The following is a 57671-nucleotide window of genomic DNA, read 5'->3' as shown; positions in this document are numbered from 1 at the left end:
GGCTTGGAAAAAAAGTTTATAAAAAAGAGTTTGAAAAGATAGATTTTAAAAAGAAAAAAAAAGAGTTTGAAAAAATATTATTAAATAAGGAATAAATTATGAAAAGTTTTAAAACATATATTTGTATAGATGATACAGATGAAATAGCTTATGAAAAGTCAACTGGTGAAATTGCAGAGGAGATAAAACAATATATTGAAGATGAGTTTAATATTGCTTGTTCATTAGTAACTAGACATCAGCTTTTTTTACATGAAGATATTCCTTATACTTCTCATAATAGTTCAATGTGCTTTACTTGTAGTTTAACACAAAATCAAAAAGAGCAGATAAAAGAGTTTATAATTCAATATTTAAATAAGTATAGTGCTCCTACCTCTCAACCTGGTCTTTGTATTGGATTTGATAAAGACATTGCAAATAAAGAAGAGCTTATTAATTTTGGTTTAGATGCTAAAGAAAAAGTATTGACTAAAAAGCATGCATATGAGATGGCATTAAAACAAGGTTTAGACTTAAGTGAACATAAAAATGAAGGTCAAGGAGTAGTTGGGGCTTTAGCTGGTGTTGCGCTTAGAGTTTCTGGTTTTGATGGAAGAGTTAAAGGGAAGTTTGAAACAAAAAAAGAGTTTATGAGTGTTGAAGAGTTATTGAAACTTGATTTTATTGATGAGGTTAGGTTTAAAAATGAGAAATTAGCTTCAAATGATATTATTGTAAAAACTACTCAAGCTTTAAAAACTGTTTTTTTAGAACACAAGTCAGTTCTTTTAATTCAAAAGTGTGAAGAGGGCTATGAAGTTGTTAAAAAAGAGGATTTGAAAAGTTATTAAGGGGGGGGTAAAAATGTTTGAAAATATAAATAATAAACAGATATTTAAATATGGGAAAGATGCTTATAAAAAGGCCATTTTACAAGCTGTTGATTGTAAAAGTTTTATTTTAGATAAAGATGAAGATGAACTTATAACTTCAATAGATCAAAACTCTTGTTATAACTGTTTATATAGAAGATGGACACAAGAAAGTTTCATGTGCATGGCTCTAAATAAATAGGAGAAACCTCCTATTTATTTTTAAAAGTTATACTTTAAAGAAGCATAAAATTCTCTACCTTTTTCTGGGTAACCTAAATCATATTCATAATTTTTGTCAAATAGATTTTCAATTCCAATTTTAAAACTTAAAGTTTTAGAGTAAATATATTTTGCATTAAAATTTGTTAATGAAATATTTGATGCTTTTACATAATCTCTACTTACTTCATTTTCTAAATAGAAATCTTTTTTATAAGTATAATTTGCTTCAAGAATAACATTTTTAACTGGTTTATAATTTGCATAAATATAAAATTGATGTTTAGGTAGTTTTTCAACTTCATCTTCAGAATCTTTTTTAATATTTGTATATGTATAGTTTAATCCAGTACTAAATAAATTTGTTTGATAGTTTATAGATGTTTCAATTCCTTTATATCTCTCATCTGCACTATTTTGTTCTTGTCTTTTTCCATTATCTAAAGTTTTATTTATAATTGCATCTTTAACTTTTGTATAAAATAGGGCATTATTAAATGTAAAATTATTTACTTTTATTTTATGTGCTACTTCATAGTGTGTTGCAATTTCTGGATCTAGCTCAGGATTTGGTATAGCCTTACCTTTTTTGTCAGAGTATCTCTCTTTCATTGTAGGTAAATGACTTTTTCTAGAGGCTTTTAAACTTACTTGTTGATTCTTTGAAATATCATAAAAGAAGCCAATTTGTGGATTAAACGCGTTATTTGATTTTTTTTCAACTTCTGTTGCAGTTGTATCAACTCTTGAAGCTCTTGTGTAATCATAACTAGCAGAAGTAATAACTTTCAATTTTTCTGTAGCAAAGAAAATGTCTTCAAAAGCAATAGAGTAAACATGATCTGCTAAATCCTCTTTTGTTGTTGAGATTTTTCCTTTTTTGTTAATATTTGTTTCTGTTCCTATGTGAGAATCTTTTTTATATGAGATTGCAGTTTTTAATATATGATTATCTAAAAGTCCAAAGTTTGTATACTCTAATGCTGTTCCTTTTGTATTATCATCAGAATCATAAAAACCTTTTGATGTAGAGTATGTCTCATCTTTATAATAATCTGTTTTATATTCATAGTCGTTTCTATAAAGTTTAAACTTTACAGAACTATCAGTATAGTTTTTATTCGCAATAAAATATATTGTTCTAGTGTCCCAAACAGGCCATTTCCAATACTTTTCATTACTAATTGTTGGATCAATTGTAGGTGGTTGTCCTTTTTGTGAATCCATATAAGAGTATCCAAATACATATTCACTTGTATCATCAGGAGTGAATCCAACTTTTGCACTTACTGCTTTTTGTTTTGTGTCACTATTTTCTCTTTTATAATCATTTACATCAGCATCATTTGATAGTGTCAAATGTTCTCTATCTTCTAGTGTAGCATTTACTTGATAATAATATTTTTCTTTTTTTGAACCAAGATAGATATTGTACATATTACTTGACTTTTCCCAATCACTATCTGCATTTATTTGTGTTGTAAAGCTACCCTCAAACTCTTTTGTTGGTTTTTTTGAAACTAAGTTAATTACACCACCTAATGTATTAGAACCATACAAAGATGAGCTAAAACCTTTTGCAATATCGATTGAGTCTAATTGTGTAGTTAAGATTCTTGAGTAATCAAACTGTCCATCATAAGGAACATAAATTGGAATACCATCTAAAAACATTCCTATTCTATTTGAATCAAAACCTCTAATATTTACAGACTTTTCAACTCTTCCACCTCTGTTTACTAAAGTAATACCTGTAGTTTTATCTAATACTTCACTAATATCCTTAGATGCACTATTTTCCAAGGTTTGTGAAGTGATTTTATTTGTATCATATTTAACACCATTATTATCTTGTATTGAAATTTCACCAAGCGTAAAACTACTTTGTGCGAGTAATACACTTGAAGCAATACATGATAAAACAAATAATTTTTTCATGTTTTTCCTTTGTTTTTACAAATATAAAATAGACTCAAAATATGCGGTATTTGCATATTATAATGCTAAAAATAAGTAAATTGAACTTAATTTTAAGAATATTTTATTTTGAGTAAAAATGATTTTACTTTTATAATTTTTTAATGGTGCTTAATAGTTTAAAAATTAAGTTATATTTTAGTTTACAACTAATTTTGATACAATTATTTATGAAAAAAACAAAAATATATTTATTTCCTGGATTGATGTGTGATAAAAGAGTCTTTAAATATATATATTTTTATTTAAAAAATGAATATGAATTAATATATATGGATATTCCTTTAGAAGAAAATTTTGATAAAATGATTGAAAATTTAAACTTTAAAGAAGAAAAAGTAAATCTTTTAGGATTTTCTATGGGAGGGTATTTAGCTACTTATTTTGCATTGAAATATCCTAAAAAAGTAGATAATTTACTTATTCTTTCAGCTTCATGTTGTGCTTTATCAAAAAATGAAATAGCCTTTAGAAAAAAAGCAATCTCTTTTGTAAAAGAGTTTGGGTTTAAACCTTTAAGTAGAAAAAAAATATCAAGTTTACTTGAAAATAAAGATGATTTAAAGTTAATAAACCTAATTTTTGATATGTACCAAAAAATGGGTGAAACCTATTTTTTAACTCATATGAATGCAAGTTTAAAAAGAAAAGATTTAACTGAAGAAATAATTTGTTCTAATTTAAATTTTAACTTTTGTTATAGTAATAAAGATAGTTTAATAAATCAAGAGTGGTTTGAAAACTTAAAAAATAAAAGTAATTGTAATCTTAATATAATAAATAGCACTTCTCATATGATAACTTTAGACAAAAGTGTATTTATTGTTGATGAAATAAGAAGAGCTTTTTAAGCTATTCAAAGTTTTCTAATTCATCAAATTTATGGATTATATATTTGTTTTTATCGATTTTTTCAATAATTTTTTTCTTTTTTAAATTATTGATTATTGTAGATACAGTTTGTCTTTTTGAACCAATAAAACTTGAAAGAGTCTTTATAGATAAATTTAAATCTAAAAGATATTTTCCATCTTTTTTTTGGTCTTGAGTAGTAGCAATTTCTATTAAGAATGAAGATATTTTTTTCTTACAACTTTTAAAAACAAGATTTTTAATAATATTTCTTTCAAGCTCAGCTCTATGCTTTAAAGATCTTATTACAGAAGTTGAAAACTCTTTATTTGTAAAAAGGTTTGCAAATTTTTCTGCATCAATTAAGTATACTTCACTATCTTCTAAAAATTCAATTGCACAAGATGTTTCAGGTATGATAATATTGTTTGCTTTTAAAAAGTATAATACAAACTCTTCCCCATCTTCAAAAATCATAGCTTTTGCTTTTCCACTTTTAAAAACATAAAGAGTTAATGAGCCATCTTCATATTCTAAATTACCTTTTTTGAATTTTTTTATTTTCAATGATGAAAAATCTTCTTCTGATAATATCTTTGATAAGTTTATTGAGTCAATTCTTAATCTATTAGATTCCACTTTTATCCTTCCCTTTATAAAATTAAAAAACTAAATTTAAGCTCTAATAGCAAAATATTAACTATTTTATACTTTTAATATACTAAATAGAAAAAAATCCTAAAAAAATCCTAAAATAAAATAATTATTTTAAAATAATTTAAAAAATAATTTAATTATAAAATTTTTAAAAAAATGAAAAAATGTGTCACCAATATGACATATAATAATATGTAAAATTTGAATATTATTCATATGCAGACATAATCGGAATAAAATAATTTGCTTCTTTTTTTCTTAAAATATTTTTTGTCATATCTATGACAGTCAAAATATTATTTTTTTATTATGATTCTCATGTTTATTAATTTTTTATTAATAAAATTAATTAGTTGATAATTTAAGTATTATAAGGAAAAAGTAATGAAAAAAGTACAAAATACTTGTCCTTATTGTGGAACGGGTTGTAATATTGATTTGCATGTAAAAGGCAATAAAATCAAAAAAGCAACACCCACAAAAGGACATCATGTAAATGATGGGGAACTTTGCTTGAAAGGTCTTTATGGTTGGGAGTATGTTCACTCACCAAGAAGACTTACTAAACCTCTTATTAGAAAAAAAGATGGAGTGTTTTCAAAAGAAGGTAAATTAGAAGAAGTGAGTTTTGATGAAGCATATAAATTTGTGGCTTCTAGAATGAAATCAACAGTTGAAAAATATGGTCCTGATAGTATTATGGGATTTTCATCTGCTAGATGCTCAAATGAAGACAACTATTCTTTTCAAAAATTATTTAGAATCTTAGGAACAAATAACATAGATCATTGTGCTAGACTTTGACATGGTCCAACAGTAGTCGGTCTGACTAAAACACTTGGAAATGGAACAATGACAAATGATCTAGTAGAATTTGCTACACACAGTGATGTATTAGTTTTAATAGGAACAAATACGAGTGAGTGCCACCCAATTATTGCAATGCAAATGTTAAGAGGGATTGAGAGAGGCGCAAAAATGATTGTGATAGATCCTAAAAAAACTGACATGGCAAAAAAAGCTGATATATATATCCAAACACCAGTGGGTTATAATATTCCTTTTTTAAATGCAATGATTAACTATATAATTCAAGAAAACTTATATGACAAAAATTTTGTGGAAAACTTTTCACATGGTTTTGAGTATGTGAAAGAAGCAGTTAAAGAGTTTACTCCAAAAAGAGTTGAAGATGAAACTGGAATTTCACAAGAGCTTGTAAAACAAGCAGCTAGAACTTATGCTAAAGCTAATGCAGCAGCAATTTGCTACACAATGGGAATGACTCAATTTATTGATGGAACATCAAATATTTTCTCACTTTCAAATCTTGCAATTTTAACTGGAAATCTTGGTAAAAAAGGCGCGGGAGTTAATCCTTTAAGAGGACAAAATAATGTTCAAGGCTCATGTGACATGGGTGCTTTACCAAATGTTGTACCAAATGGACCTGTAACAAGTAAAGAAGTTAGAGATCATATTAAAGATATTTGGGGATATGAAATTAGCGAAAAAATTGGTTATGCCTTAACTGTAGCTCCTGACAAAATAGAAGAAGAAAAACTTAAACTGCTTTATGTATTTGGTGAAAACCCAGTAATGAGTGATCCTTGGACAGAACACTTTGTTCATGCAGTTGAACATTTAGAAACTTTTATTGTTCAAGATATATTTTTAACTGAAACTGCACAAAAAGCAGATGTTGTTTTACCTGCTGCTTCATGGGGTGAAAAAGATGGAACATTCTTAAATACTTCAAGAAGAGTTCAGTTAATTAGAAAAGCAGTTGATGCACCAAATAACTTAGATCCAGATTGGAAAGTAGTTGCAAATATTGCAAAAGAGCTTGATATTAAAGGCTTTGATTATACATGTGCTGAAGATATTTGGAATGAAGTAAGAAAAGTTAATCCAAAATTCTTTGGTGGAATTAGCTATGAAAGAATAGATAAAAATGATGGAATTAGTTGGCCTTGTCCAGATTTAGATCATCCTGGTACACCTGTTTTATATGAAGGAAATAAATCTATGCTTCCTGATGGGAAGTTTAAATTAGTTCCTGTAATTTATTCAGAAGATAAAGAGCAAAGAGTTAAATTAGAACAAGAGTTTATTGAAAAAACAAATATGCCAAAAGATTACCCTATTGGTTCAGGGGCATTAAGTGAAAAAGTAAACGAATTATATCCTTGTTTATTCACAACTGGAAGAAAAGTATATCATTATCATACAGGAACAATGACAAGAGAGTGCAAACCTTTAGAATTAGGTTCAGACATTATGGGAGCAACAATTGAAGTAAGTGAAGATATAGCAAGAGAAAGAAAATTAGATGAAGGTTGTTATGCTTTAGTTGAAAATAAAAGAGGAAAAATTGCTGCAAAAGTAAATATAAATAGAGATTTACGTCATGGAACAATTTTTACAACATTCCACTATGCAGAAGCAGATGGAAATGTCCTTGCAAATGCAGAAGAGAAAGATCCTTTATCTGGAATGAATCCTTTAAAAATGACAATTGCGAAAATTAAGAAAATATCAGAAGAAGAGTTTTTAAGTGTTCGTAATCAAACAGATATTCAAATGCACCCATCTGAGTTATATCGTGCTGTAAGGAGACAATAATGAGCTTACCATTAAAAAATAAATATGTAATAGCAGATCCAAATGTATGTATTGGTTGTGCAACTTGTATGGCGGCTTGTTATGAGTCTGCTTATGAAAGAGGGAAATTGGCAGTTCCTAGACTTATAGTAACTAGAACAAACAGTGGAACAATGCCAAATCAATGTAGACAGTGTGATGATGCTCCTTGTGCAAATGTTTGCCCTGTTGGTGCTTTAGAGTTTGAAAAAGATTGTATTGCTTTACATGAAGAAATTTGTATAGGTTGTAAAATGTGTACAGTTGCATGTCCTTTTGGAGCAATTAGACCAGAAGCTGAATTAATGCCATCTATTGATTATACAATGGAGCCTAAATATAACTTAACAATACAATCTGAAGTAGGTGTAAAATCTATAGCGGTTAAATGTGATTTATGTGTAGGAAGAGAAGACGGACCTTCATGTGTGGAGGTTTGTCCTACAAATGCCTTATCTTTTCGAGACAATTTAAATAATAACTTTATAGAAGAGAAAGCACAAAAAACTGTTGAGTCTTTTACTAAAGAAAAAATGAAATATAAATAAAGGATACCTAATGACACAAGTATATTTTTTGTATGTTATAGGTTGTATTATATCTTTACTATTATATAAACAAAACAAAATTGCAGCAAAAGTAGGATTTTCAATTTCTGCTATTGCTTCAGCTTATGCAGTGTTTTATTTTTTAGTAAATTTAGAGCAAACAGTTAGTATTAATATGTTTGAAAGCTTACTATATAGCCCTAAACTTGTTCTAAACCCTTTGGGAAACTTTTTTTCATTTGTTGTGAGTTTAGTTTCACTAGCTTCATCAATTTATGCAATTCAGTATTCTGGTGAGTATGAGAAAAAAGGAAGTTTAGCTGTGATGGCAGGATTATTTAATGCATTTATTTTATCAATGCTTTTATTAATTGCTTCATCAGATGTATTTTGGTTTATCATATTTTGGGAATGTATGACAGTAATTTCTGCATACTTAATTTGTTTTAATGATTCTAAAAGTTCATTAAAAGCAATAATGATTTATTTAGGAATTGCTCACTTAGGAGCAATGTGTATTACAGCAGCATTTTTAATTATGTCTGCACAAACTGGTTCATTAGAGTTTAGTTCTTATGAAAATATCCAATTATCACCTGTAATGGCAAGTATTGTTTTTTTATTAGCGTTTATTGGATTTGGTTCAAAAGCAGGGATGTTTCCTATGCATGTTTGGTTACCAAAAGCTCACCCAGCAGCTCCAACAAATGTATCTGCTCTTATGAGTGGAGTTATGATTAAAGTTGCACTTTTTGGGATAATTAAATTTTGTTTATGGCTTCCAGTAATGGAGTGGTGGGGACTTTTAATTATTATTGTTGGTGCCTTATCTGCATTACTTGGAGTACTTTATGCACTTGTACAACATGACTATAAAGCATTATTAGCATATCACTCAGTTGAAAATATTGGAATAATTCTTTTAGGTTTAGGAACTGGTGTTTATGGAATTGCAGCAAATATGCCAACATTAGCAGCTATAGGTTTTCTTGCAGGTTTATATCATATCTTAAATCATGCAACTTTTAAAGGATTACTATTCTTAGGTGCGGGAAGTGTTTTATATACAACTCATACTAAAGAGATGGATAACCTAGGTGGTTTAGCAAGAAAAATGCCTTTAACAGCATTTGCATTTTTAATTGGTTCTTTAGCAATTACTGCAATTCCACCACTTAATGGTTTTGTTAGTGAATGGGTTACATATCAAGGTATGTTTCAAGGAGCACTTTCAGAATATGCAAGTAGTAGAGTTGTCTTTTGTATAGCAATTGTTGCTTTAGCATTAACAGGAGCATTAGCAGTTATGTGTTTTGTAAAAGCATATAGTGTTATTTTTGGTGGAACTCCAAGAGATAAAAAAATATTTGAAAATGCAAGAGAAGTTCCTGTAACTATGGTAATTGGAATGTTTGTTCTTGTAGCTGGATGTATTGCTTTTGGTCTTGGTGCAAATATTGTTGTTAAAGATATTATGCTTGTTGTTTCTTCATTCTCTGGAAATTATGAAGCTGTAAATGGAACAGTTATTAATTCACCTATGGGATCAACAGTATCTCCACTATTAATAGCAGCTGTTTTAGTTATAACTGTGTTAATTCCAGTTGTAATTTTAAAATTAGCAAAAGCTAATAGAACAAAACCAAGACAGACTGATCCATGGGCTTGCGGTTTTAAATATGATAGTAGAATGCAAATGACAGCTTCACCTTTTACAGGTGATTTAAGAAGATTGCTTAATTGGTTATATAGAAGTGAAACAAAAGTAAAAGACCAAGGTTATTTTGCCCCTGTAGTTTATGAAACACATGCAAAAGATATTTGGTGGAATTTATTATACGAACCAGTTATCAAGCTTACAGTTAATACTGCAAAAGTAGTATCAAAAATGCAAAATGGAAATGTAAATATGTACTCTTTATATATATTAATCGCATTATGCCTTTTTGTCGGAATTAGTTATTTACTTTAAAGGAGTGCATTATGGACAGTATATTATTTATGATTTTACAAGTTATCTCAATTGTTCTTATAGCACCTTTGTTTGACGGAATGGCAAGAAAATTAAGAGCTAAATTGCAATCAAGAGAAGGTGCACCAGACTTTTTTCAAACATATAGAGATATTAGTAAACTTTTAAAAAGAAGTAGAACAGCACCTTCGTGTGCCCATTGGGTGTTTAAAACAGGACCTTTTGCTCTTTTTGCAGCAGGGGCAGCATTACTTGCAACTATACCTATTACATATAGTTCAAATAGTTTTGCGGGAGCTTATGCTGATGTATTAGTATTTATTTACTTAGGAGCATTATTAAGATTTGCATTTGGTGCAACATCAATTGATTCTGGAAATCCATTTGCAGGTGTTGGTGGAGGAAGAGAACAAATTTTAGGAATTTTTGTTGAACCTGTAATGATGATAAGTTTATTAGTAGTTATTTTATTAGCAGGAACTACAAACTTAGTTGAAATTCAACACTTAGTAAGAAGTGGAGAAATTGGATATCACACACCAGCATTTGCAATTGCTTCTATATCTTTTTTATGGGCAGTTTATGTTGAAACTGGTAGAAAACCTTATGACTTAGCAGAAGCAGAACAAGAGTTACAAGAAGGTGTTTTAGGTGAGTATTCAGGCTCAGATTTTTCAATAGCACATGCTGCATTAATATTAAAACAAGTTGCAATAATTGGACTTTTTTTAACTATTTTTGAACCATGGAATTTTGAAAATCCATTTTTAGCATTGATTGTATTTATTTTAAAAGTTGGAATTTTTTATGTAGCTGCTGTATTTATAGATAACTTTGGACCTAGATTTAAAGTCTTAACAAGTTTAAAAAATAGTGCAATTCCACCACTAATTATATCTATAATAGCACTAATTTTATATGTGGTAGGAGTGTAAGATGATTGATTTATTAAGTATATTATCAATAATTTTAATTATTAGTTCACTTTGTGTTTTTGGAATAAGAAATTATAAACTTGCTACATATGCGTACTCTTTTCAAACGTTTATATTAGTGATGATTTTTATTTATCTTTATAAAACATATTCAGCAGATGAGTTAGGTAGTTGGGCGATAATTGCGTTTTTTACAAAAGTAATTTTTGTGCCAGTTATTTTACTAAGACTTATTAAAAAGTTAAAAGTTGAACATGAGGATGAACCCGTACTTGGATTTTATGTAAGTCCAATTGTTGCTATTGCATTTTCATTAGCTATTGCAATGGCTTTATATCCAATATATTTGAAATTTTCATTAATAAAAGAGCATATACCTTTAATTGCATCAATTACAATTTTTATGATTGGAATTTTTGGATTTGTATTAAGAAATTCAGCAATTAAACAAATTCTTGCTTATTGTACTTTTGAAAATGGAATACATTTATCTTTAGCATTAATGGCATATAACTCACCAGAAATTGTAGAGTTAGGAATTTTAACTGATGCTTTATTTGCAGTAATTATTACATCTATTTTTGCATCTAGATTCTTTAAATATTTTGGTTCTTTAGATGTTTCAAAAGCAACTGAGTTGAAAGGATAAGGTATGGATATTCAACAATTATTATACTTATTAATGGTTTTACCTGTTATTGCATCAGTAGTAATATGGTTTTTACCAAAAAATTATAAAGTACTTAGTACTTTTCACATACTTGGTTCTATGGCAACTAGTATTATAGGCTTATTAGCTGTATCAAAAGTAATTGATGGACAAACATATTTTATCTTTGATGAGATGTTTTTTCTAGATTCATTAGGAGCAGTTTTTATTTCACTAATTGCAGTAACTGGACTTTTAGTTAATCTTTATTCAGTTAAATATATGCAATGGGAAGTTGAAAAAGGTGAATTAACTGTAAAAGATACTAAACTATTTTTTACTCTTTTTCATCTATTTGTTTTTACAATGACTTTTTCAGTTCTTGCAAATAATATTGCTTTAATGTGGGTTGGTATTGAAGCTACTACATTATCTTCTGTATTTATGGTTGCTATTCATAAGAGTAAAAAATCAACAGAAACAGGTTGGAAATATATTATTATTTGTAGTATTGGTTTAGCTTTTGCTTTATATGCAACAGTATTACTTTATAGTGCAGGTTTTAATATCATAAATGATAGTCACAGTGCAATGCTTTGGACTACATTAATGGCACACTCAAAAGAGATTGATCCAGATGCATTAAAACTTATTTTTGTATTTGCATTGATTGGTTTTGGAACAAAAGCAGGGCTTGCACCAACTCATACTTGGTTACCAGATGTACACTCAGAAGGTCCAGCTCCATCATCAGCTATGTTATCAGGAATACTTTTAAAATGTGCAATTTTAGCTTTAATTAGATACTACGCTGTTGTGGGTAATTCACTTGCAGGGTTTGAGTATGTTCAATCACTAATGATAATAAGTGGTTTAGTTACAATTTTTATTGCATCATTTTTCTTACTTATGCAACATGATGTTAAAAGAATGTTTGCTTATCACTCAATTGCACATATGGGTGTAATTGCATTTGGTTTAGGTATTGGAGGAGCAGTTGGATTATTTGCAGCACTATTCCATGTTTTAGCTCACTCAGTTACAAAAGCTTTAGCTTTTTGTGTTACAGGAAATATGATTCAAATTTATGGAACAAGAGATATGACTAAAATGGGTGGGCTAATAAAAATAGCTCCAATTACAGCAATTTTATTTGGTATTGCTGTTTGTTCTTTAGTTGGTGTTCCAGGATTTGCAATTTTTGTAAGTGAATTTTTAATGATAAAACAATCAATCGTAAATGGACTAAATTTAGAAGTTATATTATTTATTATTGGTCTGATTATAATCTTTATTGCTGACTTTTCACACTTTAATCTTGCAACATTTGGGAAAAGTAATTCAAAAGTTTTAAGAAATGAGTTACCTTTAAGTGCAAACTTACCATTAATTGGTCTTGCTTCATTGATTATAATTTTTGGGGTATTTACTATTAAGCCTTGGTTCGCACTATTACAAAATGCAGTAAATATTATTATGGGTATATAAGGAGATAGGTTATGAAAGTAGGTCAAAACTTTATTGATAAAGTAAAAGAAACAATAGCAATAAGAGATGTTTATAGACAACCAGAAGATCAAATAACAATTACAGTTGATAGAAATGATCTTCCAGAAGCAGTAAGAATTTTATATTATGATTTAGGTGGTTGGTTATCAACAATGATTCCAAATGATGAGCGACAGTTAAATGGTAACTATGCTTTATATTATGTACTTTCTATGGAAGGTAATAAAATGTTTGAAGGAGATGAGTTACCACAAGATCAAAAATGTTGGATTACTGTAAAAACTTATCTTCCAGCATCTGATTTAACTTATCCATCAGTTACATTAAAAGTTCCAGCAGCAGTTTGGTATGAAAGAGAAGCATACGATATGTTTGGACTAACAGCGGTTGGACTTCCAGATCCAAGAAGACTTATGGTTTCAGATGATTGGCCTGAGGGGCTTTTCCCATTAAGAAAAGATTCTATGGATTATAGACATAGACCAGATCCAGTTGATCATAAAGATGAGCCTGATTATGAGTTTATGAAACCAAAAGGCGCAGGAGTTTTAGATGTGCCTTTAGGGCCTTTACATATTACAAGTGATGAGCCAGGACATTTTAGATTATATTGTGATGGTGATACAATTATTGATGCTGATTATAGACTTTTTTACCAACACAGAGGTATGGAAAAGCTTGCTGAAAATAGAATGAACTATGACCAAATGGGATATTTAGCTGAAAGAGTTTGTGGTATTTGTGGTTATGCCCATGCAATTGCTTGTATAGAATCAGCAGAAAAAGCAATAGGACTTGAAATACCTTTAAGAGCTCAAGCTATGAGAGTTATTTGTCTAGAGATTGAAAGACTTCACTCACATCTTTTAAATATAGGTCTTGCTTGTGAAGTTACTGGAAATATGAATGCCTTTATGCATATTTTTAGAATCAGAGAGTTCTCTATGGAATTAGCCCAATTAGTAACAGGTGGGAGAAAAACCTACGGAAATGTTGTAATGGGTGGATTAAGAAGAGATATGACAGGTAAAGAGATTAAAAAAAGTTTAGAACTTCTAAAAACTATTGAAACTCAATTAGATGAAGTTTGGGACGCTGTTATGGATGATAAAAATCAAGTTGCAAGATGGAAAGGCGTTGGTATTTTAGATAAACAAGTTGCAAGAGACTTTTCTCCTGTTGGTCCAAATGTAAGAGGAAGTGGTTTTAAAAGAGATTCAAGATATGACCATCCTTATGACTTTTTAGATCAATTAGATTTTAAAATTCCAACAGAAGATGGTTGTGATGTATTTGCAAGAGAAACTGTAAGATATAAAGAATTAGTTGAATCTATTTCTATTATTAGACAATGTTTTGAAATGATGCCAGGTGGACAAACTATTATTACTCCTCAGACTATGATTAAACCAGAAGCATATGCTTTAGGAAATGATGAAGCTCCAAGAGGTGAAAATATTCACTGGATTATGCATGGAAATGCACAAAAAGTATATAGATGGAGATGTAGAGCAGCAACTTATAATAACTGGCCATCTTTAAGATTCCAATTTAGAGGAAATACAATTGCAGATGCAGCATTGATAGTTTGTTCTTTAGACCCATGCTTTTCGTGTACAGAAAGAGTTACTATTGTTGATGTTAATAGCAAAAAAACTAAAGTATTAACGCAAAAAGACTTAAAAAGATATTCACAATCTTTAAAAAGTCATCCATTGAAAAATATGTAGGAGTAAGATATGAAACTACTTGATATGACAAAAAAGTATGGAAGTGCAACACATAAATATCCTTTAGAACCATATGAAGTATTTGATGGTTTTAGAGGAAAACCATCATATACATATGAAAATTGTATTGGGTGTACTGCTTGTGGGGTTGCTTGTCCATCAAATGCTATAAATGTAAAATTAAATAAAGAGAATACAAAACTAGTATGGGAGTTTGATGCTGCAAGATGTATTTTTTGTGGTAGATGTGATGAGGTATGCCCAACAAGTGCTATTGTACTTTCAAAAGAGTTTGAATTAGCAGTAAAATTTGATAAAAATAGTTTAAAAGAAAGAGGTGAACTTGATGTTCAATATTGTGAAGTTTGCAATAAACCTTTTACAACGAAAAAACTTATTTCATACAATTTAAATAGATTACAAAAAGCTGGATGGGATAAAAATAGTTTAGATACAAAAGTTAAATATATAAGAACTTGTACAGATTGTAAAAGAAATCATGAAGTTGAAAATTTAACAAGTAATTTTAAAAGGGGTACAAAATGAGTAAAACATATGTAGTACCAGAAGATATAAAAGATGCAAATAATCTTGAAGCAAAATTAGAACATCTAAAAAATATTAAAAGAAGTTTTAATGTTTTTAGAGTTGATTGTGGTTCATGCAATGGTTGTGAAATTGAAATTTTTGCAGCTATTACACCAATGTGGGATCCTGAGAGATTAGGTTTTAAACTTGTTGCAAGTCCAAGACATGCAGATATATTAATATGTTCAGGACCAGTTACTAGACAAATGTATTATCCTTTATTACGAGCGTATGAAGCAACTCCAGATCCAAAAGTAGTAGTTGCAATTGGTGCTTGTGGTTCAAGTGGAGGTATTTTTCATGATGCATATAGTGTGTGGGGTGGAATTGATAAGGTTATTCCTGTGGATGTATATATTCCAGGATGTCCTCCTCATCCAGCTACTATTGTTCATGGATTAGCATCAGCACTTGGAATTTTAGAACAAAAACTTGAATATAAAGAACATAAAGATGGTTCTAATGATTCTCCAGTACTTGAAGATTCTTTATTAGGAAATATTCTTTTTGAAAGAGATGTTTTAGTTGAAGCTAAAAGGCTTATGAGTTATTACTTTGGTAGAAAACTTTATGAAAAATATATTAATGCTTTAAAAAATACTAGTGATATAAAAGATATCAAAAAAACTAAAAAAGTTATAGAGATATATAGTAGTGAAGAAGAAGATTCAAGGTATGAAGAGTGTATGCAAAAACTTCATAATAATGTTTACTTAAAGTATATGAAACAGTTTGTAATCATTAACGATGAGGATAAATTTATAATTTAAAGAAGTTAAAAATGATAGAAATATGTAAATTAACTAAAAGAAGAGTAGATCCTACATCACCAGATTTACCTGAAAAATATAAACAAGTAAAAATTTTTTCAATGGCTGTTGGTCATGGTGTAGGAACTGTAGATTTTATGGAGTGCATAAAGAAAATATCTGAAGAAGAGTATTTAAAAGTAGTTGAAGATTGTGGAGAATATGCACAATTTAAACTAGGAAACTTAACTAAATATTTTGAAATAGAAGTTTTTCCAGAACATGCACAACTATTAGTGCCAGAAATGCCTGATTGTTACTTAAAAACTCTTTTTTCTTCTTTGGAAGAAGGATTTATTGTGATAAGGAAAAGCATATGAAAAAAGCAATTTTAACAATAGGAAATACTTTAAGAGGAGATGATGGAGTAACTGCTTATTTAGGAAGTTTAATTGAAAAAGATAGCTCTTTAGATTGGCAGATATTTTATGGAGAAGATACTCCTGAGAGTGAATTTCACAAAATAAGAGAGTATGCACCTGATTTAATCATTGTAGCAGATGCAATGACGGGAATGAAAGTAGGAAGTGTTGAAGTTATGGATTTGAGTGATGATAGGGATTATATGTACTCAACACATAACTTACCAACACCAATATTAATAAGTTATTTAAAAGGATTTTGTCGAAGAGTTCTTTTTTTAGGATTAACAGTTGATATTGAAAATGTATTAGAGGTAAATGAAGAAGTTTCAAAAGAAGCTAAACAAACAGCAAAAAGTGCTTTTGAAAGAGTAAAAGAGATAGATTCAATTTTCGATGATAATAATTAAAGGGAAGGATAAATTATGTTATCACCAGCAGATACAGCGCAATCATTAGTTAAAGGTTTAGAACATAAGGTCAAAATGCCAATAGTAAGTATTATTTTCTTATCAATTATGGCAGGTGGATCAATAGCAATGGGGGATATTTTTTGGGCCCATTCTACAGTTGGAGTTGCTGAAGCATCATCTCCTGGTATCGCAAACTTTTTAGGAGGAGTTGCCTTTTCAGTGGGGCTTATAATGGTAGTTTTCTTTGGAGGACATCTATTTACTAGTTCATTAATGTCAGGAGTTTCAACACTTGATCATAAATTGTCATTTTCAAAAACAATTTTTTATTGGTTTATTGTTTGGATTTTTAACTTTGTTGGAGCAGCCTTAGTAGCTTATATGTATTATAAAGCACAATTGCCTTTAAAATATGATGGTCAAATATTACATCATTTTCTTGAAATGGGTGTAGCAAAGAATAATCTTTCTTTTGAAGCTGCATTTATTAGAGCAATTTTTTGTAATGTATTTGTATGTATGGCCGTTTGGGCAGCAACTGGTGCTTCTGATGCAGCAGGTAAAGTTTTATCAATAGTTTTAATTATTGCAGCATTTGTTGGGTCTGGTTATGAACACGTTGTTGCAAATATGTTCATTTTTACAGAAGCGTTATTAGCAAAAGCATATTATCTTAATGAAGCAGGAGGTACTATTCAAGCACTAGCAGAACATTCACATATAGCAGCAGCTAAATTAGAAGAGTTTACATTTTTAAATATCATTCCAAATAATCTTCTTCCTGTAACACTTGGAAATATAGTTGGAGGATTGTTTTTTGTAGGAGTTGTTGGTTTTATGTCTCATAAAACTGATATGAAAAAATAAAAGGAAAAAATAGTATGAAAAATACAAACGTTATCTGTCCCTATTGTGGGACAGGCTGCGGAGTTCGTTTGACTTCGCATGAAAATCGAATAGTAAAAGTAAAAGGTATAAAAGAAAACCCTGTAAATGAAGGACATTTATGCCTAAAAGGTATTTATGGGTGGGATTATGTTAGTTCAAATGAGAGATTAACAAAACCTTTAATTAGAAAAAAAGATGGAGTTTTCTCAAAAGATGGAGATTTTGTTGAATCATCATGGGATGAAGCTCTTAGTTTAGTTGTTTCAAAAATGAAAGAAGTAAAACAAAAATTTGGTCCTGATGCAATAGTTGGAAATTTTTCAGCTAGATGTACATTGGAAGAAAATTATGTTGCTCAAAAATTTATGAGAGCAATTATAGGTACAAACAACATAGATCACTGCGCAAGAGTTTGACATGCACCAACAGTAGCCGGTCTGGCTAAAACAATTGGTAATGGTACAGCTACAAACAGTTTTACAGAAGTTGGAGAACACTCAAATTGTGTTTTAATGATTGGTTCAAATCCTGAAAATGGACATCCAATTGCAGCAATGCATATTCAAAGAGCAATATCAAGAGGAGCCAAATTAATTGTAATTGATCCTATAAAAACTGAATTTGCACAAAAAGCGGATGCTTTTATTCAGCTTCCACCTGAGTACAACATTCCGATTATAAATATGCTAATTTCGCATATTATAAACAATGAATTATATGATAAAGAGTTTGTTGAGAATTATACTCATGGTTTTGAATATTTAAAAGAAGCTGTTAAAGATTATACTGCTAAAAAAGTATCTGAAATGACAGGTGTTGATGAAGAGTTATTAATTAAAGCAGCAGAACTTTATGCTACATCAAAGCCTGCTGTGATTACTCATGGTATGGGTGTAACACATTTTAATCATGGGGTAGGAAATGTTTGTGATATTTCAAACTTGATGTTAATAACAGGAAATATTGGAAAATTAGGAGCAGGGGATTTACCTCTTAGAGGTCAACAAAATGTTCAAGGTGCTTGTGATATGGGAATTTTACCAAATATTTTCCCTAATTTAAAACTTGTAACAAGTAAACAAGCAAGAGATTATTTTGAAGAACTTTGGGATTGTAAACAACCTTTAAGTTCAAAAATTGGTATTCATAAAACAGAAGTTCCTGATGCGATTTTAGATGGTAAAGTTAAGTTTTTCTATACTATTGGTGAAAATCCAGTTATTTCAGAACCTAATACAAATCACTTTTTAAAGGGTATTTCAAAAGTTGATTTTTATGTAGTTCAAGATATCTTTTTAACAGAAACAGCACTTAAAGCAGATGTTGTTTTACCTGCTGTTAGTGTTGCAGAAAAACAAGGTTGTTATTTAAATGCAGAAAGAAGAGTTCAATTAAATGAAAAAACACTAGATCCAAAAGGAGATGTAAAACAAGATTGGGAAATCATTTGTGAGTTAGCAAAAAGATTTGATGCAAAAGGTTTTGATTATACAACACCTGAACAAATTTGGAATGAAGTAAGAGTTGCTGATCCTAAAAGATTTAAAGGAATTACTTATAAAAGATTAAGAGAAATTAGTGGGATAGCTTGGCCTTGTCCAAGTGAAGATCATCCTGGAACACCAAGTTTGTACATGGATAAAAAGTTTTTTACAAAAGATCAAAAAGCAAATTTAGTACCTGTTGTTTTTATTGATGATAAAAATGATACGGCTAAGGCAGAAGAAGAGCTTCGTAAAAAGTTAAATTTACCTGAGGGATATCCTTGTATGGTAGGTTCTGTTGATGAAAAAACAGATGAAAAGTTTCCAATTTCACTTTTAACAACAAGAAAGGTATATCAATATACAGTTGGAACAATGACAAGAAAGTCAAAAATTATTGAAGAGGGTGGAGATGCTCATGGTCCAACAGCTGAAATTAATCCAGCACTTGCAAAAAGATATAATTTAAAAAATAGAGATTTTATCAAAGTTGAAAGTAGATATGGTTATATAGCAGTTTTAGTAGAAATTACAGAAACGATTCCAGATAATATAATGCAGATGACTTTTCACTATTGGGAAGGTTTATGCAATGAATTAACTAGTTCTGGATGGGATTATACAACTAAAACACCAACATATAAAGCAGCTGTTAAAATGGAGAAAATTTCTCAAGAAGAGTATAGCCAGATTATGGAGATTAAAAAACTTAAATTTAAAACATCAAAAATTATTTATGATGATTATCATCATTAAACAAAAAAGAGGATATCCTCTTTTTTGTAAAAAGTAAAATTTAGTAAACAAATCATATAATAAACTTCAAGCTTCTAGTATAGAAGAGAAAGCTACACTTAAAGCTTTTTTCAAACAAAACTTATGAAAAAAGGCAAACTATTATGCTACAAGAAACAAAAGATAAAACAGTATTTTTAAAATCAGATAAAATTGGTGAGGGTGAATTAGGCTCAATGCTAATAAGAGGTTTTTTAAAAGCAATGGCTGAGCAAGAAAAATTACCAAGTAAAATTATATGCGTAAATAGTGCAGTTTTATTAACTACTACAAATGATGAAAATGATGATGCACTAATTGCTTTAAAGGATTTAGAATCAAAAGGTGTAGAGATTTTCTCTTGTGGAACTTGTCTTGACTTTTATGAAAAAAGAGATGAATTAAAAGTTGGAATTGCTGGTAATGCAATGGACACAATAGCAACACTTCTAAACACTAATACAGTTACTTTATAGTAATCTTTCACTTTAAAACCTAAGAAATTTTTTTCTTAGGTTTTACACATAAAATTTTCACTTTTACTTTATATATTTTTAAAAAGGTATATTATGTTTAATATAAAAAGCTTTACTAACTCTATATCTAAAGAGCTATTTTTTAGATTTCCTCTTGTTTTCATATTTATGATTTTATGTTTTTTCCTTGCAGTATTTGAGAATAATCAAATCTATTTATTAGAACAAAAACTTCAAGGTAAATTATTTTTGAGTAGTTTTATTCTTATTGGATTTACTTTAGCAACTTATTTATATTTAGAAAGGAAAAGTTTAGATAAGATAAAGAAAATCTCATTTTTCTTAGTATCTTTACTTATTGTATATTTAGGCGTTTTTACATATGAAGATTCACTTTTATATCTTATTTTTGCAGCTTATTTAAGTATTACTTTTTCAAACTTTTCAAATATAAAAAACTCAAACTATTCAATATTATCTTTTAATATGCAAGTTACTAATAGTGTAGTTTTTGCTTTTTTTAGCTCTTTTATTTTAGGTATAGGAATAAAGGTGATACTTTTAACATTAAAGTATCTATTTTCACTTACTTTTTTTGATTTAATTAGTGATGAAATGATGATTTTTATAAGTATAATTATATTTCCTACTTTAGTTTTAGCAAATATTCCCAAAAATATTGAGCCTTTAAAAAATAGTTTAAAATTAAAAAAAGCAGTAGAACTTTTAATAAAAAATATTTTAACACCTTTGATTTTAATATATACTATTATTTTATATGCATATTTTATAAAAATTATCATAATTCAAGAGTTGCCAAAAGGTGATTTGTCTTGGATGATTTGTATATTTTTAAGTTTATCAATTTTAGTAAAAGCTTTTTTGAAATCTATAAAAGAGCAATCTATTTTTACAAATTTTATTGATAAATATTTTATTTATTTAATGATAGCTCCAATAATATTTTTGGATATTGCAATTTATATAAGAGTTAGTGAATATGGAGTTACACAATTAAGATATTGCTTAATTATTTTATCTATTTGGTTTAGTTTTTTAATTGTTTTAGAGTTTATAAAAAAGCAATTTTGTATAAAAAGTAGTTTAGTATCAATGTTTTTACTTTTATTAGTTGCTTCTATTACGCCTTTGAGTTCATCAAATATATCTTTAAATTCTCAATTTAATAGATTTAAAATAGTTATTGAAAAATATGAAGTTTTTAATGATAAAACAAAATATAACTTAAAAGATTTGAGTTTAAAAAAACGAGTTGAATTAACTTCGATTATTAGTTATTTATCAAGAAGTAAAAAAGGAATGCAATTTTTAAATGAGTTTTTTAATAAAAACTTTAAAACAAAATTTGAAGTGTTTAAATATATAAATATGAAAGAAGCTTACTCTTATAATTTAAAAAGAGAAAAAAGTAAGTATGTACAGGAGTTTAATTTATATAATCTAGCATATGATTCAAAGGGATATGATTATGTCTTAAATTTAGCTAGTAGTAATAATAATGAAAAAGAGTATAAACTAGATGATGCAAAATTGAAAATAGTCTTAAAAGATTCTATTTTAAATCTTAAGATTGATAATAATACTATAAGCTTTGATTTAAAAGAAATAGTAAAAAACTGGGCTAAAAAAAATATTAAAAAAATAGATAACTCAAACTACAAAGAAACTATTTTTATAAGAAAAAATAAAAATATAGAGTATAAATTGAATATTCAATCTTTAAGTATCAATGAAAAAGAAGATAATATTAAAGTTGATTATATAAACTCTATTTTGATGATAAGAAGATAAAATGAGAAATATTTTTCTATTTTTCTTTGTTTTCTTTAATTTAAATGTTTTTGCAAACTCTTTGGATGAAAACTTAGTTAAAAAACAAATTGCAAAGATGTTAATTGTTGGTTTTGATAAGGCAAAAATAGATAATTCTTCTCAAATAGTTAAAGATATAAAAAAGTATCAACTTGGTGGAGTGATACTATTTGATAAAAATTTACAAGATAAGAGTAAATCTAAAAATATTATCTCTTTTGAACAAGTAAAGAAATTAACTCAAAGCTTACAAAATTTAGTAGATTATGAGCTTATTATTAGTATTGATCAAGAGGGTGGAAAAGTTCAAAGATTAAAAAAAGAGTATGGTTTTATAGAAACTTTAAGTGCAAATGATATTTCAAAATTATCATTAAATAAAGTAAGACAAGAGTATAAAAGTTTAGCTTTACAACTAAGTGAATTAGGAATTAATTTAAATTTTGCACCAGTAGTTGATTTGGCAATTAACCCAAATAATAAAGTTATAACAAAATTAAATAGAGCATATTCAACTAATGTAAATGAAGTAGTAAAATATGCAAAAATATTAATACAAGAACAAGAAAAAAATAAAGTAACTAGTGTTCTTAAACATTTTCCAGGGCATGGTTCTTCTTTAGAGGATTCTCATAATGGGTTCGTTGATATTACTAATAGTTGGAATAAAATTGAGTTAGAACCATACAAAAAATTAATTAAACAAAATAGTGTAGATATGATAATGACAGCACATGTTTTTAATAAAAATCTTGATGAGAATTATCCTGCGACTTTATCATACAAAGTCAATACAAAATTATTAAGAAAAAAATTGGGATTTCAAGGAATTATTATAAGTGATGATTTACAAATGAAAGCAATATCAAAACACTATAGTTTAAATGAAGTTGTAAGACTTACTATAAATTCAGGTGTAAATATACTATTATTTGGCAATCAATTAGCAAAATATAAAACAACTGATATTATAAATACTATTTATGAAGAAGTAGAAAAAGGAAATATAGCTTATGAAAAGATTATACAATCAAATAAAAAAATAAAAAACTATTTATTTAGAAAATAAATTTATAAGTGATTAAAACTAATGAAATTATTAACATAAATAATATAAAATTGCTTAAAAATTTTATATTAAGAGGTAAGTTTGATTAAGTTATTTATTTCATCAAAAAAGTTCCAAAACTTTATTGCTACATTGATTGTAATCAATGGAATTATTTTAGGTTTAGCTACTTCAAAACAAATTGTTCAAGAGTATTCAAGTATTCTTACTTTTTTAGATAATACTATTATTGCTATTTTTACAATTGAGATAATTCTTCGTATATATGTGCATAGATTGAGTTTTTTTAAAGATCCTTGGAGTTTATTTGATTTTTTTGTAGTTGCAATATCTTTAGTTCCTGCAAATGAAGGTTTATCAATATTAAGAGTACTTAGAGTATTAAGGCTTTTTAGATTATTAACTGTAATTCCTCAAATGAGAACAATTATAGCAGCACTACTTGGTGTTATTCCTGGAATTGCTTCTGTTTCAATGGTCTTATTATTGTTCTTTTATGTATTTGCTATTATGGCAACTAATCTTTATGGAGCTAGTTTTCCCCAATGGTTTGGAACTTTAGGTGAGAGTATGTATACACTTTTTCAAGTAATGACATTGGAGAGTTGGTCAATGGGAATAGCAAGGCCTATAATGGAACTATATCCTTATGCTTGGGTATTTTTTGTAATTTATATATTAATTGTAACTTTTGTAATGGTAAATTTATTTATTGGACTTATTGTAGATGCTATTTTTACAATTAAAGGTGAGCAAAAGGAAGAAAAGTCTAAAGAGTTACAAGAAATAGAGCTTTTAAAAGAACAAGTGCAAGAATTAAAACAAATCTTATTAAAAAAGAGTGAAAATGATAATACTTGATTTTGAAACAAATAGTAAAAGTGTAGGAGATGTAATAGAAGTTGCAGCTGTAAAAATTGATGCAAATCTTAATATTTTAGATAAATTCCATAGATATTATTTATCAAGATATAGTTTAAATCCTTACTCTTTTGCAGTTCATAGATTAACTCCTGAGATGATTATGGAGTATAGAAAAGATAAAAATTACTCTTCATATTTTACAGAAGATGAAGACTTTTATGAGTTTTGTGAAAATAGTGATACCCTAATTGCTCATAATATCTCTTTTGAGTTAAGGCATTTAAATAAAAAAGTATATTTTCAAAATCAAATTTGTACAATGAAAGAGAATAAACATATTGTAAATGCAAGAAATAAAAATGGCAATATCAAGAATCCAAGACTAAATGAAACTTGCCATTTTTATGGAATAGAGTTTGATGAAAACAAGCATCACACTGCAACATATGATGTTACAAAAACATATGAAATATTAAAGTGTATGCATGAATATAATAAAATCAATTTTTAAGAATTTTTTTCTTCATCTTCTTCATGGTTCTCATGAGTTTGTTTTTTATCATCTTTCTTATGAGAACGCGAGAATTTTTTTATTCCTTCTAATTCATAATTTATTGCATTTACAGATATTGAGATCTCAACAAGTGCAATAAATAAAGATAAAGTCATCGAAACTAAACTAAGCCCAAAAAGTACTTCACCTAAAAAATTTAATTCTAAGAAAAGAAAAAACATAGAAATTGTACAAAGTATTAAAGAAAATACTCCATAAATTTGCATCTGTTTTATTAATGAGACTCTTTTTTTTAAACTTCTAATTTGTTTAGAGGCTTTTGGAACTTTTCCATCTCGTGCATTTGCACTTAAGCCTCTAATTAGTTGTCCTGTTGTTAAAAATCTATTAGTATAAGCTAATAAAAGTAAAGATATAGCTGGAAATAATAATGCTGGAGTAGTAATCGCTATATTTAATGTATTCATTAACTATTTTCCTCTAAAGTTTCTATTTGAATCTCTTTTTGTAGTTTTTTTAGAAGTTGCTTTTTTTACTGGTTTTGTAATATTTTTCTTTTCTGTTAATTTCTTTTTTTTCTTTTTGAAAAGTCTTGGTTGTTTCTCTGTTAATTCATATTCATCTAAAACTAATCTTTTGATTGTAATCATTAAATCTTTTTCAATCTTTTCAAGTTGTTTATACTCATTTGCACAAACTAAAGTAATAGCTTGACCAGTTTTGCCAGCTCTTGCTGTTCTTCCTACTCTATGTGTAAAATCATCAGTACTTAAAGGTAACTCAAAATTTACGACATAAGGTAAATCTTCTATATCAATACCTCTTCCTGCAATATCAGTTGCTACTAAAACTCTAATTTTATCACTTTTGAAATCTCTTAAAGCTCTTGCTCTTGCAGGTTGTTTGATATCTCCATGAATACAAAGTGTTGATAATCCATCTAGGTTAAACTGTTGTGTGATTTCATCTGCTATTTTTTTTGTATTTACGAAAACTAAAACTTTATGATAGTTTTTTGAACCAATTAAAAATGAAAGCATCTCTATTTTCTTAAAACTATCTATTTTGTATGCAGTGTGTTCTATTGAATCTACTCTTTGTCTTACATTTGTTAATTCAACAACTGTTGGCTTATTTAAAAACTCTTTAGCAAGTTTTTTTACATTTTGTGAAATAGTTGCAGAAAACATTGAAATTTGTCTATATTGGCTAACTTGTGCAAGTATTCTTTTTACTTCCTCAATAAATCCCATTTCTAAGATTGTATCTGCTTCATCTAATATAACTCTATTTATACTTGAAATACTTAATATCTTATTTTCTACATGATCTAGTAATCTTCCTGGTGTTGCAACTATAATATCAACACCTTTTTTGATTTTTTCTGCTTGAAGTTTATTGCTAACACCACCATATGAAACTGCATGTTTTATATTTAAATGTCTTGAATAGTTTGATATATTTCTAGCAATTTGATTTACAAGTTCCCTTGTTGGTACAATTATAAGAACTCTTGGAACTCTTTTTTTATTGTAATCAATCTCTTCTTTTAATTGTTCTAACATAGGTAGTAAAAAAGCAGCAGTTTTTCCTGTACCACTTTTAGCAGCAGCAATTAAATCTTTTTTATTTAATAAAACAGGTATTGCTTGTTTTTGAATAGCTGTTGGACTTTCATAACCTTCTTCTTTTAATGCTTTAATTAACTCTTTTGATAATTGAATTGAGCCAAATTTTTCGATAGTAATTCCTTTGAATAGTCATTTTTTGAAGAAATTATAGCATAACTTTTTTATAATTTTAACTTTTTTAAATAAGAAGTTATCAAAGGTTGATTATCTTTTCTACAAATCATGTAAGTATGAATATTTTTAAATTCATTTGGAAGAGTCTCTATTTTTACTTCATTTTTAAAGTTTAAGTGATCTACTACAAAAATAGGAAGTACTGTTATTCCCATCCCCATTTTTACACATCCAATAATTGTCTCTAAACTTCCAAACTCTATATTTTTATAAGGCTTATTCTGTTTTTTCATATACTCGTCTAAATGCTTTTTATAAGTACAACCTTTTTTAAAAGTCAATATATTATTTGCAGCATTTTTATGTAAAGGTTTTAGTAAAACTAACTCTTCTTTAAACTCTTTTATTATCATAAACTCTTTATTTGTAGGTTTTCCACTAACAAATGCAATATCAACTTTATAATCAAGTAACATATCAATTAATTCTTGACTTGGACCTGTTGAAAGTTCTAGTTTCATATTTGGGTATTTTTTATCTATTTTAGAAAGTAAAGTTACTATTCTTGTTGCTGCATTTGATTCTGTTGAAGCAATTTTTAGTGTTTCTTCATGTTTTAAGTGCATTATAAACTGTTGGGTTTCATATACTTTTTGTACAATTTCTTTTGCATAAGGATATAATTTCTCTCCCACATCTGTTAATACAATACCTTTTGAAAATCTATGAAATAATGTGTATCCAATACTCTTCTCAAGCTGTTTTATTCTTGCTGTTACATTAGATTGAGCACAATTTAATTCAATTGATGCTTTGGAAAAGCTACGGTTGTTAGCTACACTTAAAAATATTTTTAATAAATTGGAATCCATCACTAATCCTTATATCACTTATAGTTATTAATTATTTGACTTTGAATCATTATAAGTGATATTATAACACAAAAACTTAGGTTAGGCAATGAAAAGTATTTTAAATAAAAAGAACAATGCAAATATTATTGTTGCGGGTATATTTGCACTTATTATTGGTATGGGTATTGCAAGGTTTGCTTTTACCTCACTTTTACCATCAATGTTAGAAAACAAACTTGATATTAGTTTTGCTGGATTACTTGCTTCTATTAATTATTTTGGATATTTACTTGGGGCAATCTTTGCAATTTTTATAAAAGATGTTTCTTTAAAAGTTAAATTCTTTAGAATAGGGCTATTTATATCTTTTTTTTCTACTATTGTTTTAGGTTTGCAAACAAATGATTTTGTTTGGATAGTATCAAGGTTTGTAGCAGGTTTTGGTTCTGCAATGCTTATGGTAGTTGGTTCATCTTTAGTTATGAGTCGTTTGAATTTTGAAGATAAGACAAAAGCTATGGGAATACATTTTTCAGGAATAGGATTTTCAATAGTTGTAACTGATATTTTAAGTAGAACTGTTTTAAACTACTCTTCATGGGAAAATGCATGGATAGCATTAAGTATTTTATCTATTATCTTAGGTGCATACTCATTTTATATTTTAGATGAACAGAAAAATGAAAATTTTGTAAAAATAAAAGGAAAAGCCTTTAAAATAGACTCTTTTGTTGTAGTTTTGATTTTTACATATTTTACTGTTGGAATTGGTTTTGTTGTTCAAGGAACTTTTTTACCTGATATTATTAATAGTATTGAAGGATTGGAGGGTATTGGTTCAAACTCATGGCTTTTAGTAGGAGTTGCTGGAGTTCCATCTTGCATAATTTGGATGAGACTTGCCTCTTGTTATGGAAGTGTAAATATAATACTTGTTTGTATGGTTCTTTTAATAGTAAGCATTTTAATTCCTACTTTTACATCTAGTTTGTTGCTTAATTTAGTAAGTGCATTTTTATATGGAGCTACATTTATTGCACTAGTAGGCTTGTTTTTAAATTTAGGTGGAAAAATAGCAAACTCAAATCCAGTTTTTTTAATGGGAGCTTTAACTAGTTCATATGGAATTGGGCAAATTACTGCACCTTTGTATTCTATTGCTTTAATTAAAAAGTATCATAATTATGATAGTACTTTATATCTTACTGCATTTATAATGCTTCTAGGCGTTATCGTTTTATATATAAATAAAAATAAGGAGAAAAAATATGCCAGTAATTAATGTAAAAATGACCCATGAAGATGGTGGAGCTACAAAAGAGCAAAAAGAGATGTTATCAAAGAAGTTAACACAAAGTTTTCAAGAAGTTTTTAATAGAAAAACAAATAATGCAGTTGTAATAATTGAAGAAGTTAGTACTGATAATTATGCAATTGGTGGAGAGACAGTTAGTAATATACGAAAAATAAAAGCTTAGATTTTCTAAGCTTTTATATAATTTGTCCTAAGCCATCATCGATATAAGCATTTATTTTTTTTAAAAAATCTTCATAAGTTTTTTTACCAGTTTTATTGAATATTACTATTTTTTCACCATGTTCATCATGAATAAAGTGTTCTTTTTTAATAACTTCATTATATAATTTTTTACTTTCATCATCACTATCTAAATCATTATATAAAAACCAGTTTGCAGTATGATTTTCAATTCTAACAAGTCCAAATGTATTTTTATCATCTACATAATCTTGTATTGTGCCATCTTCAAATTTTGCACCAACAACCATATCATATTCATTTAAGAGCATTTCCATAATCTTTCCTTTAACCAAAATGCAATTATAACTGCAAATAAGTTATAATTTGTTTTAAAAAAAATAAAAAGAGTTTTAATTATGATAAATTATACAAAGAAGTTAAATACAAGCAGAGAAATTTATCCAATAGATGATATAGAAGTTTCAGTAGAAAGTGATAGGGGTAGAATTATTTCAACACCAGCTTTTAGAAGACTTCAAAAAAGAACACAAGTTTTTCCTTTAGAGTTAAATGCAGCTGTTAGAAGTAGGTTAACTCATTCAATTGAAGTTCAACAAAACTCAAGATATATAGCAAGAACAATTTTAGAAAAAATCAAAAAAGAGAATAAAATAAAAACTTATCATCTTGAAAATTTGGAAAATGCTTTCATTTCAACGGCTGAGATGTCAAGTTTGGTACATGATATAGGAAACCCTCCTTTTGGACATTTTGCAGAATTATCAATAAATGATTGGATGAAAAATATTGGAGTAAAGTGCTTAGATAAACTTTATGAAAATATTAGTGAAAAAAATTTAAATTTAAAACAGATGTTAGTAGAAGATATTACAAACTTTGATGGCAATGCACAAGCAATTAGAATTATTAAATATCTTCAAAGATTAAATCTTTCATACTCTCAAACAGCTTCTGTTTTAAAATATACAAGAGGAGCCTTTGAAAAAAAACCTGAAAGCAATGACAAATTAAATTATTTGAAAAAAAAGCCAGGATTTTATTATTCTGAAAAAGAGTTTGTTAAAAAAGTTTGTGATGCTTTAGAAATAAAACAAGGATGTAGATTTCCTTTGACATATATTATGGAAGCAGCTGATGATATCTCTTATTTAACAGCAGATATTGAAGATGCAGTTGACAAAGGTGTGTTTACACTTGATGATTTATATAGATATATAAATGAAGAGTGCAAAAAAGTAAATGAAAAATATAAAAAAGATGAAACTTTTTTACTTGATTTAATTAATAAGTATTATAAAAAAGCAAAAGAACAAGAAGAAGAACCTTATCAGTTTAATCTCTTTTTAACACTTACAAGAGCAAATTTGATTAATTATTTAGTAAAATATGTTGCAGATGTATATTTACAAAATCATCAAGAAATTTTTGATGGTTCATTTAATAAAGCACTATTAGATTTTGATAAGGCAAATAAATACTCTTTAGCAATTGAAGTATTACAGAATATATCTATAAAATATATCTATAATAATAGAGAAAAACAGGCTTTAGAACTAAAAGGGCATACAATTTTGCATGGTTTATTAAATTGTTATAAACCTCTTTTAGAGTTAAGCAGTAGTGATTTTAAAAAGCTTGTATTAAAACAAAAAATTGATTGTTTTGTATCATCACGACTTATTGGAAGACTATCTTCAAAACATATTGTTGCTTATTCAAAAGCAATAGAAGAGTTAAATAGTGAAGATAAACAAAGATATAATCTTTTAGAGTGGTATTATAGAGCAAGATTAATAATTGATTATGTTTCTGGAATGACTGATGATTTTGCTTTAGATGAGTATAAAACTTTAACTGCAAGTTAAGAATATTTCTTAACTTGTATGCTTTGCTATAAAATCATCAACTTTTTTTAAATACTCTTTTTTTAACTCTTTTGAGATAAAAGAAGAATTAAAAGAGTTTTTAACTAATGTGATAATATCTTCTTTTGATAAGTCTAAGTTTTTATATATTGCGTGAAAATTATCATTTAAATATCCACCAAAATATGCAGGATCATCTGAGTTTACTGTGACATTTAGTCCAAAATCAAGCATTTGTTTAATTGTATGTTGTTTCATGTTTTCAAATACTTTTAGTTTTGTATTTGATAAAGGACAAACTGTAAGTGCCATTTGTTCTTCTTTTAATCTTTGCATTAATTTATTATTATATACAGCTTGTACCCCATGATCTATTCTATTTACCTTTAAAATATCAAGTGCATCATTTATAAATTTATATGAACCTTCTTCCCCTGCATGAGCAACAAGCATAAAACCTAATTTTTTTGCCTCTTCATACACGTCTTTAAATTTGCTAGGTGGATTTCCAATTTCAGAAGAATCTAGTCCAATTCCAATGATTTTTTCTTTAAATTTACTAGCTTGCTCTAAAGTTTTAAAAGCATCTTCTTGACTTAGGTGTCTTAAAAAGCACATTATTAATTTTGAACTTATTCCTAACTCATTTTTTCCATCTTCTAAAGCATTAGTAATTCCATTGATTATTGTTTTAAATTCAATATTTCTACTTGTATGTGTTTGTGGGTCAAAAAAGATTTCAGTGTGAATTATACTATTTTCTTTGCATTTCAATAAGTATTCAAAAGTTAAATCATAAAAGTCTTGCTCTGTAATTAAAACTTTTGCACCACTATAATATATATCAAGAAATGACTGTAAATTGGTGAAGTTATAGGCATTTTTTATTTCTTTAATTGATTTATATTCAAGCTTTATATTATTTCTTTTTGCTAGTTCAAACATCAATTTTGGCTCTAAAGTTCCCTCGATATGTAAATGAAGTTCAGCTTTAGGTATTTTGTTTATAAACTCTATCATTAAAATCCTTTTTTATTAAATGAAGTTATAGCAAAAAAAAACTAAAAAAGTTTAAACATTAAGTTTTTAAATTAGTTAAATTTTTTTTCAAACTTTAATATTTTAGGGGTTACAATTAGTGTAATTTAATTGCAAGGAGGTAATATTGACAGATAATATAACAGAAGCTTTTTGTGATAATGCTAAAGGTTTAAAAGATATTTGAAACTTTAGTTAATTTTGTAAAATATTACAAATAACCCTACCATTTATATGGTAAAAGATTATAATCTTTTAAATAAAATAGATTATTATAAAAGCTTAAGGTGCTTAAAGTAAGCAAACTTACAGTTTAGACACTATATATATACCTTATTTACCTCCATAGTTTTTATGGAGGTTTTTTTATTGCAAAAATTTGTTATAATACAAAAAAATAAAAGGCCAATTATTAAAAAGTTTAGAAAAGTACATATAGAAATAACAAATATTTGTAATTTAAAATGCTCTTTTTGTCCTCCAAAAATAAAACCAAATGCTACTATGAATTTAGAAAAATTTGATGAGTTAAATTGTGAGTTGAAATCATATACAAAAGAGTTAGCATATCACATTGTAGGTGATCCTTTAGTTTTGTCAAATTTAAATGATTATTTAAATATAAGCAAAAAGCATGGATTAAAAGTAAATATTACAACAACTGCAAATAATATAAATAAAAAACATTATGAAGCTTTGAGTAATACTATTTTAAAACAAATAAACTTTTCAATAAACTCTTATAATGCAAACTCTCATAAAAAAAGTTTAAATGAATATTTACAAGCTATTATTGATTTTATAAAATATGCACAATCAATTAATCATGAATACTTTATAAATTTAAGAATTTGGAATTTAGATGATACAAAAAGTGCAAAAGAGTTTAATAAAAAAGTTTTTGACAAAATAAATAGTGAGTTTGAATCTAATATTGATATTGATGATGTTTATAAAAATAGACCTAAAAATATAAGAATTGCAAGAAAAATATTTTTTAATTTTGATGATTATTTTAAGTGGCCAAGTTTGGATGAAAATGTTATTTCAACAAAAGGATTTTGCTATGGTTTAGATTCTCACTTTGGAATATTAAGTAGTGGTGAAGTCGTACCTTGTTGTTTAGACCAAAATGCAGTGATAAATTTAGGAAATATAAACAGCTCAAAACTTGATGATATATTGAAAAGTAAAAGAGTTTTAGATATACAAAAAGGGTTTAAAAAAAATATTTTAATTGAAGAATTATGTCAAAAATGTGATTATAGAAAAAGATTTGATAAGGAAAATTAATGAATGAATTGGATTTAGTTAAAGTAAGTATTAGAGATTTTTTTACAAAAAAGATGTTAAAGTTTGCAATTTTACCTTTAATATTTACTTTGTTTATTATGTATATACTATTTTTTAGTGCAGCTGGTTATGGAATGGATTCTTTACAAATAGTTATAACACAAGCGCAAAATGGACAAGAAATAACAGCACCTGAAAATGCACCATTTTATTTTGATTGGGCTACTTTTTTACTTCAATATTCAGTTACTGCTTGGATTGTTGCTTTTTTAGTTTATACAATTGGAATTATATTTGTTATGATGTTTTCTGTATTTTTAACTCTTGCAATTATTGGTTTTTTAACACCTTTTATTTTAAAAGCTTTACATAAAAGACATTATAGTGATTTAAAAATGGATGGACATGGAACAATGTTAACGCCACTTTTTGTTTTAGCAAAAAGTACTTTTATGATGATATTTTTATTTATTTTATTTATTCCTTTGTATTTCATACCATTAGTTAATGTTATTGCTTTTAATATACCATTTTATTATTTTTTTCATAAACTATTAAATCATGATGTTGCATCAACAATATTAAATGATGAAGATTATTTTTTAATACATAAAAAAGGGAAAAATAGTTTTAGAATAAGAACTTTCTTACTTTATATGTTATCAATGATTCCTTTTATTACGCTATTTTCAGCGGTTTTCTTTATAATATATTTAGGTCATGGATACTTTATAGAGTTAAGAAAGTTAAAAGAGGGTGAAGCAAGTGCTATTGATAAGTTCTTAGAACTTAAGTAACTAGCCTATACCCTGTACCTTGAATATTTTTTAAAATACCATTTGGTAATTTTTTTCTAAAGTTTTTTATAAATAGTCTCATTGCATTTGGAGTCATGACATTTGCATCATCCCAAATTTGTGTTTCCATCTCTTGGTATGTAATGATTCTATTTTTATTTATTAGTAACTTTAAAAAAGCATTCTCTTTTTTTGTTAAGATGTGTTCTACATCTGGACCTGTTACACATGATTTGCTTTCATCATAAATCCATTTTGGAATAAGATTATAAACAGGTGCTGCTGCATAACTTTTTATAAAAGCCTCAAGTGCTTCTGTTAATTTAGCTTCTGTAATTGGTTTTATAATATATTTTACAAGATGTAATTCTGTTGCTTCTAACATATACTCCAAATCAGTATGCGCAGATGTAATTATAACCCTAACTTTTGAATCGGTTTTTCTGATTTTTTTTATTAAATCAATTCCTGATTCTTTTGGCATTCTAATATCAGTAATAATTAAGTCAGGCTTTTTATCTTGATATAATTTATAAGCATCTTTTGCATTTTTTGCTAAATATAAATTCTTAAACATATGTTTTAAAATTTCAAAAATATTATTTCTAATTCCATCTTCGTCTTCAACATATAATAAATTAAAACTACTTAATTGCTTAATTAAGTCTTGGTTCATAGTAAAATCCTTATTAGAAAAGATATGGTATCATATCAAAAAAAGCCTAATCAATGCATAAACTTGAAGTATTGAAAAATAAAATTAAGAGTGGAATTTATCTTGCAACTAATAACAGAAAAAAATATATCAAAAATGATAATTTATGTTTTTATAATAATTATGTCTTCAATGATTTTTATGATTTCATATTTTTATGTAAAAAATACAAATAAAAACTTTGAATTACAAATGGATAAATATGTAAATGAGTATTATAATAATCAAAAAGCGATATTAAAAAAACAAGTTGAAACTGTTATTGATATTTTAAATTACAATATAACACAAGAGCATAAAACAAAAGAAAGTATCCAAAAAGAAGCAATTAGATTATTAAATAATATCTCTTTTCAAGAAAAAAGAAGTGATTACTTTTTTGTATATGAAATAGAGAATATGAATGGTGGGGATGGTTTTGCAAAAATGATTGTAAATCCAAATAGACCTGATTTATTAGGAAAGTTAATCTCTACAAAATATGAAGATGCTGATGGGAAAAAATTTAGAGAAGAGTTTATGCGTAGTATTAGAAAAAAAGGAGACTCTTTTAATCAATATGCATATAAAAAACCCAAATCAAATGAAATTAAACAAAAGGTTTCTTATTTTAAGTTATATAAACATTGGAATTGGGTTATTTCAATAGGTGTTTATACAGATGATATAGAAAAAGAGATTGCACTAAAAAGAAAAGATTTAAAGCAAAGAGTAAAAACACAAGTAGTACAAAATATATTAGTTTTTTTACTATTTCTTACTATAGCAATAGTACTATCAATTTTAGTTTCAGAAAAAATAGATGATGTTTTACAAAACTATCAAAATAAAGTAAAAGCTAAATCTAAAGAGTTAATGCAATTAAATCAAAATTTAGAAAAGAAAGTAAAAGAAGAGGTTAGTAAAAATAGAGAACATGAACAACTGCTTGTGCAAAAATCAAGATTTATTGCCTTAGGCGAGATGATTTCAAATATAGCACATCAATGGAGACAACCACTTTCAGAATTGTCATCTATTTTGATGTTTATAAAGTTTAAATATAGTATGAATGGTTTAGATGAACAAATAATGCAACAAAAATCACAAGAAGCTGAAAAGGTTATTGATTATATGTCTCATACTATTGATGATTTTAGGAATTTTTTTATGCCTAAAAAAGATAAAGAGACTTTTTTATTAAATAGTGCAGTAGAGTCTGTTATTACAATTTTATCAAGTGCATTAAGTAGTAATAAAATAAAAATAACTATAAACATAGATGAAAATCTTAAGGTTAATACATATTTAAATGAGTTTGAGCAAGTAGTATTAAATCTACTTTCAAATGCAAAAGATATATTGATTTTAAATAAAATAAATAAACCAAATATAAAAATTTTCGCAAGAGAGAATGAAAACGATATAAGTCTTTTTATTCACGATAATGGAAAAGGTATAGCAGTAGAACCAATTGAAAAAATCTTTGAACCTTATTTTACTACTAAAAGCGATAGTGATGGAACAGGGATAGGACTTTATATGTCAAAAATTATTGTAGAAAAAAATATAAAAGGTAAGTTAAGAGTGCAAAATGTAAATGATGGTGCAAGATTTGAGATAGTTATTCCTAAAAAATAGACTTATTCTTTATCTTTATTATTTAATTGATCTTCTTTTTTCTTTGTTAGATATGCAAGTAATAATACAACTATTGTAATAACACTAAAGCTTATTATTTCATTTAAAAATGTTTCCATTTTTTACCTTTATTAAATAAAAAAAGCAAGAGATATCTCTTGCTTTTTTTTAATATTAAATAGATATAAATCTAATATTATCCAAACATTAGGTTTGGTAACCATAATGCAACTTGAGGAATATATGTAGTTATTATCAGTCCCACAAAGATTGTTAAAGTCCAAGGGAAAGCTGCAACAATTACATCTTTTATTGACATACCTGTAAGTCCACTAGTAACAAACAGGTTTAATCCAACTGGTGGGGACACCATACCTAATTCCATATTAATAGTAATTACAATACCAAAATGAATTGGATCAATTCCAAGAGCAACTGCTACTGGAAGTAAAAGTGGCACCATAATCATAATAATTGCACTTGGTTCCATAAATGAACCTGCTAAAATTAGTAACAAGTTAACCATTAGTAAGAACATATATTTGTTTACATTTGCTTCAATTAATGCTTCTGTAATTGCTTGAGGAATATTCTCAATTGTTAAAAAGTGTGCAAATAACATAGCATTGGCAATAATAAACATAATCATAGCAGTAGTTTTTGCTGATTCTAATGCTGTTGAATAAAGTTCATTGAATTTTATATCTTTATAAATAAATACAGATACAAAAAATGCCCACATACAAGCAACTGCTGCTGCTTCTGTTGGTGTAAAAATACCTCCATAGATACCACCTATAACAATTACAATTGTCATAAGTCCCCATGCTGCATCTTTCATCTTTTTTAATCGTATTTTAAAAGGTTGTGGTTCAGTTCTTTCGAATCCTAATCTTCTAGCACCAATGTAAGTTACAACCATCATCATAATACCAAGCATAACACCAGGAACAACACCTGCCATAAATAGTTTTCCAATAGAAACTTCAGCTGTTACACCATATACAATCAAAACAATTGATGGTGGAATTAAAATTCCTAGTGAACCTGCTGTTGCAATAGTACCAACTGCATATCTTTTAGGATATCCAGCTTGCATAATTGCACCAAACATAATAGAACCAATAGCAACAACTGTTGCTGGTGAACTTCCAGATACCGCTGCAAAAATAATCGATGCAAAAATTGCAGAAATTGGTAAACCACCTGGTAAATGTCCTACAATTGATTTAGCAAATTCAATAATTCTTTGTGCAGCACTACCTTTACTTAATAAGTTACCCGCAAAAATAAACATTGGAATTGCCATAAGTGAATAATGTTCAATTTTATCAAACATCATTGAAGAAATTTCAATAGGTGAAATTGGTGTAAATAGAACCAAAGTAACAAATGTTGCAGCACCTAAACAAATAGCTATTGGAGTACCTAAAATAACTAGGAAGAAAAATATACCAAATAATACAGCTACACTCATAGCATTCCTCCTGTTTTCTTTTCAACTTCTTTAACCATTTTATTTAAGTTTTTCACGTTTTCATTATCCTTATGCTCTTTTGCACCCATACCCATATCAGCTAGTACATGTTCAGCTTCACTCTCTTTTAGTATTTTTTCATGATTTGTACTTAAAATTGCATGAATTCTCTCAGCAACTCTATATGCACCAAATGCAAAAGATACTGGTATTACCAAATATACTATCCACATTGGCATATCCCATAAATCAATAGATTTTTCATCTAGTTCAATTACAAGTAATAGATATTTATAACCAAAATATGATACTGCACATAAAAAAATAAATGTTATAAAATGTGATATTATAAGCATAATTTTTGCAATTCTTGATGGTACAACATCTAAAACAATAGTAACAGCAATATGTGCATCTTTTTTGAAACAGTAAGCAGCTGCAAAAAACACACTCCATAAAAATGAAAAAATTGTTAATTCTGTTGCCCAAGAAAATGAAGCATCAAATAAATACCTAGCTACAACATTAACAAATGCTACAGTAACCCCAGTAATGATTCCCATTACTGCGATTTTTTGATTTATATGACCTATTATTTTGCTAATAACATTAAATAAAGTCATAATAAACTATTCCGTTGCTAATGTTTTCTTAATTAGATCTTCACCAATAACATCTTTGTCATAGAAGTCTGGATAAATTTTGCTTACTGCATTCTTCCAAGCATCTCTTTGCTCTTGTGTTAATGTAAAGATTTCTAATTTTCCAGTTTCTTTAGCATACTCTTTGATTAAGTTGAATTGTTCTGTATTTAAATTTTCTGCGTACTCTCTTTCTTTTTCAGTAGCTTCTTTGATTGCTTGCTCAACATTTGCTTGTAATTCTGGTGATAAAGAGTTCCAGAATTTTTCACTCATTACAACTAAGTAACCTAAATAACCATGGTTAGAAATAGTTAAATATTTTTGTACTTCATGAAATTTTTTAGTGTAGATATTTGAAATTGGGTTTTCAGCCGCATCAATAACACCTTGTTGTAAAGCAGAATATACTTCAGAAAATGGCATCATTTGAGGATTTCCTCCAACTGCATGGAATTGTGCTTCTAAAACTTTTGAAGACATAATTCTAAATTTTTGACCAGCTGCATCTTCTGGTAATAAAATAGGTTTTACAGATGATGAAAATTGTTTAAAGTGATTATCCCAAAACGATAATGCTTTATATCCCTTATCTGTTACCATATCTTTAAGTGCAGTACCTACTTCACCATCTTGTACTCTATGTAAATGGTCAATATCTTTAAATAAAAATGGTAAATCAAATAAAGCTAATTGAGGAACTATTTTACCAAATTTAGAAAAACTTGGTGCAGCCATTTGAACTGAGTCTAGTTTCAATGCTTTTAATACTGAATTATCATTATATAATTGAGAAGAAGGATAAACTTGAACGTCAATTTGACCATCTGTTAATTCTTCTAATCTTTTTTCAAAATAATCAGCAGCTTTACCTTTTGGTGTATTAGCACTTACAACATGTGAAAACTTAAGTGTATAAGTTTGCTTACTTGTTTCTCCTGAAGCTTTAGCTTCTTTTGAGTCACCTTTGTTGTCACCACAACCTGTAAAAAATAATGCTGATGCAACTACAGCACTAGATACTATGCCTTTCATGATTTTTGTCATTTTTACTCCTTGATTTTGTTAAACAGAAAATTATAATGTAAAATTATGTACTTATTATGTAAAATATAGCAAATTTTTAAATTTCTTTTCAAAAAATGTTCTAGACACTATAATATCGATATTTGAGCATATGTTAATTATAGAAAAAAATGAGAAAAATAGCATAAAAATAGCAAAAAAAACAAAAAAAGCGCAAGTATTAAATATAACTTAAAATTATAAATTAAATATTAGTAAAAAGTAGAAATAATTATTTTATTTTCTCTATATTAAAAGAGAATATTTAATTTGAAATTTATAAATTTAATAAAAATTATTAGGTCACCTCCCTGTAACCACATTTTATGCAACAAATTAAAGCTTAATAACTGCTTATGTGTTATTTTTAACCATTTTTTAAATATTATTAAGATATATTATTAAACTTTTAATAAGGGATGAAATAATTATACTAAATTAATAAAAAGGAAAATGATGGGTTCTAACTTAGACTTATTAACATCTTTTAAAGATAACTGTGGTTTTGGTTTATTAGCACATTTGAAAAATAAGCCTAGCCATAATAATTTAGAAGATGCTATCACTTCGCTAGAAAGAATGATGCACAGAGGTGCAGTAGCAGCGGATGGAAAAACGGGAGATGGATCTGGGTTACTTCTTTCAATGCCAGATTATTTTATGAGAAAAGTTACTAGTGAATATGGTATTGATTTACCAGAAACTTATGCTGTAGCTATGATTTTTACTAAAGATTCAAAAGATATAGATGTATTTAAAGAATTTTGTGAAAATAATGACTTAAAAGTACTTATGACAAGAGAAGTACCTGTAGATACTAATGCACTTGGACAACAAGCTTTAAATACTTTACCAACTATTTTTCAAGTATTTGTAACACCAAGTACATTAATGTCATCGAAAAGATTTGAAGCAATGCTATACCTAACAAGAAAAGAGTGTGAGCATAAATTGAAAGATAAACAAGATTTTTATATCCCTACATTTTCTTCAAAAGTAATCGCATATAAAGGGCTTGTTATGCCTACGCATATAAAGCACTTTTATGTTGATTTAAGAGATGAAGATTTTAAAATCTCATTTGCTTTATTTCATCAAAGATTTTCAACTAATACGCTTCCTCAATGGAAATTGGCTCAGCCTTTTAGAACAATTGCACATAATGGAGAGATTAACTCTGTTGAAGCAAATAGATTTAGCGTAGAAATAAAATCTGAAAATATCAAGTCTGAAATTTTTACAGATGAAGAGATAAAAAGAATTTTACCTATTTTACAAGAAGGAAGTTCAGATTCTGCTTCTTTGGATAATATGTTTGAATTTATGGTAGCAAATGGGGTGGATTTTTTCAAAGCTGCTAGAAGTTTGATTCCAGCGCCTTGGCAAAATTCTCCACACATGGATTCTGATTTAAGAGCATTTTATGAATACACAGCAGCTGCAATGGAAGCATGGGATGGACCAGCCGCTGTTTCATTAACTGATGGAAGACACATAGGCTGTTTAATTGACAGAAATGGATTAAGACCATCAAAATATGTTATTACTAAAGATAAAAAACTTTATATAACTTCTGAATATGGTACTTTAGATATAGATGAAGAAAAAATATTAGAAAGAGGAAGATTACAATCAGGACAAATGATTGGAGTTGATCTTAAATATGGGAAAATATTAAAAGAAGATGATATAAATGATTATTTGAAATCATCTCAAAACTATTCAAAATGGCTAAATAATGGTATGAAATATCTTCAAGAATATATTGATGAGTCATTTTTAGAGTGGAGTGATTATTCAGTTGAAGAACTTGAAAAAAGACAGAAATATTTCAATATTACTTATGAAGCAATAGATCAAATTATTGATCCTATGGCAAAAGATGGTAAAGAGCCAGTAGGTTCTATGGGTGATGATACTCCAATTGCTGCTTTTTCAAAAGTAAATAGAAATTTTACAGATTTTTTTAGACAAAAATTTGCACAAGTTACAAATCCTCCAATTGATCCATATAGAGAAAAAGTAGTAATGTCTTTAGAAACAGGATTTGGAAGACTTCATAACTTCTTAGATGAAAAAGTAGAGTTTGCAAAAAGATTAAAAGTTTCAAGTCCAATTTTAATGAAAGAAAAATATGATATTTTATATTCATTTGGAAATTCAAAATCTCCTAGATATGATGAATATTATAAAAATAGATCATTTAGTACAACTTTTACGAATGATTTAGAATCAAGTTTGAAAGAGCTTGGAAAAAATATAATAAATGCAGTTAAAGATGATAACGTAACTGTAGTTATTTTAGATGATAGAGATATTAGTAAATCTAAAAAGCTTATTCCTATGGCAATGGCTGTTGGTTATATAAATCAACTTTTACTAAAAGAGGGTGTTAGACACTGTGTTTGTTTGGTTTCTGTTTCAGGTGAAGTTTATGATCCTCATATGGCAGCTGTATTATTAGCTTTTGGTGTAACTGCTATTTATCCATATATGATGTATGCAACAATAGTTGGTTTATATGAAAGAAAAGATATTTTAAAATATGAGATGCAAAGACTTCTTAAAAATACTCAAAAATCTCTGGATGCAGGTTTATTAAAGATTATGTCTAAAATGGGTATTTCTACAGTTGCTAGTTATAGAAATTCTGCGTTATTTGATGTTCTTGGATTATCTGATAAAATTGTATCTGAATGTTTTGAAGGTGCACATAGTGAATTAGCAGGACTTTGTTATTTAGATATTGAAAAAAGAATAGAAAAATCACACTATAATGCATATTATGATAATCATCATATTTTTCCACTTGATCTAGGTGGTTTTTATAAATATGTTGATGGTGGAGAATATCATGATTATGGTCCTAAAACTACTGCTTCAATGCATAATAAAAATGCTACAAAAAAAGAAAATATTTCTGATTTTGAGGGACTTAAAAAACTAATTGAAAATAGAGATAAAAAGTTTATTAGAGACTTCTTAGATTTCAATTCTGATAGAAAGTCTATTGATATTTCAGAAGTAGAATCAAAAGAGAATATATTTAAAAGATTTGCAAGTGCAGCTATGTCTTGTGGTTCTATATCTCCAGAAGCACATGAAGCTATAGCACAAGCAATGAACACAATTGGTGGTGCTTCTAATTCAGGTGAGGGTGGAGAAGACCCAAAAAGATTTAATACTTTAAAAAATTCTAAAATAAAGCAAATTGCTTCAGGTAGATTTGGAGTTACTCCAGGATACTTAGTAAGTGCACAAGAATTGCAAATAAAAGTTGCACAAGGTGCAAAACCAGGTGAGGGTGGACAACTTCCAGGGCATAAGGTAACTCCTTTAATTGCAACACTTAGACATACAGTACCTGGTGTTACATTGATTTCACCTCCTCCACATCATGATATTTATTCAATTGAAGATTTGGCTCAATTAATTTTTGATTTAAAGCAAATTAATCCAGGAGCAAAAATCACAGTAAAACTTGTTTCTTCTATTGGTGTGGGAACTATTGCAGCAGGTGTTGCAAAAGCATATGCGGATAAAATTATTATCTCAGGTGGAGATGGAGGAACAGGAGCAGCTCCTATGACTTCAATTAAACATGCAGGTAATCCTTGGGAAATTGGACTTTCAGAAGCACATAATGCTTTAAAGGCAAATCATTTAAGAGAGTTTGTACATGTTCAAACAGATGGTGGACTTAAAACTGGTTTAGATGTTGTTAAAGCTGCATTATTAGGTGCAGAGTCTTATGCCTTTGGTACAGCAGCACTTACACTGCTTGGATGTAAAATTTTAAGAATTTGTCATACAAATAAATGTTCAGTAGGTGTTGCTACACAAGATGAAGATTTAAGAAGTTATTTTACAGGAACTGTAGAAAGATTGATTTCATATTTTGATTTTGTAGCACAAGAAGTAAGAGAAATTCTTGCAAAACTTGGTTATAAAACAATGGAAGAAATAATAGGTAGAAGTGATTTATTAAAAGTAATTGATGATGAATTTGCCAAAAAATTTGATTTTCAAAATATTTTAAGAAGAGTTGATGGAGTTAATACTTGTCAAAAAGAGTCAAATGATCCATTTGATAAAAATAAATTTGAAAAAGAGATACTAAAAAAAGTTCATAGAGCAATTGAAAAACCAACTTTAAAAGTAAAAGTTAGTGAACAAATTTGTAATTTAAATAGAAGTTTTGGTGCATTAATTTCAGGGGAAATTGCAAAATACTATGGCGATGAAGGTTTACCACAAGATACAATCAATATTAATTTAAAAGGAATTGCAGGTCAATCATTTGGTGCATTTTTGAGTAAAGGTATGAATTTGCATTTAGAAGGTGCTGCAAATGATTATGTTGGTAAGGGAATGAATGGTGGTAAGATAACTATTACTCCACTACATCAAGGTAAAGACTTTGCTGGTATTGGTAATACTTGTTTATATGGTGCTACAGGTGGTCAATTATATGTAAGAGCAACAGCAGGTGAAAGATTTGCAGTTAGAAACTCTGGATGTATTGCAGTTGTTGAAGGTACTGGTGATAATGCTTGTGAGTATATGACAGGTGGTATTGCAGTAATTCTTGGACCAACTGGTATTAATTTTGGTGCAGGTATGACAGGTGGTTTAGCATTTATATATGATGATCAAAAAGCATTTGTAGATAATATGAATCAAGAATTAATAGAAGCAGTTAGAATTGATACAGATGATACAGAAAGAGAAAGATTATATTTGAAAAGATTATTGGTAGATTATTTAAATGAAACGGGAAGTGAGAAAGCTGAATCAATTTTAGATAATTTTAGAGCGGAAATTAGAAATTTCTGGTTGGTAAAACCTAAAAATATGACGGTATTGCCACTAGACCCTGAGAATGGAGATTAAGATGTTAAATTTTACTAAATTTGAAAGAGTTAATCCTAATAAAAGAGATGTTTTACAAAGATTAAAAGATTTTAACGAAGTATATGAGGTATTTGAAAAGAATAAAGCTAAAGAACAGTCAGACAGGTGTATGCAGTGCGGAGATCCGTACTGTCATTCAAAATGTCCTTTACATAACTTTATTCCAGCTTGGCTTAAACAAACAGCTGAAAAAAACTTGGAGTTAGCTTTTGCTTTATCAAATGAGACTTCTCCTTTCCCTGAAATTTTAGGGAAAATTTGTCCTCATGATGTTTTATGTGAGGGGGATTGTTCTTTAAATACAGGACATGGTGCAGTATCAATTGGTGCAGTTGAAACACATATAAATGAACAAGCTTTTGAAAAAGGTATGAAACCTAAATTTGCACCTATTAATTTGAATAAAAAAGTAGCAATTATTGGTTCTGGCCCTGCTGGAATTTCAGCAGCTACTTTTTTACTTCGAAAAGGAATTGCTGTTGAAATGTTTGAAAGAGACGATAGAGCAGGTGGTCTTTTAACTTATGGAATACCAGGTTTTAAACTTGATAAAAGTTCAGTAGAAAGAAGAATCAATTGGCTTTTAGAAGCTGGAATGAGACTTCATGTAAATTGTGAAATTGGTAAAGATAAAACAATAGATGATTTAGAAAAAGAGTTTGATGCAATCTTTTTAGGAATTGGAGCAACTAAAGGAAAAATGGCTAAAATTGAAGGTGAAGAAGCACCAAATGTTCATTTAGCAATTGATTTTTTAAAGAAGATACAAAAAAGAAATTTTGGACAAGAAGTTGAAGATTTTATTGATGTTTCTGATAAAAATGTAGTTGTTATTGGTGGTGGAGATACTGCTATGGACTGCGTTAGAACTTCTGTTAGAGAAAGAGCAAAATCTGTAAAATGTCTTTATAGAAGAGATGAAGCAAATATGCCAGGAAGTAAAAAAGAAGTTGTTAATGCCAAAGAAGAAGGTGTTGAATATATCTTTAATGCTTCTCCTAAAGCTATAAAACTAAAAAATAATAAAGCTATTGCAATTGAAGTTCAAAAAACAGCTTTAAGTGAACCTGATGAAACAGGAAGACAAAAAGTACAAATAGTTGAGGGAAGTGAATATCTTGAAGAAGCTGATGTTGTTATTATGGCATTAGGTTTTTCTCCAGAAGTTCCTACATTCTTAAAAGAAGCAAAGGTTGATATTAACTCTTGGGGTGGAATTGAAATAAATGATAAATATCAAACTTCAAATGAGAAGTATTTCGCTGGTGGAGATTGTCAAAGAGGTGCGCATTTAGCAGTAACAGCAGCAGCAGATGGAAGAGAAGCTGCAAAAGAGATTATTAAAGCATTATCATAATATGAATGCTTTTATTCAAGATTGCATAAAAGCAAATAAACAGATATATGAGTATATACATACTCATATGTCTTCAACTGACATAAAAGCTACTGGAAAAATAGGTTTTGGTGGAGATGATAGTTTAACTATTGATTTAAAAGCTGAATCTATTTTTATAAACCATTTAAATAAATATGGAAATATTTACTCAGAAGAGAGTGGATATATATCTTCAAATAAAAAAACAAATATAATAATTGACCCCATTGATGGAAGTGATAATTTAGCTTCAAATTTACCTTATTATGGAACATCAGTGGCTTTAGAAGAAAATAATAAAATAATAGCAGCTGTAATTTGTAACCTAGCTACTGGAATAATAACTTATAAAATTAAAGGTTCTTCTCTTGAAAAACTTGAATTAAAAACATTGAAATCTATAAAGAATTTAAAAGTAGATAATAATAAAATGGGAGTTTTTGAAAGAGCTTATACTCACCCTAAACTTTGTCAAAAACTTTTTAATAAAAATATAAAATATAGAAGTTTAGGTGCAATTGCACTATCTTTATGTGATGCTAGAAACTACAAATTTGTTCTATTTGCTGGTAGTTTAAGACAGTTTGATATTGCAGCAGGAGTTTTCATGTGTGAAGACTTAAATCTTTATCAAAATGATGAATTCTTAATTGTGGCTAAAAGTATCTATGATTTTAATCTAATTAAAGATACTATTAATAAACTTTAGGTTATAAATCCAAGATTAATTATTTTAACTTAGGATTTAGGTACGTAAATGTCTTTAATTATAACAGATGAATGTATTGCATGTGATGCATGTAGAGATGAGTGTCCAAACTATGCGATAGAAGAGGGTGATCCAATATATATTATTGATCCTGATAGATGTACTGAATGTGTTGGGCATTATGAAGAACCATCATGTATTGAAGTTTGTCCTGTTGATTGTATTATTGTGGATTCAGATAATCAAGAAACAATGGAAGAATTAAAATTTAAATTCGAACAATTACAAGAAGAAGAGCTATAAAATGGCAAAAACTACAACTATTATAGACATTGGGTCAAACTCAATGCGAATGGTTGTATTACAAAAAAGTAGTAGATTCGCATTTCATTTGATTAATGAAACTAAAAGTAGGGTTAAAATCTCAGAAGGCTGTTATGAAAATGATGGCAATCTTCAAGAGATGCCTATGAATAGAGCTTTTAATTCATTAAAATCTTTTTTAAATATATCAAATTCACTAAAAGCAAAAAAAGTGATTTGTGTTGCAACGTCTGCACTTCGTGATGCACCAAACTCGAAAGTTTTTTTATCAAGAGTAAAAAAAGAACTAGGCTTAAATATAAAAGTTATAAATGGAGAGAAAGAAGCATACTACGGTGGTGTTGCAGCTTTGAATTTACTTCATAATAACGAGTTTATAACTGTTGATATTGGAGGAGGTTCTACTGAATTTTGTTTTGTAAAAGATGGGCAAATAACAAAATCAATCTCTTTAAATATAGGAACAGTAAGGTTAAAAGAACTTTTTTTTGATAAGGGAAGTGTAACAGAAGCAAAAGAGTATATTTCAAGTAATTTAAAAAAGATTTTTGAATTAGATATTAATATTCCGTCAACTGTTGTAGGAATTGGTGGAAGTATTAGAGCAATTACTAAAGCAATAATGAAAGATAGTTCTTACCCACTTGATGTTTTACATGGATATACTTATAATGTTCAAGCAAATAAAGCACTTATAAATTCAATCATAAATGCTAAAGATATTACTGAATTAAAAAAATTAGGTATAAAAAAAGATAGATTTGATACTATAAAAGAGGGTACTTTTATTTTTAATACCATCTTAGAAGAGTTAAGTATAAATAAAGTTATTACTTCTGGAGTTGGTGTAAGAGAAGGTGTTTACCTTTGTGATTTATTGAGAAATTCAAGTCATAAATTTCCTTCAAATTTTAATATAAGTTTAAGATCATTACTTGATAGGTTTGAAATTGATGGTAATCAAAGTGCATACTATGGAAACAATGCAAGTAAAATATTCGAAGTTTTAAAACCTATGCATAACTTGGATGATAAGTTTAGAACACTTTTAGTTGTTGCTTCAAAGCTTCATTCAATTGGTACTACACTAAATTTTTATAAAGTTAATGATAATACTTTTAATTTTATATTAAATGGTTTAAATTATGATTTTTTACATACTTCAAGAGTAATAGTAGCATATACAATAAAATATTCTAAAAAGTCTTTACCTACTAAAAAAGATTTACAAGGATATGAAGAATTACTACCAAATTTAGAAACAATGCAGTGGATGTCTTTTATGATTTCTTTAAATTTGATAATAAATCAAGATTATTCAAAACCAAAAGTAGAATATGCTTTAGAAGATGATGTATTGAAAATTATTCTTCCTGAGTATTCATTTTTAGTTGAATCTTCACTTGATAAAATTGAAATACCTAAAATGCTAGAATTAGAAATAGTATGTCAAAAATAAATAAACTTGCAATTGTTAAACTATCTGCAATGGGTGATATAATCCATGCAATGGTAGCTTTGCAGTTTATAAAAACTAATTACCCAAATATTAAAATTGATTGGTTTGTTGAGGGTGCATTTAGTAAAGTTTTGCAATATAATCCTCATATTGATAATATTTATGAATTAAATCTAAAAAGTATTAAAAAAAATAAAAAAGAACTTTTTAGACAAATAAAATTAGCAAGAAAATACTCAAAAAATGAGTATGATTTAGTAATTGATGCCCAAGGTTTAATAAAATCAGCAATAGTTTCAAAATTAATAGGCAAAAAAGTAGCTGGTTTTAGTAAGCTTTCAATTAGAGAAAAATTTGCAGCAAGTTTATATAATCAAAAAATAAGTATTTCATATGATAAAAATGCAATTGATAGAAATGCAAAGATTTTATCAGAACCTTTAGATTTTATTATAACAAAAAAAGATATTTTAAATAAAAAACCTTTTTTATTTTTTAAAAATAAAGATAAAAAAATATATGAATTTTTAAGTGAAAATAAGAAGAATATACTTTTAATTGTCGGTGCTAGCTGGGCAAGTAAAATGTATTCTAATGAAAAATTTGCTAATATTACAAATTCTTTAGATGAAAACTATTTAATTGTTTGGGGAAGTGAATCTGAAAAGCAAATTGCAAATAATATTGCAAATAATAGTTCAAATGTAACAGTTCTTCCAAAATTAGATTTAAATAGCTTAAAAGCACTAGTTTCAAAGGTGGATTTGGTAATAGGCAATGATACTGGACCTACACATATGGCTTGGGCTTTAAACATACCATCTATTACGCTTTTTGGTAATACACCAGGATATAGAAATACTTATGAAACAAATATAAATAGAATAATTGAGTCAAATTCAAAAGTAAATCCATATAAATTGGATAAAAGCGATTTCTCAATTAAAGAAATAGATGAAAAAAATATTGTAAAAATGGCAAAGGAAATTCTTTATGAAGAGAAAAATTAAAGATTATTATAGATATGTTTTATATAAAATTTTTAGATTTATATTTGCAGTGATGCCTTATTTTATAATAAAACCATTATTAATATTTGCTACAAAATTAGTTAATAAATTTAATAAAAGATATAACAAAATAGTACAAGCAAATTTAGATTTAGTGTTTGGTGATACTATCTCTCAAGAAAGAAAAGAAGAAATTAGATTTAACTCATATAAATCACTTTTTTTTAATATGTATGAGTTTGTTGAAAACCAATCTATTTCAAAAGAGAAACTTTTTAAAAAAGCAAATTTTGAAAATGAACACTATATTACAGAAGCTATTGAAAATAACAGAAAAATCATATTTATTACGGCTCACTATGGCGGGTGGGAAATAGCTTTACCTTATGTTGCGTTAAAATTTGGAACATTAGCAGTTGTAAATAGAAAAATGGATAATCCATTGATAAATAAGCTTTATATAGAAGCAAGAGATAGAAACAATATAATAATGCTAGAGAAAAAAACAGCAGCCAAGGGTATGTTAAAAGCACTTAAAAATAATCATCATGTTGCTGTTGTAATTGACCAACATATTAAAGATGGTATTGAGATAGATTTTTTTAATAAAAAAGTACTTGCAACGGACTCTACTTCAAGACTTGCATTAAAATTTGATGCTTTAATAATACCTATATTCTCACAAATGAATGATTTTAGGGATTATACTTTAAAAGTATATGAACCTTTAGATGTAAGAAATATAGAATTTAAAACAGATGATAAAGTTAAAGAGCTTACAATTATGCAATCAAAAGTAATAGAAGAGCAAATTAGGAATAAACCAGATTTTTGGTTTTGGCAACATAAAAGATGGAAACAGTTCTACAAAGAGATTTATAAGAAGTAATAATGAATAATAAACCAAAATACCATCTTTTTAAAAATACAAAATATGCCTTAAGTGGATTAAAACATGCATTAAAAACAGAAAACTCTTTTAGATTAGAGCTTTTTAGTGCAATTTTTATTATCGCTGGAATTTTAGTTATTGATGCAAATTTGACTTATAAATTAATACTTTTAGTTACTGGAATTTTAGTTTTAATAGTTGAGTTAGTGAATTCTGCTATTGAAAATGTAGTAGATTTAGTGACAAAAGAGTTTGCACCTTTAGCTAAAACTGCAAAAGATATAGGCTCAACTGCTGTTATGTTTACAATAATTTTACATTTAGTGTGTTGGATTTTAATTTTATGGGAAGTATATGCTTGATTTAATCAGTTTTGTAAAAGAACAAAATCTTTTAAATAAAGATAAAGAGATTTATTCACTAGTTTTTCAAGATAAAAAGTATTGGGTTAAAAAAGCAAGACCTACTATGTCTTCTTTTAGTCATAAAATATATTACAAAATATTTAAATTAGAGATAATTACACCAGTTGAGTATAAAAGTGCAAAAGAAGCACTAGAATTTGAAACATCAAAATTAAAAAGATTTGAAACATTAGGTATAAACGTACCTAAAGTAGTTTATAAAGAAGATGATTTTTTTGTTTTAGAAGATACAGGACGAACTATACATTCACATATTAGAAAAAAAGATACTAAAAAAGAGGATATTTTCTTTTTTATTCCTAAAGCAATTGAGACTATTGCACAAATACATAATTGTGATGAGTATCATGGTGGAGCTCAATCAAGAAACTTAACATACAAAAATAATAAAGTATATGTGATTGATTTAGAAGATAGTTTTAATAAAAATGTCGATTTAAAAACTTTGCAATATAGAGATTTTTTACTCTTTTTATTATCTTTAACAAAAATAAGAGCAAATGTAGAAATAGATTATGAAGATATTATTGATAACTATATAAACTTAACAAAAAACTACGACTTTAAATCAAAATTAAATAAACTTGCAAAAAAAATATCAATTTTAATAAAATTAAGCAAGATAAAATTTATTGATAAACTTTTTGGTCAAGATATTAAAAGCTTTTTTAAACTATTTGATAGCTTATATAATTTAAAAATGGATAAAAAATGAATAAAACAATTATCTCAAATGTACTAAGTATTTTTAAAAAGCTTTTACTAGCACATATACTATTTTTAGTTTTTATGTCAATTTTTAGACTTGTTTTTTTTAATTACTATTCTTTACTTGATAGTTTAGAGGGCTTGTACTTAGATATATTTAATGCTTTTTTTCTTGGTTTTAGAATTGATTTAACTGTTATTGGCTATATTCAAGCAATACCAACAATAATTCTTATAATATTATATTATGTAAAAAAAGATATGTTATTAACATATTTTGAAAAGTTTTTAGTTTATTATCTTTTTATTTGTTATTTCGTAGTAAGCCTTTTTTTATGTGCTGATTTTGGGTTTTACTCATACTTTAAAGAGCATATTAATATTTTATTTTTTGGTCTTTTAGATGATGATACTAAAGCTTTGATTATTACTTTTTGGCAAAATTATAATGTGATTTTAATTTTAGCTATTTTCTTTGTTTACTTGGGTTTTTTATTTTATTGTATAAAAAAGATTTTTGCTATTAAAAATAAAAATTATAACTCTTTTTTTGGTATTAAAATTTCAGCGCTTATTTTTCTTATTTTATTTATATTGAATTTTCTAGCAATAAGAGGTACTTTTGGTATGTATCCTTTAGGAAAGATGATTCCAAATATATCAACAAATGAGTTTATAAATAAAATATCACATAATGGTTTTAGAGCTTTTACAAATGCTTTAAGTGCAAGAGAAAAATATCTTATGAAAAAATATGATTTATTAAAAGCCACTGGTTATAAAGGAAATATTGAAAAAGCATTTGAAATTTATAAAGGAACTAGTGATATAAATAAAAATGAACTACTAAAAAATATAACATATAAAACGAAAAAAATTGATGATAAAGAGTATAATGTAGTTGTAATTATGGTAGAAAGTTTTGGAATGCCTATATTAAAATATCAAAGTGAAAAATTTAATATTTTAGGTGAATTAAAAAAGCATTTTGATGAAGATACTTTATTTACAAATTTTATATCAGCTGGAAATGGAACAATTTCAAGTTTACAAGCAATGCTTTTAAATATACCACATCGTCCTGGCTCTTTTGCATTTTCACAATCTATTTATAAGCAAACTAGTTTTACATATAGTCCTGCATTTTTATATAAAGGCTCTGGCTATGACACAAGTTTTATTTATGGTGGTGATTTAACGTGGAGAAGTTTAGGGCAGTTTATAAAGCATCAAGGTTATGATAATGTTGAAGGTAAAATTAATATCTTTAATCACCTAGAAGATGTTACAAAAGATAAAGATGAATATTTTCATCCATGGGGGATTTTTGATGAATATTTATATTCACATATACTCAAAAAGCTTGAGAATTCAAATAACAAACAGTTTATAGTAGCTCTTAGTACAAATAATCATCCTCCTTATAATATACCAAATGATTATAACTCTAAAAGTTTAATTTATAATAATGAAATTAAAAATCATATTACAGGGGATTTTGAGTTAGCAAAACAAAGGTTTGCTTCATATGCGTATGCAGTAGATCAAGTTGGAATATTTTTAAATAAGTTTAAAAAATCTAAATTTAAAGACAATACAATAGTTGTAGTAACAGCTGATAATAACACAATTGATGGAATTATGAAATATGATGAAAATGAGATTTTGAATTCTAGAAATATTCCATTGTATTTTTATTTACCTGAAAGTTTAAAGAGTAAATTAAATATTGATACAAAAGTTGCAGGTTCACACAAAGATATTTTTCCTACACTTTATAATTTAACTTTAAAGAATAAAGAATATCTTTCTATAGGAAAAAATCTTTTTGACTTAAACCAAGAGCATTTTGGATTTAATGGCGCTTTAGTAGTTAATTCAAAGGATGAAGCTAAAAAGTTTAAGAGTTTAAGTATCAAAAATGAACCTATGCTTGAGTATTATAAGGCCTGTTTAGCAATTTCAGAATTTTTAATAAAAACAGAATATAAAAAAAACAAGGAATCTAAATGAGAATTGCAATAATTGTTAGAAGTTTAAAATATGGAGGTATGGAACGTGCTGCATGTAATCAAGCAGATGCTTTTTATTTAGCTGGTCACAAGGCAGATTTAATATATTTTTCTAATAAAGCAAAAGAGTTACAACCTAAAGAAAAGGGTGTAGGTTTGATTCATTTGGATTTAAATAGTTTATTAAAAAAGAGCTTTAAGGGTAAAGTTTGGGATTTATTAGCACGAGTATCAAATGCTTTTTTTAGAAAAACTTATCCACTTGTAAAAGGTTATTATACAAGTAAAATATTTGAAAAAGAATTTAATAAGATAGAAAAAGAACAAAAATATGACTTGATTTTGATAAGAGGACAGGGTACTTTTGAGCAAATTTGGCGTTTTAAAGATAAAAGAAGTGTAAGAATTTGTGTTAATGTTTCAAAAAAAAATTATTCTACTTTTATAGATAAAATAATGAGTAAGTGTTATTATAATAATGTAAGAGTGAATTGTAACTCAGATGGCTCAAAAGATTTCTATATAGAAAAATTTAAAAGAGAAAATGTAAAGCCAATATCTTTAGATTCTATTAAAAACCCTTTTTTTACACAAAAAGTAATTGACTTATCAAATGAAGATAATAAAAATATACCTAAAGAGCCTTACATATTAGGTTTAGGAAGACTTGTAAAAACTAAAAATTTTGAATTATTAATAGATAGTTATGTTGAATTGAAAAAAAAGTATAATATTTCACATAAATTAATACTTGTTGGAGATGGAGATGATAAATCTTATCTAGAAAATAAATGTAAAGATTTAAAATTGGAAAATGATGTTCTTTTTACTGGGTATGAAAGTAACCCTTATCCATGGATAAAAAATTCAGAAATAATAGTATTTACTTCAAAAATGGAAGGTTTATCAAATGTTTTGATTGAAGCTATGTGTTGTAAAACTAGAATACTTATTACAAAGTCACCTGGTGGTATGATTGAAATGATGAAAGGTAATTTAGCCTACAATATAGCACAAAATGATAAAACTGATATTGCTTTAAAAATTAATACTATATTGATAAAAAATAAGGAATATTATTTTAATGACTATATTAAGTTATTATCTTTGTTTGAACCTTCAAAAGTAGTAGATGATTGGATTAATATATATACTAAAAAGGAATATAATGTTTAAAGACTTAGATACTTTGGATAAATCTAGAATTTATAATATTTTTATAGTAAGAACTCCTTTTCAACTTATAAATGCATATGAAACTAAATATTTTTTTAAAAAAAATAATGCAATTTTAATTATAATTGATAATGGAACTGAAAATAATAAACATCAATTAACAAATTTAATTTATGATGATGTTTGGGAAAAAGTTATTAGATTTGGAGATGAAAATAAGAGTAACTTTTTAAATTATATTAAGTTAATTAAAAAACTTAATAAAATCAATATTGATTCTTTATTTATTGGAAGTGGCTTTAATAAAATGCAGCAAGTCTTAGTTGCAAATATTAATTCAAAATATACTTGTTTTTTTGACTCAGGAACAAATACAATGACTACATATAATGCATTTGTAGAAAATAATATTAATTTTTCAGCGTTAAAGAAAATGAGATTTAAAATTTTTGGTTTAAAAACAAAGATTGATAAGAAAATTGATTTTTTTACAATGTTTGATCTAAAAGAACTTGCAAATCATAAAATATATAAAAATAATTATGAATTTATGAAGAATAAATTTTTAGATAATTCATCAAATGTAGAAACTAAAGAAATTTATATAATAGGACAGAGGTTTGTAAATGCTAATATTTTAAGTGCAGATAATTATTCTGATTTTTTAAACAAGGTATGTTTATATTACAAAGATTATAAGATTAATTATTTAATGCATAGAACAGAAACTGATGATTTTTTAATTAAATATGATTTTGATAAAAAAATGAATATAATAAAGAGTGAAATTCCTGGTGAATTATTTTTTCTATCTTTAAAAAATAGACCCAAGTATATCATTGGGACAGTATCTACTTTATTGGTTTCTTTAAAATATATTTTCCCTAATATTGCAGTTAAATCATATAAATTTGATATAAATTCATTTAATAAAAATAAAGAATTATATACTTTAGAATATGATAATTTAAAGAAGAATAAAGTAGAAATAATTAACTTTGAAGATAGTTTTTAATTATCTTCAAAATTATAATATTTTTCCCATAATACTTGTGCAATTTCAAAATCTTCTTTCCAGTCTATATCAAAAGACTGTATAGTATCTAATTCAAATAATATGGGATTTTTTCCTATTCTATCATTGAATTTTTTATAATTTTTTATTTCATTAATAAAAGCACCACTATTTACTTCGTAGACTGGATTAAGTGTTTGTGTTCTTGGCCACTTCTCTTTTTTTCTATTATAATTTATAGGGTTTTTTTTATCCCATAAAAATTTTTGTATTTTTGTTACTGACATAAGTGAATCATTATTTTTATTATCTAAGTAAGTTTTAATCATCTTTGAGTAAATTTTTTCATCAATAAAAGGAGATGTTACATGAGTCCATATTACAATACCTTTTTTTATGATTTTAGGAACATATTTAATTAATTCGTCTGTTGATGTAGATGAAGTTGCTAACTCTTTAGGCCTTTTATCAATATGTATCTTTTTACTATCAAAAGATAATGCAATATCAATTACTTTTTTATCATCTGTTGATACAATAATTTTATCAATCTCTTTTACTTTTAAGAGTTGAGATATTTTTATAAAAGTTAAACCTTTTTTAATATTAGCAAATTTTTTAATATTTTTATTTTTTATTCGTTGACTGCCTTTTCTCATTGGAAGAAATGCAATTATTTCTTTTTTATTTTTCATAAATATCCTTTTAGATTTGTGAATAAATTGATTTTTGCAAAAGATTTTTATATTTTGTTTCTGTTAAACTTATAAGAGGTTTATCAAAACTATTTATAATTGTTTGGTTCTCCTCCATAAGATAAAAATCTTTTTTATTTTTTAGTTCTGAATAACCATCAAAGCCAACTAAAAAAATCTCTTTACAATTTAAGTTTGAAGCTATTTGTAAACTAATTGTAAGAGGTGAATCTTTATATTTATTAATAAAGTTAATATTTTCTAATTCATAAAAAATATTTTTATCAAAAAGTTCTTCTTTTATTCTTTTAAAATTTGGTTCTAATATATATTTAGAAATATGAGTATAGATTTTATCTAGTTTAGTTAATTCATCACCTGCTACTGCAAATAGTTGGTTGTTACTTAATTTTTTAAATTTATTTATATATTTAGATGTAGAGTGAATTATTGTTATTTTTTTATTTTTTCTAAGGAATTGTTTTATTGAATTTAAATGATTATCTATACTTTCTCCTCCTCCAATAATAATACATGAATTAACACTATTTTCTTGTGTTAATTTTTTTATATTTTGTTTATTTTCTTCTTTGTGTAATGAGTCTACTATCCCTGCTAACGAATATCTATTTACTTTTAATGCATCCATCACTTCTTTTTGAGGTAATGTGTATGAACCTGATACCATATAAGCTAAATTTGTTCCCCATTCATATTGCTTTTTTAATGGAACAAAAAGTTCAGTTAATTTACCTAATGTTTTTAAATTAACATTTTTCTTTTTCTGTGATTTTAAGTATGTTAAAAATAATTCTGTTTTTAAATTTCCTGCACCTCTACCCATTCCTAAAATAGTTGAGTCTATATATTTTACTTTATTTTTAACAGCTGTTAAAGTATTTATTAAAGCCATTTCTAAATTATTATGTCCATGAAAACCTAATTCTATATTAGAAACTTTTTTTATTTTATTTATTAATTTTTCTAAATCCATAGGTAAAATTGAGCCATATGAATCAACTAAATATAAACAAAATACATTATTCTCTAGTTTTAATTTTTTTAATTTCTCAAAAAAAAGATTATTATTTACAATTTTCGAAATATACATTATATTTATTGCTACTTGAAATCCTTTTTTATTAATCTCTTTAGCTAGTAAAAAAGTTGTTTCTAATTTTTCTACTGCTGTTGCAATTCTGATAATGGTTTTTTCTTTATTCAAATCTTTTAAAAGGTTATCTAAATCTTTTAAGTTGCAATCTTTTGCATTTAGCATAATTGAAAGTTTTTTTTCAGTTGATTTATTTAATTTTTTTATTGTATTTTGAGGTAAATAAAAAAATTCCCCCAAATATCCCTCTTTAGTTTTATTTCGATAGCCGATTTCTATAATATCTATTGGTAATTGATTTATATATTTAAAATATTTTTTTATTAGATTTTTATCAAAATCCCAATTAGTATAGTATCCTCCATCTCTTAATGTACAGTCAACAAGTTTTATCATCAAGATCCTTTTTTATTTATTAGAAATTATATCTTTTTTTTTATGTAAACTGAATTTAATGTATGTTAATGAAGGAAAAGATATAATTTAAAAAAATTATAAAGGAAAAGATATTAATAAGAAAATTAAGATTATTTTTTTTGATTTTGATGGTGTGATTTTAGATTCCATGCCAATAAGGGATTATGGTTTTAGAAAAATATTTGAAAAC

General features: G+C 26.9%; 53 protein-coding genes and 1 pseudogene (2 of these 54 cut by a window edge). 41 read left to right on the top strand and 13 right to left on the bottom strand.

From position 1 onward, the window contains the following. The 3 genes in view from AMRN_RS09805 to AMRN_RS09795 are tightly spaced (at most 13 nt apart) and all read left to right on the top strand, a layout consistent with a single transcriptional unit that may run on beyond the window. On the top strand, positions 1 to 95 hold the 3' portion of the coding sequence (locus tag AMRN_RS09805) for an ABC transporter substrate-binding protein (protein WP_099311093.1). 793 nt of this gene lie to the left of the window's left edge; the window shows 95 of its 888 coding nt (coding positions 794–888); the start codon falls outside the window, past its left edge; its stop codon occupies positions 93 to 95. Positions 96 to 98: 3 nt separating this feature from the next. Then, positions 99 to 833, top strand: a complete 735-nt coding sequence (locus AMRN_RS09800) for a hypothetical protein (RefSeq protein ID WP_099311092.1) — start codon at positions 99 to 101, stop codon at positions 831 to 833. Between the two features lie 13 nt (positions 834 to 846). After that, positions 847 to 1056, top strand: a complete 210-nt coding sequence (locus tag AMRN_RS09795; protein WP_099311091.1) for a molybdopterin biosynthesis protein MoeB — start codon at positions 847 to 849, stop codon at positions 1054 to 1056. 20 nt (positions 1057 to 1076) lie between these two features. On the opposite strand, the gene AMRN_RS09790 is transcribed toward AMRN_RS09795, so the two are convergent. Further along, complete coding sequence (locus tag AMRN_RS09790; protein ID WP_099311090.1) at positions 1077 to 3014, bottom strand: TonB-dependent receptor plug domain-containing protein; 1938 nt, start codon at positions 3012 to 3014, stop codon at positions 1077 to 1079. Positions 3015 to 3223: 209 nt separating this feature from the next. Here AMRN_RS09790 and AMRN_RS09785 point away from each other — a divergent pair, with 209 nt between their 5' ends. After that, complete coding sequence (locus AMRN_RS09785; protein WP_165772839.1) at positions 3224 to 3904, top strand: alpha/beta fold hydrolase; 681 nt, start codon at positions 3224 to 3226, stop codon at positions 3902 to 3904. A gap of 1 nt (position 3905) precedes the next feature. On the opposite strand, the gene AMRN_RS09780 is transcribed toward AMRN_RS09785, so the two are convergent. Continuing rightward, positions 3906 to 4544, bottom strand: coding sequence for a Crp/Fnr family transcriptional regulator (locus AMRN_RS09780; protein WP_099311088.1), 639 nt, complete (start codon positions 4542 to 4544; stop codon positions 3906 to 3908). 402 nt (positions 4545 to 4946) lie between these two features. Here AMRN_RS09780 and fdhF point away from each other — a divergent pair, with 402 nt between their 5' ends. The 18 genes and pseudogenes from fdhF (at position 4947) to AMRN_RS09685 (ending at position 24619) form a co-directional block, all read left to right on the top strand. Further along, on the top strand, positions 4947 to 7187 hold the full coding sequence (gene fdhF, locus AMRN_RS09770; protein ID WP_228150822.1) for a formate dehydrogenase subunit alpha: 2241 nt from the start codon (positions 4947 to 4949) through the stop codon (positions 7185 to 7187). After that, on the top strand, positions 7187 to 7753 hold the full coding sequence (locus AMRN_RS09765) for a 4Fe-4S dicluster domain-containing protein (RefSeq protein WP_099311085.1): 567 nt from the start codon (positions 7187 to 7189) through the stop codon (positions 7751 to 7753). The genes fdhF and AMRN_RS09765 overlap by 1 nt, the downstream gene beginning before the upstream one ends. Before the next feature lie 10 nt (positions 7754 to 7763). Next, on the top strand, positions 7764 to 9725 hold the full coding sequence (locus AMRN_RS09760) for a proton-conducting transporter transmembrane domain-containing protein (RefSeq protein ID WP_099311084.1): 1962 nt from the start codon (positions 7764 to 7766) through the stop codon (positions 9723 to 9725). A gap of 11 nt (positions 9726 to 9736) precedes the next feature. Continuing rightward, positions 9737 to 10660: a respiratory chain complex I subunit 1 family protein gene (locus AMRN_RS09755; RefSeq protein WP_079577835.1), complete on the top strand. Its 924-nt coding sequence runs from the start codon at positions 9737 to 9739 to the stop codon at positions 10658 to 10660. Between the two features lies 1 nt (position 10661). Next, a complete protein-coding gene (gene hyfE / locus AMRN_RS09750) occupies positions 10662 to 11309 on the top strand; it encodes a hydrogenase 4 membrane subunit (protein WP_099311083.1) in 648 nt (215 codons plus the stop codon). 3 nt (positions 11310 to 11312) lie between these two features. After that, positions 11313 to 12797, top strand: a complete 1485-nt coding sequence (locus tag AMRN_RS09745; protein ID WP_099311082.1) for a hydrogenase 4 subunit F — start codon at positions 11313 to 11315, stop codon at positions 12795 to 12797. Between the two features lie 11 nt (positions 12798 to 12808). After that, positions 12809 to 14548 carry a hydrogenase large subunit gene (locus tag AMRN_RS09740; RefSeq protein ID WP_099311081.1) on the top strand — a complete coding sequence of 580 codons (1740 nt, stop codon included), beginning with the start codon at positions 12809 to 12811 and terminating at the stop codon, positions 14546 to 14548. 9 nt (positions 14549 to 14557) lie between these two features. After that, the gene (locus AMRN_RS09735) at positions 14558 to 15094 is read left to right on the top strand and encodes a formate hydrogenlyase complex iron-sulfur subunit (protein WP_099311080.1); all 537 of its coding nucleotides are present in this window, start codon (positions 14558 to 14560) and stop codon (positions 15092 to 15094) included. Beyond that, positions 15091 to 15906 carry an NADH-quinone oxidoreductase subunit B family protein gene (locus AMRN_RS09730; RefSeq protein ID WP_099311079.1) on the top strand — a complete coding sequence of 272 codons (816 nt, stop codon included), beginning with the start codon at positions 15091 to 15093 and terminating at the stop codon, positions 15904 to 15906. Before AMRN_RS09735 ends, AMRN_RS09730 begins: the two co-directional genes overlap by 4 nt. 11 nt (positions 15907 to 15917) lie before the next feature. Beyond that, complete coding sequence (locus AMRN_RS09725) at positions 15918 to 16265, top strand: formate hydrogenlyase maturation HycH family protein (protein ID WP_099311078.1); 348 nt, start codon at positions 15918 to 15920, stop codon at positions 16263 to 16265. Then, entirely contained in the window at positions 16262 to 16717 is a 456-nt protein-coding gene (locus AMRN_RS09720; RefSeq protein WP_099311077.1) for a hydrogenase 3 maturation endopeptidase HyCI, read from the top strand. The genes AMRN_RS09725 and AMRN_RS09720 overlap by 4 nt, the downstream gene beginning before the upstream one ends. A gap of 15 nt (positions 16718 to 16732) precedes the next feature. After that, complete coding sequence (locus AMRN_RS09715; RefSeq protein ID WP_099311076.1) at positions 16733 to 17587, top strand: formate/nitrite transporter family protein; 855 nt, start codon at positions 16733 to 16735, stop codon at positions 17585 to 17587. Positions 17588 to 17601: 14 nt separating this feature from the next. Beyond that, entirely contained in the window at positions 17602 to 19848 is a 2247-nt protein-coding gene (locus tag AMRN_RS09710; RefSeq protein WP_099311075.1) for a molybdopterin oxidoreductase family protein, read from the top strand. A gap of 125 nt (positions 19849 to 19973) precedes the next feature. Continuing rightward, positions 19974 to 20342: pseudogene (gene yedF / locus AMRN_RS09705) on the top strand (sulfurtransferase-like selenium metabolism protein YedF); the annotation flags it as partial. Between the two features lie 93 nt (positions 20343 to 20435). Continuing rightward, the gene (locus tag AMRN_RS09700; RefSeq protein WP_118897430.1) at positions 20436 to 22154 is read left to right on the top strand and encodes a DUF4153 domain-containing protein; all 1719 of its coding nucleotides are present in this window, start codon (positions 20436 to 20438) and stop codon (positions 22152 to 22154) included. A 1-nt stretch (position 22155) separates the two neighbouring features. Next, positions 22156 to 23244 (top strand): glycoside hydrolase family 3 N-terminal domain-containing protein, encoded by a 1089-nt coding sequence (locus tag AMRN_RS09695; RefSeq protein ID WP_099311302.1) that lies wholly within the window; start codon positions 22156 to 22158, stop codon positions 23242 to 23244. An 81-nt stretch (positions 23245 to 23325) separates the two neighbouring features. Continuing rightward, positions 23326 to 24105 carry an ion transporter gene (locus tag AMRN_RS09690; protein WP_099311301.1) on the top strand — a complete coding sequence of 260 codons (780 nt, stop codon included), beginning with the start codon at positions 23326 to 23328 and terminating at the stop codon, positions 24103 to 24105. After that, on the top strand, positions 24092 to 24619 hold the full coding sequence (locus AMRN_RS09685; protein WP_099311300.1) for a 3'-5' exonuclease: 528 nt from the start codon (positions 24092 to 24094) through the stop codon (positions 24617 to 24619). Before AMRN_RS09690 ends, AMRN_RS09685 begins: the two co-directional genes overlap by 14 nt. Here AMRN_RS09685 and AMRN_RS09680 read toward each other — a convergent pair. The 3 genes from AMRN_RS09680 to AMRN_RS09670 form a co-directional block, all read right to left on the bottom strand. Next, a complete protein-coding gene (locus AMRN_RS09680) occupies positions 24616 to 25089 on the bottom strand; it encodes a DUF2721 domain-containing protein (RefSeq protein ID WP_196777539.1) in 474 nt (157 codons plus the stop codon). The two genes, AMRN_RS09685 and AMRN_RS09680, sit on opposite strands and share 4 nt — an antisense overlap. 3 nt (positions 25090 to 25092) lie before the next feature. Beyond that, positions 25093 to 26283 carry a DEAD/DEAH box helicase gene (locus AMRN_RS09675; RefSeq protein WP_337460036.1) on the bottom strand — a complete coding sequence of 397 codons (1191 nt, stop codon included), beginning with the start codon at positions 26281 to 26283 and terminating at the stop codon, positions 25093 to 25095. A 131-nt stretch (positions 26284 to 26414) separates the two neighbouring features. Beyond that, on the bottom strand, positions 26415 to 27239 hold the full coding sequence (locus tag AMRN_RS09670; protein ID WP_099311299.1) for a LysR family transcriptional regulator: 825 nt from the start codon (positions 27237 to 27239) through the stop codon (positions 26415 to 26417). 88 nt (positions 27240 to 27327) lie between these two features. On the opposite strand from AMRN_RS09670, the gene AMRN_RS09665 reads away from it, so the two are divergent. Both AMRN_RS09665 and AMRN_RS09660 read left to right on the top strand, forming a co-directional pair. Continuing rightward, on the top strand, positions 27328 to 28503 hold the full coding sequence (locus tag AMRN_RS09665; protein ID WP_099311298.1) for a YbfB/YjiJ family MFS transporter: 1176 nt from the start codon (positions 27328 to 27330) through the stop codon (positions 28501 to 28503). Further along, positions 28490 to 28699, top strand: a complete 210-nt coding sequence (locus tag AMRN_RS09660) for a tautomerase family protein (RefSeq protein WP_099311297.1) — start codon at positions 28490 to 28492, stop codon at positions 28697 to 28699. Before AMRN_RS09665 ends, AMRN_RS09660 begins: the two co-directional genes overlap by 14 nt. A 13-nt stretch (positions 28700 to 28712) precedes the next feature. Here AMRN_RS09660 and AMRN_RS09655 read toward each other — a convergent pair whose 3' ends face one another. Next, on the bottom strand, positions 28713 to 29036 hold the full coding sequence (locus AMRN_RS09655; RefSeq protein ID WP_099311296.1) for a hypothetical protein: 324 nt from the start codon (positions 29034 to 29036) through the stop codon (positions 28713 to 28715). A gap of 81 nt (positions 29037 to 29117) precedes the next feature. Here AMRN_RS09655 and dgt point away from each other — a divergent pair, with 81 nt between their 5' ends. Further along, entirely contained in the window at positions 29118 to 30587 is a 1470-nt protein-coding gene (dgt, locus tag AMRN_RS09650; RefSeq protein ID WP_099311295.1) for a dGTPase, read from the top strand. Between the two features lie 9 nt (positions 30588 to 30596). On the opposite strand, the gene AMRN_RS09645 is transcribed toward dgt, so the two are convergent. Next, the gene (locus AMRN_RS09645) at positions 30597 to 31607 is read right to left on the bottom strand and encodes an adenosine deaminase (RefSeq protein ID WP_099311294.1); all 1011 of its coding nucleotides are present in this window, start codon (positions 31605 to 31607) and stop codon (positions 30597 to 30599) included. A gap of 387 nt (positions 31608 to 31994) precedes the next feature. Between AMRN_RS09645 and AMRN_RS09640 the strand changes: the two genes are divergently transcribed. Then, complete coding sequence (locus AMRN_RS09640; RefSeq protein ID WP_228150828.1) at positions 31995 to 32918, top strand: radical SAM/SPASM domain-containing protein; 924 nt, start codon at positions 31995 to 31997, stop codon at positions 32916 to 32918. After that, the gene (locus AMRN_RS09635) at positions 32918 to 33715 is read left to right on the top strand and encodes an EI24 domain-containing protein (protein ID WP_099311292.1); all 798 of its coding nucleotides are present in this window, start codon (positions 32918 to 32920) and stop codon (positions 33713 to 33715) included. Before AMRN_RS09640 ends, AMRN_RS09635 begins: the two co-directional genes overlap by 1 nt. On the opposite strand, the gene AMRN_RS09630 is transcribed toward AMRN_RS09635, so the two are convergent. Next, the gene (locus AMRN_RS09630; RefSeq protein WP_099311291.1) at positions 33708 to 34391 is read right to left on the bottom strand and encodes a response regulator transcription factor; all 684 of its coding nucleotides are present in this window, start codon (positions 34389 to 34391) and stop codon (positions 33708 to 33710) included. The genes AMRN_RS09635 and AMRN_RS09630 overlap by 8 nt on opposite strands. Positions 34392 to 34493: 102 nt before the next feature. Between AMRN_RS09630 and AMRN_RS09625 the strand changes: the two genes are divergently transcribed. Then, positions 34494 to 36050 (top strand): cache domain-containing protein, encoded by a 1557-nt coding sequence (locus tag AMRN_RS09625; RefSeq protein WP_099311290.1) that lies wholly within the window; start codon positions 34494 to 34496, stop codon positions 36048 to 36050. 196 nt (positions 36051 to 36246) lie between these two features. Here the strand turns inward: AMRN_RS09625 and AMRN_RS09620 are convergent, their stop codons facing one another. Genes AMRN_RS09620 through AMRN_RS09610 form a run of 3 tightly spaced genes read right to left on the bottom strand, consistent with a single transcriptional unit; the run spans position 36247 to position 39215 of the window. Next, positions 36247 to 37527: a TRAP transporter large permease gene (locus tag AMRN_RS09620; protein WP_099311289.1), complete on the bottom strand. Its 1281-nt coding sequence runs from the start codon at positions 37525 to 37527 to the stop codon at positions 36247 to 36249. Next, the gene (locus AMRN_RS09615; RefSeq protein ID WP_099311288.1) at positions 37524 to 38150 is read right to left on the bottom strand and encodes a TRAP transporter small permease; all 627 of its coding nucleotides are present in this window, start codon (positions 38148 to 38150) and stop codon (positions 37524 to 37526) included. Before AMRN_RS09615 ends, AMRN_RS09620 begins: the two co-directional genes overlap by 4 nt. 6 nt (positions 38151 to 38156) lie before the next feature. Next, the gene (locus tag AMRN_RS09610) at positions 38157 to 39215 is read right to left on the bottom strand and encodes a TRAP transporter substrate-binding protein (RefSeq protein ID WP_191282119.1); all 1059 of its coding nucleotides are present in this window, start codon (positions 39213 to 39215) and stop codon (positions 38157 to 38159) included. 474 nt (positions 39216 to 39689) lie between these two features. Between AMRN_RS09610 and gltB the strand changes: the two genes are divergently transcribed. From gltB to AMRN_RS09550, 12 genes are read left to right on the top strand one after another with little or no spacing between them, the layout of a single operon-like run. Further along, a complete protein-coding gene (gene gltB / locus AMRN_RS09605) occupies positions 39690 to 44126 on the top strand; it encodes a glutamate synthase large subunit (protein WP_099311287.1) in 4437 nt (1478 codons plus the stop codon). A 1-nt stretch (position 44127) separates the two neighbouring features. Continuing rightward, positions 44128 to 45504 carry a glutamate synthase subunit beta gene (locus AMRN_RS09600; protein ID WP_099311286.1) on the top strand — a complete coding sequence of 459 codons (1377 nt, stop codon included), beginning with the start codon at positions 44128 to 44130 and terminating at the stop codon, positions 45502 to 45504. Further along, positions 45461 to 46234, top strand: a complete 774-nt coding sequence (locus AMRN_RS09595) for an inositol monophosphatase family protein (RefSeq protein WP_099311285.1) — start codon at positions 45461 to 45463, stop codon at positions 46232 to 46234. The genes AMRN_RS09600 and AMRN_RS09595 overlap by 44 nt, the downstream gene beginning before the upstream one ends. 48 nt (positions 46235 to 46282) lie before the next feature. After that, complete coding sequence (locus AMRN_RS09590; protein ID WP_099311284.1) at positions 46283 to 46537, top strand: YfhL family 4Fe-4S dicluster ferredoxin; 255 nt, start codon at positions 46283 to 46285, stop codon at positions 46535 to 46537. A gap of 1 nt (position 46538) precedes the next feature. Next, the gene (locus tag AMRN_RS09585; RefSeq protein ID WP_099311283.1) at positions 46539 to 48017 is read left to right on the top strand and encodes a Ppx/GppA phosphatase family protein; all 1479 of its coding nucleotides are present in this window, start codon (positions 46539 to 46541) and stop codon (positions 48015 to 48017) included. Further along, complete coding sequence (gene waaC / locus AMRN_RS09580) at positions 48005 to 49027, top strand: lipopolysaccharide heptosyltransferase I (protein ID WP_099311282.1); 1023 nt, start codon at positions 48005 to 48007, stop codon at positions 49025 to 49027. The genes AMRN_RS09585 and waaC overlap by 13 nt, the downstream gene beginning before the upstream one ends. Continuing rightward, positions 49011 to 49916 carry a lipid A biosynthesis lauroyl acyltransferase gene (locus AMRN_RS09575; RefSeq protein WP_099311281.1) on the top strand — a complete coding sequence of 302 codons (906 nt, stop codon included), beginning with the start codon at positions 49011 to 49013 and terminating at the stop codon, positions 49914 to 49916. Before waaC ends, AMRN_RS09575 begins: the two co-directional genes overlap by 17 nt. A 2-nt stretch (positions 49917 to 49918) precedes the next feature. Further along, positions 49919 to 50281, top strand: coding sequence for a diacylglycerol kinase (locus AMRN_RS09570; protein WP_099311280.1), 363 nt, complete (start codon positions 49919 to 49921; stop codon positions 50279 to 50281). Beyond that, complete coding sequence (locus tag AMRN_RS09565; RefSeq protein WP_099311279.1) at positions 50274 to 51059, top strand: RIO1 family regulatory kinase/ATPase domain-containing protein; 786 nt, start codon at positions 50274 to 50276, stop codon at positions 51057 to 51059. Before AMRN_RS09570 ends, AMRN_RS09565 begins: the two co-directional genes overlap by 8 nt. After that, the gene (locus tag AMRN_RS09560) at positions 51056 to 53065 is read left to right on the top strand and encodes an LTA synthase family protein (RefSeq protein WP_099311278.1); all 2010 of its coding nucleotides are present in this window, start codon (positions 51056 to 51058) and stop codon (positions 53063 to 53065) included. Before AMRN_RS09565 ends, AMRN_RS09560 begins: the two co-directional genes overlap by 4 nt. After that, positions 53062 to 54240 (top strand): glycosyltransferase, encoded by a 1179-nt coding sequence (locus AMRN_RS09555; protein WP_099311277.1) that lies wholly within the window; start codon positions 53062 to 53064, stop codon positions 54238 to 54240. Before AMRN_RS09560 ends, AMRN_RS09555 begins: the two co-directional genes overlap by 4 nt. Further along, positions 54233 to 55255, top strand: a complete 1023-nt coding sequence (locus tag AMRN_RS09550) for a polysialyltransferase family glycosyltransferase (RefSeq protein ID WP_099311276.1) — start codon at positions 54233 to 54235, stop codon at positions 55253 to 55255. Before AMRN_RS09555 ends, AMRN_RS09550 begins: the two co-directional genes overlap by 8 nt. On the opposite strand, the gene AMRN_RS09545 is transcribed toward AMRN_RS09550, so the two are convergent. Continuing rightward, the gene (locus AMRN_RS09545) at positions 55252 to 55950 is read right to left on the bottom strand and encodes an acylneuraminate cytidylyltransferase family protein (RefSeq protein ID WP_099311275.1); all 699 of its coding nucleotides are present in this window, start codon (positions 55948 to 55950) and stop codon (positions 55252 to 55254) included. The genes AMRN_RS09550 and AMRN_RS09545 overlap by 4 nt on opposite strands. A gap of 10 nt (positions 55951 to 55960) precedes the next feature. Further along, entirely contained in the window at positions 55961 to 57460 is a 1500-nt protein-coding gene (locus AMRN_RS09540) for a beta/alpha barrel domain-containing protein (RefSeq protein WP_118897425.1), read from the bottom strand. A gap of 112 nt (positions 57461 to 57572) precedes the next feature. Between AMRN_RS09540 and AMRN_RS09535 the strand changes: the two genes are divergently transcribed. Further along, on the top strand, positions 57573 to 57671 hold the 5' end (the start) of the coding sequence (locus AMRN_RS09535) for an HAD family hydrolase (RefSeq protein ID WP_337460035.1). Its footprint extends 540 nt past the window's final position; 99 of the gene's 639 nt are visible here — the first part of the coding sequence; it begins with the start codon at positions 57573 to 57575; its stop codon lies off the right edge, out of view.

The organism is Malaciobacter marinus (assembly GCF_003544855.1).
Lineage (GTDB): Bacteria > Campylobacterota > Campylobacteria > Campylobacterales > Arcobacteraceae > Malaciobacter > Malaciobacter marinus.
Note: the sequence above shows the minus strand (reverse complement) of the source record. Positions and strands in the feature narration are given on the sequence as shown.

Excerpts from the sequence above, each read along its gene's own strand:
- AMRN_RS09800 (WP_099311092.1), top strand. The coding sequence starts at position 99 with ATGAAAAGTTTTAAAACATATATTTGTATAGATGATACAGATGAAATA.
- AMRN_RS09795 (WP_099311091.1), top strand. The coding sequence starts at position 847 with ATGTTTGAAAATATAAATAATAAACAGATATTTAAATATGGGAAAGAT.
- AMRN_RS09790 (WP_099311090.1), bottom strand. The coding sequence starts at position 3,014 with ATGAAAAAATTATTTGTTTTATCATGTATTGCTTCAAGTGTATTACTC.
- AMRN_RS09785 (WP_165772839.1), top strand. The coding sequence starts at position 3,224 with ATGAAAAAAACAAAAATATATTTATTTCCTGGATTGATGTGTGATAAA.
- AMRN_RS09765 (WP_099311085.1), top strand. The coding sequence starts at position 7,187 with ATGAGCTTACCATTAAAAAATAAATATGTAATAGCAGATCCAAATGTA.
- AMRN_RS09760 (WP_099311084.1), top strand. The coding sequence starts at position 7,764 with ATGACACAAGTATATTTTTTGTATGTTATAGGTTGTATTATATCTTTA.
- AMRN_RS09755 (WP_079577835.1), top strand. The coding sequence starts at position 9,737 with ATGGACAGTATATTATTTATGATTTTACAAGTTATCTCAATTGTTCTT.
- hyfE (WP_099311083.1), top strand. The coding sequence starts at position 10,662 with ATGATTGATTTATTAAGTATATTATCAATAATTTTAATTATTAGTTCA.
- AMRN_RS09745 (WP_099311082.1), top strand. The coding sequence starts at position 11,313 with ATGGATATTCAACAATTATTATACTTATTAATGGTTTTACCTGTTATT.
- AMRN_RS09740 (WP_099311081.1), top strand. The coding sequence starts at position 12,809 with ATGAAAGTAGGTCAAAACTTTATTGATAAAGTAAAAGAAACAATAGCA.
- AMRN_RS09735 (WP_099311080.1), top strand. The coding sequence starts at position 14,558 with ATGAAACTACTTGATATGACAAAAAAGTATGGAAGTGCAACACATAAA.
- AMRN_RS09730 (WP_099311079.1), top strand. The coding sequence starts at position 15,091 with ATGAGTAAAACATATGTAGTACCAGAAGATATAAAAGATGCAAATAAT.
- AMRN_RS09725 (WP_099311078.1), top strand. The coding sequence starts at position 15,918 with ATGATAGAAATATGTAAATTAACTAAAAGAAGAGTAGATCCTACATCA.
- AMRN_RS09720 (WP_099311077.1), top strand. The coding sequence starts at position 16,262 with ATGAAAAAAGCAATTTTAACAATAGGAAATACTTTAAGAGGAGATGAT.
- AMRN_RS09715 (WP_099311076.1), top strand. The coding sequence starts at position 16,733 with ATGTTATCACCAGCAGATACAGCGCAATCATTAGTTAAAGGTTTAGAA.
- AMRN_RS09700 (WP_118897430.1), top strand. The coding sequence starts at position 20,436 with ATGTTTAATATAAAAAGCTTTACTAACTCTATATCTAAAGAGCTATTT.
- AMRN_RS09695 (WP_099311302.1), top strand. The coding sequence starts at position 22,156 with ATGAGAAATATTTTTCTATTTTTCTTTGTTTTCTTTAATTTAAATGTT.
- AMRN_RS09685 (WP_099311300.1), top strand. The coding sequence starts at position 24,092 with ATGATAATACTTGATTTTGAAACAAATAGTAAAAGTGTAGGAGATGTA.
- AMRN_RS09680 (WP_196777539.1), bottom strand. The coding sequence starts at position 25,089 with ATGAATACATTAAATATAGCGATTACTACTCCAGCATTATTATTTCCA.
- AMRN_RS09670 (WP_099311299.1), bottom strand. The coding sequence starts at position 27,239 with ATGGATTCCAATTTATTAAAAATATTTTTAAGTGTAGCTAACAACCGT.
- AMRN_RS09665 (WP_099311298.1), top strand. The coding sequence starts at position 27,328 with ATGAAAAGTATTTTAAATAAAAAGAACAATGCAAATATTATTGTTGCG.
- AMRN_RS09660 (WP_099311297.1), top strand. The coding sequence starts at position 28,490 with ATGCCAGTAATTAATGTAAAAATGACCCATGAAGATGGTGGAGCTACA.
- AMRN_RS09655 (WP_099311296.1), bottom strand. The coding sequence starts at position 29,036 with ATGGAAATGCTCTTAAATGAATATGATATGGTTGTTGGTGCAAAATTT.
- dgt (WP_099311295.1), top strand. The coding sequence starts at position 29,118 with ATGATAAATTATACAAAGAAGTTAAATACAAGCAGAGAAATTTATCCA.
- AMRN_RS09645 (WP_099311294.1), bottom strand. The coding sequence starts at position 31,607 with ATGATAGAGTTTATAAACAAAATACCTAAAGCTGAACTTCATTTACAT.
- AMRN_RS09635 (WP_099311292.1), top strand. The coding sequence starts at position 32,918 with ATGAATGAATTGGATTTAGTTAAAGTAAGTATTAGAGATTTTTTTACA.
- AMRN_RS09630 (WP_099311291.1), bottom strand. The coding sequence starts at position 34,391 with ATGAACCAAGACTTAATTAAGCAATTAAGTAGTTTTAATTTATTATAT.
- AMRN_RS09620 (WP_099311289.1), bottom strand. The coding sequence starts at position 37,527 with ATGAGTGTAGCTGTATTATTTGGTATATTTTTCTTCCTAGTTATTTTA.
- AMRN_RS09615 (WP_099311288.1), bottom strand. The coding sequence starts at position 38,150 with ATGACTTTATTTAATGTTATTAGCAAAATAATAGGTCATATAAATCAA.
- AMRN_RS09610 (WP_191282119.1), bottom strand. The coding sequence starts at position 39,215 with ATGACAAAAATCATGAAAGGCATAGTATCTAGTGCTGTAGTTGCATCA.
- gltB (WP_099311287.1), top strand. The coding sequence starts at position 39,690 with ATGGGTTCTAACTTAGACTTATTAACATCTTTTAAAGATAACTGTGGT.
- AMRN_RS09600 (WP_099311286.1), top strand. The coding sequence starts at position 44,128 with ATGTTAAATTTTACTAAATTTGAAAGAGTTAATCCTAATAAAAGAGAT.
- AMRN_RS09595 (WP_099311285.1), top strand. The coding sequence starts at position 45,461 with ATGGAAGAGAAGCTGCAAAAGAGATTATTAAAGCATTATCATAATATG.
- AMRN_RS09590 (WP_099311284.1), top strand. The coding sequence starts at position 46,283 with ATGTCTTTAATTATAACAGATGAATGTATTGCATGTGATGCATGTAGA.
- AMRN_RS09585 (WP_099311283.1), top strand. The coding sequence starts at position 46,539 with ATGGCAAAAACTACAACTATTATAGACATTGGGTCAAACTCAATGCGA.
- waaC (WP_099311282.1), top strand. The coding sequence starts at position 48,005 with ATGTCAAAAATAAATAAACTTGCAATTGTTAAACTATCTGCAATGGGT.
- AMRN_RS09575 (WP_099311281.1), top strand. The coding sequence starts at position 49,011 with ATGAAGAGAAAAATTAAAGATTATTATAGATATGTTTTATATAAAATT.
- AMRN_RS09570 (WP_099311280.1), top strand. The coding sequence starts at position 49,919 with ATGAATAATAAACCAAAATACCATCTTTTTAAAAATACAAAATATGCC.
- AMRN_RS09565 (WP_099311279.1), top strand. The coding sequence starts at position 50,274 with ATGCTTGATTTAATCAGTTTTGTAAAAGAACAAAATCTTTTAAATAAA.
- AMRN_RS09560 (WP_099311278.1), top strand. The coding sequence starts at position 51,056 with ATGAATAAAACAATTATCTCAAATGTACTAAGTATTTTTAAAAAGCTT.
- AMRN_RS09555 (WP_099311277.1), top strand. The coding sequence starts at position 53,062 with ATGAGAATTGCAATAATTGTTAGAAGTTTAAAATATGGAGGTATGGAA.
- AMRN_RS09550 (WP_099311276.1), top strand. The coding sequence starts at position 54,233 with ATGTTTAAAGACTTAGATACTTTGGATAAATCTAGAATTTATAATATT.
- AMRN_RS09545 (WP_099311275.1), bottom strand. The coding sequence starts at position 55,950 with ATGAAAAATAAAAAAGAAATAATTGCATTTCTTCCAATGAGAAAAGGC.
- AMRN_RS09540 (WP_118897425.1), bottom strand. The coding sequence starts at position 57,460 with ATGATAAAACTTGTTGACTGTACATTAAGAGATGGAGGATACTATACT.